Origin of the sequence: Methylophaga sulfidovorans (assembly GCF_900114205.1) — a bacterium.
In the GTDB taxonomy this organism is placed as follows: Bacteria; Pseudomonadota; Gammaproteobacteria; order Nitrosococcales; family Methylophagaceae; genus Methylophaga; species Methylophaga sulfidovorans.
Genome location: NZ_FOSH01000003.1, coordinates 57,672 through 115,342, shown reverse-complemented (window position 1 = coordinate 115,342; position 57,671 = coordinate 57,672). Strand labels below are relative to the sequence as shown.

54 protein-coding genes (2 of these 54 cut by a window edge) are annotated in these 57,671 nt (G+C 43.3%); 6 read left to right on the top strand and 48 right to left on the bottom strand.

The annotated features are described in order from the left end of the window. Positions 1–1,927, top strand: the 3' portion of a protein-coding gene (locus BM232_RS03190) for a valine--tRNA ligase (RefSeq protein ID WP_091711745.1). The gene continues 896 nt to the left of window position 1, outside the view; the window shows 1,927 of its 2,823 coding nt (coding positions 897–2,823); its start codon lies off the left edge, out of view; the stop codon is at positions 1,925–1,927. A gap of 66 nt (positions 1,928–1,993) precedes the next feature. Here BM232_RS03190 and BM232_RS03185 read toward each other — a convergent pair whose 3' ends face one another. The 4 genes from BM232_RS03185 to BM232_RS03170 all read right to left on the bottom strand — a co-directional run bounded on the left by BM232_RS03185 (position 1,994) and on the right by BM232_RS03170 (position 6,509). Then, positions 1,994–2,548 carry a PepSY domain-containing protein gene (locus tag BM232_RS03185; protein WP_091711744.1) on the bottom strand — a complete coding sequence of 185 codons (555 nt, stop codon included), beginning with the start codon at positions 2,546–2,548 and terminating at the stop codon, positions 1,994–1,996. 158 nt (positions 2,549–2,706) lie between these two features. Continuing rightward, positions 2,707–4,401 carry an NAD-dependent malic enzyme gene (locus BM232_RS03180; RefSeq protein ID WP_091711743.1) on the bottom strand — a complete coding sequence of 565 codons (1,695 nt, stop codon included), beginning with the start codon at positions 4,399–4,401 and terminating at the stop codon, positions 2,707–2,709. Between the two features lie 130 nt (positions 4,402–4,531). Further along, on the bottom strand, positions 4,532–5,188 hold the full coding sequence (locus BM232_RS03175) for a response regulator (protein WP_091711742.1): 657 nt from the start codon (positions 5,186–5,188) through the stop codon (positions 4,532–4,534). 1 nt (position 5,189) lies between these two features. After that, positions 5,190–6,509: an ATP-binding protein gene (locus BM232_RS03170; RefSeq protein ID WP_091711741.1), complete on the bottom strand. Its 1,320-nt coding sequence runs from the start codon at positions 6,507–6,509 to the stop codon at positions 5,190–5,192. Positions 6,510–6,736: 227 nt separating this feature from the next. Between BM232_RS03170 and BM232_RS03165 the strand changes: the two genes are divergently transcribed. After that, the gene (locus tag BM232_RS03165) at positions 6,737–6,931 is read left to right on the top strand and encodes a hypothetical protein (RefSeq protein WP_245752802.1); all 195 of its coding nucleotides are present in this window, start codon (positions 6,737–6,739) and stop codon (positions 6,929–6,931) included. Positions 6,932–7,044: 113 nt separating this feature from the next. Here BM232_RS03165 and BM232_RS03160 read toward each other — a convergent pair whose 3' ends face one another. Genes BM232_RS03160 through BM232_RS03130 form a run of 7 tightly spaced genes read right to left on the bottom strand, consistent with a single transcriptional unit; the run spans position 7,045 to position 13,130 of the window. Next, on the bottom strand, positions 7,045–7,374 hold the full coding sequence (locus tag BM232_RS03160) for an SUF system Fe-S cluster assembly protein (protein WP_091711739.1): 330 nt from the start codon (positions 7,372–7,374) through the stop codon (positions 7,045–7,047). A gap of 12 nt (positions 7,375–7,386) precedes the next feature. Then, positions 7,387–7,833, bottom strand: coding sequence for a Fe-S cluster assembly sulfur transfer protein SufU (gene sufU / locus BM232_RS03155; RefSeq protein ID WP_177207239.1), 447 nt, complete (start codon positions 7,831–7,833; stop codon positions 7,387–7,389). Beyond that, entirely contained in the window at positions 7,833–9,092 is a 1,260-nt protein-coding gene (locus BM232_RS03150; protein ID WP_091711737.1) for a cysteine desulfurase, read from the bottom strand. The genes sufU and BM232_RS03150 overlap by 1 nt, the downstream gene beginning before the upstream one ends. A 3-nt stretch (positions 9,093–9,095) precedes the next feature. Continuing rightward, positions 9,096–10,400: a Fe-S cluster assembly protein SufD gene (gene sufD, locus BM232_RS03145; protein WP_091711736.1), complete on the bottom strand. Its 1,305-nt coding sequence runs from the start codon at positions 10,398–10,400 to the stop codon at positions 9,096–9,098. Then, positions 10,397–11,158 (bottom strand): Fe-S cluster assembly ATPase SufC, encoded by a 762-nt coding sequence (sufC, locus tag BM232_RS03140; RefSeq protein ID WP_091711735.1) that lies wholly within the window; start codon positions 11,156–11,158, stop codon positions 10,397–10,399. The genes sufD and sufC overlap by 4 nt, the downstream gene beginning before the upstream one ends. 48 nt (positions 11,159–11,206) lie before the next feature. Further along, a complete protein-coding gene (gene sufB, locus BM232_RS03135) occupies positions 11,207–12,655 on the bottom strand; it encodes a Fe-S cluster assembly protein SufB (RefSeq protein WP_091711734.1) in 1,449 nt (482 codons plus the stop codon). Beyond that, positions 12,648–13,130, bottom strand: a complete 483-nt coding sequence (locus tag BM232_RS03130) for an SUF system Fe-S cluster assembly regulator (protein WP_245752801.1) — start codon at positions 13,128–13,130, stop codon at positions 12,648–12,650. Before BM232_RS03130 ends, sufB begins: the two co-directional genes overlap by 8 nt. 214 nt (positions 13,131–13,344) lie before the next feature. Between BM232_RS03130 and bamJ the strand changes: the two genes are divergently transcribed. Further along, entirely contained in the window at positions 13,345–14,028 is a 684-nt protein-coding gene (gene bamJ / locus BM232_RS03125; protein WP_091711732.1) for a BamJ family beta-barrel-assembly machinery protein, read from the top strand. Between the two features lie 52 nt (positions 14,029–14,080). On the opposite strand, the gene ampD is transcribed toward bamJ, so the two are convergent. Then, positions 14,081–14,632, bottom strand: a complete 552-nt coding sequence (ampD, locus tag BM232_RS03120; RefSeq protein WP_091711731.1) for a 1,6-anhydro-N-acetylmuramyl-L-alanine amidase AmpD — start codon at positions 14,630–14,632, stop codon at positions 14,081–14,083. An 84-nt stretch (positions 14,633–14,716) separates the two neighbouring features. On the opposite strand from ampD, the gene nadC reads away from it, so the two are divergent. Next, the gene (nadC, locus tag BM232_RS03115; RefSeq protein ID WP_091711730.1) at positions 14,717–15,559 is read left to right on the top strand and encodes a carboxylating nicotinate-nucleotide diphosphorylase; all 843 of its coding nucleotides are present in this window, start codon (positions 14,717–14,719) and stop codon (positions 15,557–15,559) included. Positions 15,560–15,623: 64 nt separating this feature from the next. Here nadC and BM232_RS03110 read toward each other — a convergent pair whose 3' ends face one another. The 26 genes from BM232_RS03110 to BM232_RS02985 form a co-directional block, all read right to left on the bottom strand. Continuing rightward, positions 15,624–16,124 (bottom strand): PepSY domain-containing protein, encoded by a 501-nt coding sequence (locus BM232_RS03110; protein ID WP_091711729.1) that lies wholly within the window; start codon positions 16,122–16,124, stop codon positions 15,624–15,626. Between the two features lie 53 nt (positions 16,125–16,177). Then, on the bottom strand, positions 16,178–18,511 hold the full coding sequence (locus BM232_RS03105) for a TonB-dependent receptor (RefSeq protein WP_091711728.1): 2,334 nt from the start codon (positions 18,509–18,511) through the stop codon (positions 16,178–16,180). A gap of 160 nt (positions 18,512–18,671) precedes the next feature. Further along, the gene (cysG, locus tag BM232_RS03100) at positions 18,672–20,057 is read right to left on the bottom strand and encodes a siroheme synthase CysG (protein WP_091711727.1); all 1,386 of its coding nucleotides are present in this window, start codon (positions 20,055–20,057) and stop codon (positions 18,672–18,674) included. A 3-nt stretch (positions 20,058–20,060) separates the two neighbouring features. After that, positions 20,061–20,840 carry a DUF1223 domain-containing protein gene (locus BM232_RS03095; protein WP_091711726.1) on the bottom strand — a complete coding sequence of 260 codons (780 nt, stop codon included), beginning with the start codon at positions 20,838–20,840 and terminating at the stop codon, positions 20,061–20,063. Positions 20,841–20,873: 33 nt separating this feature from the next. Next, positions 20,874–21,938 carry a tRNA pseudouridine(13) synthase TruD gene (gene truD / locus BM232_RS03090; protein ID WP_091711725.1) on the bottom strand — a complete coding sequence of 355 codons (1,065 nt, stop codon included), beginning with the start codon at positions 21,936–21,938 and terminating at the stop codon, positions 20,874–20,876. A gap of 5 nt (positions 21,939–21,943) precedes the next feature. Then, on the bottom strand, positions 21,944–22,420 hold the full coding sequence (gene ispF, locus BM232_RS03085) for a 2-C-methyl-D-erythritol 2,4-cyclodiphosphate synthase (RefSeq protein WP_091711724.1): 477 nt from the start codon (positions 22,418–22,420) through the stop codon (positions 21,944–21,946). Further along, on the bottom strand, positions 22,420–23,130 hold the full coding sequence (gene ispD / locus BM232_RS03080) for a 2-C-methyl-D-erythritol 4-phosphate cytidylyltransferase (RefSeq protein ID WP_091711723.1): 711 nt from the start codon (positions 23,128–23,130) through the stop codon (positions 22,420–22,422). The genes ispF and ispD overlap by 1 nt, the downstream gene beginning before the upstream one ends. Beyond that, on the bottom strand, positions 23,120–23,407 hold the full coding sequence (ftsB, locus tag BM232_RS03075; protein WP_091711722.1) for a cell division protein FtsB: 288 nt from the start codon (positions 23,405–23,407) through the stop codon (positions 23,120–23,122). Before ftsB ends, ispD begins: the two co-directional genes overlap by 11 nt. Positions 23,408–23,412: 5 nt before the next feature. Further along, entirely contained in the window at positions 23,413–24,699 is a 1,287-nt protein-coding gene (gene eno / locus BM232_RS03070; protein ID WP_091711721.1) for a phosphopyruvate hydratase, read from the bottom strand. 36 nt (positions 24,700–24,735) lie between these two features. Next, positions 24,736–25,581 carry a 3-deoxy-8-phosphooctulonate synthase gene (kdsA, locus tag BM232_RS03065; protein ID WP_091711720.1) on the bottom strand — a complete coding sequence of 282 codons (846 nt, stop codon included), beginning with the start codon at positions 25,579–25,581 and terminating at the stop codon, positions 24,736–24,738. A gap of 4 nt (positions 25,582–25,585) precedes the next feature. Further along, positions 25,586–27,217, bottom strand: a complete 1,632-nt coding sequence (locus BM232_RS03060) for a CTP synthase (RefSeq protein ID WP_091711719.1) — start codon at positions 27,215–27,217, stop codon at positions 25,586–25,588. Positions 27,218–27,302: 85 nt separating this feature from the next. Beyond that, entirely contained in the window at positions 27,303–28,643 is a 1,341-nt protein-coding gene (tilS, locus tag BM232_RS03055) for a tRNA lysidine(34) synthetase TilS (protein WP_091711718.1), read from the bottom strand. 8 nt (positions 28,644–28,651) lie between these two features. Continuing rightward, entirely contained in the window at positions 28,652–29,608 is a 957-nt protein-coding gene (locus BM232_RS03050; RefSeq protein ID WP_091711717.1) for an acetyl-CoA carboxylase carboxyltransferase subunit alpha, read from the bottom strand. A 58-nt stretch (positions 29,609–29,666) separates the two neighbouring features. Beyond that, a complete protein-coding gene (locus BM232_RS03045; protein ID WP_091711716.1) occupies positions 29,667–30,767 on the bottom strand; it encodes a PilT/PilU family type 4a pilus ATPase in 1,101 nt (366 codons plus the stop codon). Positions 30,768–30,863: 96 nt separating this feature from the next. Continuing rightward, positions 30,864–34,361 (bottom strand): DNA polymerase III subunit alpha, encoded by a 3,498-nt coding sequence (gene dnaE / locus BM232_RS03040; RefSeq protein ID WP_091711715.1) that lies wholly within the window; start codon positions 34,359–34,361, stop codon positions 30,864–30,866. A gap of 31 nt (positions 34,362–34,392) precedes the next feature. Next, positions 34,393–36,153, bottom strand: coding sequence for a mechanosensitive ion channel family protein (locus tag BM232_RS03035; protein WP_091711714.1), 1,761 nt, complete (start codon positions 36,151–36,153; stop codon positions 34,393–34,395). Continuing rightward, positions 36,153–37,199 (bottom strand): beta-N-acetylhexosaminidase, encoded by a 1,047-nt coding sequence (nagZ, locus tag BM232_RS03030; protein WP_091711713.1) that lies wholly within the window; start codon positions 37,197–37,199, stop codon positions 36,153–36,155. Before nagZ ends, BM232_RS03035 begins: the two co-directional genes overlap by 1 nt. A 12-nt stretch (positions 37,200–37,211) precedes the next feature. Beyond that, complete coding sequence (locus tag BM232_RS03025; RefSeq protein ID WP_091711712.1) at positions 37,212–37,721, bottom strand: L,D-transpeptidase; 510 nt, start codon at positions 37,719–37,721, stop codon at positions 37,212–37,214. Continuing rightward, positions 37,718–39,322, bottom strand: coding sequence for a DNA recombination protein RmuC (locus tag BM232_RS03020; protein WP_091711711.1), 1,605 nt, complete (start codon positions 39,320–39,322; stop codon positions 37,718–37,720). Before BM232_RS03020 ends, BM232_RS03025 begins: the two co-directional genes overlap by 4 nt. Before the next feature lie 99 nt (positions 39,323–39,421). Beyond that, positions 39,422–40,441: a vWA domain-containing protein gene (locus BM232_RS03015; protein WP_091711710.1), complete on the bottom strand. Its 1,020-nt coding sequence runs from the start codon at positions 40,439–40,441 to the stop codon at positions 39,422–39,424. A 90-nt stretch (positions 40,442–40,531) separates the two neighbouring features. After that, entirely contained in the window at positions 40,532–41,467 is a 936-nt protein-coding gene (locus BM232_RS03010) for a VWA domain-containing protein (RefSeq protein ID WP_091711709.1), read from the bottom strand. Further along, positions 41,464–42,003: an MxaK protein gene (locus tag BM232_RS03005; RefSeq protein WP_091711708.1), complete on the bottom strand. Its 540-nt coding sequence runs from the start codon at positions 42,001–42,003 to the stop codon at positions 41,464–41,466. Before BM232_RS03005 ends, BM232_RS03010 begins: the two co-directional genes overlap by 4 nt. Then, complete coding sequence (locus BM232_RS03000) at positions 41,996–43,012, bottom strand: vWA domain-containing protein (RefSeq protein WP_091711707.1); 1,017 nt, start codon at positions 43,010–43,012, stop codon at positions 41,996–41,998. Before BM232_RS03000 ends, BM232_RS03005 begins: the two co-directional genes overlap by 8 nt. After that, on the bottom strand, positions 43,009–43,842 hold the full coding sequence (locus tag BM232_RS02995) for a hypothetical protein (protein WP_091711706.1): 834 nt from the start codon (positions 43,840–43,842) through the stop codon (positions 43,009–43,011). The genes BM232_RS03000 and BM232_RS02995 overlap by 4 nt, the downstream gene beginning before the upstream one ends. 11 nt (positions 43,843–43,853) lie before the next feature. Next, positions 43,854–44,744: a DUF58 domain-containing protein gene (locus tag BM232_RS02990; protein ID WP_091711705.1), complete on the bottom strand. Its 891-nt coding sequence runs from the start codon at positions 44,742–44,744 to the stop codon at positions 43,854–43,856. Positions 44,745–44,749: 5 nt separating this feature from the next. Continuing rightward, positions 44,750–45,769 carry an AAA family ATPase gene (locus BM232_RS02985; protein ID WP_091711704.1) on the bottom strand — a complete coding sequence of 340 codons (1,020 nt, stop codon included), beginning with the start codon at positions 45,767–45,769 and terminating at the stop codon, positions 44,750–44,752. Positions 45,770–46,075: 306 nt separating this feature from the next. Here BM232_RS02985 and BM232_RS02980 point away from each other — a divergent pair, with 306 nt between their 5' ends. After that, positions 46,076–47,440 (top strand): histidine kinase, encoded by a 1,365-nt coding sequence (locus BM232_RS02980; RefSeq protein WP_091711703.1) that lies wholly within the window; start codon positions 46,076–46,078, stop codon positions 47,438–47,440. Further along, a complete protein-coding gene (locus tag BM232_RS02975) occupies positions 47,437–48,102 on the top strand; it encodes a response regulator (RefSeq protein WP_091711702.1) in 666 nt (221 codons plus the stop codon). The genes BM232_RS02980 and BM232_RS02975 overlap by 4 nt, the downstream gene beginning before the upstream one ends. A gap of 27 nt (positions 48,103–48,129) precedes the next feature. Here the strand turns inward: BM232_RS02975 and BM232_RS02970 are convergent, their stop codons facing one another. The 10 genes from BM232_RS02970 to queA all read right to left on the bottom strand — a co-directional run. Further along, positions 48,130–50,220, bottom strand: a complete 2,091-nt coding sequence (locus BM232_RS02970; RefSeq protein WP_091711701.1) for a hypothetical protein — start codon at positions 50,218–50,220, stop codon at positions 48,130–48,132. Between the two features lie 153 nt (positions 50,221–50,373). Further along, positions 50,374–51,948: an alkyl hydroperoxide reductase subunit F gene (gene ahpF, locus BM232_RS02965; protein WP_091711700.1), complete on the bottom strand. Its 1,575-nt coding sequence runs from the start codon at positions 51,946–51,948 to the stop codon at positions 50,374–50,376. 75 nt (positions 51,949–52,023) lie between these two features. Then, entirely contained in the window at positions 52,024–52,590 is a 567-nt protein-coding gene (gene ahpC / locus BM232_RS02960; RefSeq protein ID WP_091711699.1) for an alkyl hydroperoxide reductase subunit C, read from the bottom strand. Between the two features lie 184 nt (positions 52,591–52,774). Continuing rightward, the gene (gene pqqA, locus BM232_RS02955) at positions 52,775–52,846 is read right to left on the bottom strand and encodes a pyrroloquinoline quinone precursor peptide PqqA (protein WP_081443609.1); all 72 of its coding nucleotides are present in this window, start codon (positions 52,844–52,846) and stop codon (positions 52,775–52,777) included. Positions 52,847–52,999: 153 nt separating this feature from the next. Beyond that, positions 53,000–54,301, bottom strand: coding sequence for an adenosylmethionine--8-amino-7-oxononanoate transaminase (bioA, locus tag BM232_RS02950; RefSeq protein ID WP_091711698.1), 1,302 nt, complete (start codon positions 54,299–54,301; stop codon positions 53,000–53,002). Positions 54,302–54,415: 114 nt separating this feature from the next. Beyond that, complete coding sequence (locus BM232_RS02945) at positions 54,416–54,742, bottom strand: HesB/IscA family protein (protein ID WP_091711697.1); 327 nt, start codon at positions 54,740–54,742, stop codon at positions 54,416–54,418. Between the two features lie 154 nt (positions 54,743–54,896). Further along, positions 54,897–55,343 carry an Rrf2 family transcriptional regulator gene (locus BM232_RS02940; protein ID WP_091711696.1) on the bottom strand — a complete coding sequence of 149 codons (447 nt, stop codon included), beginning with the start codon at positions 55,341–55,343 and terminating at the stop codon, positions 54,897–54,899. A 56-nt stretch (positions 55,344–55,399) separates the two neighbouring features. Further along, entirely contained in the window at positions 55,400–56,185 is a 786-nt protein-coding gene (gene cysE, locus BM232_RS02935) for a serine O-acetyltransferase (RefSeq protein ID WP_091711695.1), read from the bottom strand. Next, positions 56,182–56,913 (bottom strand): RNA methyltransferase, encoded by a 732-nt coding sequence (locus BM232_RS02930; RefSeq protein WP_091711694.1) that lies wholly within the window; start codon positions 56,911–56,913, stop codon positions 56,182–56,184. The genes cysE and BM232_RS02930 overlap by 4 nt, the downstream gene beginning before the upstream one ends. Then, on the bottom strand, positions 56,897–57,671 hold the 3' portion of the coding sequence (queA, locus tag BM232_RS02925) for a tRNA preQ1(34) S-adenosylmethionine ribosyltransferase-isomerase QueA (protein ID WP_091711693.1). Its footprint extends 269 nt past the window's final position; 775 of the gene's 1,044 nt are visible here — the last part of the coding sequence; its start codon lies beyond the right edge, outside the window; the stop codon is at positions 56,897–56,899. Before queA ends, BM232_RS02930 begins: the two co-directional genes overlap by 17 nt.

The window sequence follows — 57,671 nt, the reverse complement described above, 5'->3', positions numbered from 1 at the left end:
GCTCAATGCCGATGTACGTGATGTGCCACAGGTATTTAATACAGATGGCAGTGCTAATACAGACGTTGAAGCCAGTATTCCGGAAGCCTATCGTGGACTGGAACGCTTTGCTGCTCGTAAAGCAATTGTTGCTGACTTTGATGCAGCAGGTCTGCTGGAAGAAATCAAAGATCATGATCTGACCGTACCTTATGGTGATCGTGGTGGTGTCGTCATTGAACCAATGCTGACCGATCAATGGTATGTCGATGCAAAAACACTGGCTAAACCAGCGGTTGAGGCTGTTGAAACTGGCAAAGTGAAGTTCGTACCGAAATCCTATGAAAATATGTATTTCAGTTGGATGCGTGATATTCAGGACTGGTGTATTTCGCGCCAATTATGGTGGGGTCACCGAATCCCTGCCTGGTACGATCAGCAAGGCAATGTTTATGTCGGTCATGATGAAGATACCGTCCGCGCAGAAAATAATCTGGACGCAGACATTCAATTAACACAGGATGAAGACGTACTTGATACCTGGTTCTCCTCAGCACTGTGGCCCTTCTCAACCCTGGGTTGGCCTAAAGAGGATGCCGCAGTAAAAACCTGGTATCCAGGCAATGTCTTAGTGACTGGGTTTGACATCATATTTTTCTGGGTAGCCAGAATGATGATGATGGGCATTCATTTTATGGATGATGTGCCATTCAAAGAAGTATATATCCATGGCTTAGTACGTGACTCGCATGGCCATAAAATGTCGAAATCGAAAGGTAATGTGCTCGATCCTATCGATATCATCGACGGTATTGATTTAGAAACTTTGGTACAAAAACGTACCTCGGGCATGATGCAGCCACAACTGGCCGAAAAAATTGAAAAAGCCACTCGCAAAGAATTTCCGGATGGCATTGAGCCTCATGGTACCGATGCGCTACGTTTTACCTTTGCATCTCTGGCCTCAACCGGACGTGATGTCAATTTCGATATGAATCGTATCGCGGGCTACCGTAATTTCTGTAATAAATTATGGAATGCAGCGCGTTATGTTTTGATGAACACCGAAGGACAAGATACAGGTGTTGAGAATGATCAGGTTGAACTCAGCTTGGCAGATCGCTGGATTATCTCTCAGTTGCAAATTGCTGAAAAAGAAGTCGGTGCAGCGATTGAAGCTTATCGATTTGATCACGCCGCTCAGGGTATTTATGAATTTATCTGGAACAATTACTGCGACTGGTATTTAGAGCTTTCAAAACCAGTATTAAACAGCGACACAGCTTCAGAAGCAGCAAAACGCGGTACACGTCGTACACTGGTACGCGTGCTTGAAGCAACGCTAAGAATGGCACATCCGTTTATGCCATTTATAACAGAAGAAATCTGGCAAACTATTGCACCGTTAGCTGGCGTGAAAGGCGAGACGATTATGCGTCAACCCTACCCGCTTGCTGATGACAGTAAAGTTGATAAGAATGCTGTGACTGAAATGGAATGGGTCATGCAGTTTGTTACTGGTATTCGCTCTATTCGCTCACAAATGAATATTGCACCGAAAAAAGCACTGCCGGTATTACTGAAAGATGCTTCTGACTCTGACAAAGCCATTTTAACCAGCAATCAACAGTTCCTGAGCCGTCTGGCAAATCTGGAATCGATCGATATCCTGGAAGGTCAGGCACCTGCTGCTGCAACAGCCTTAGTTGGCAAAATGGAAATCTTAATTCCGCTGGAAGGCTTGATTGATAAAGACGCTGAAATCAGCCGTTTAAATAAAGAAATGGCAAAACTGGATAAGATTATCAAACAGTCATCAGGTAAGCTCTCTAATGAAAATTATGTAGCCAAAGCACCAGCAGATGTTGTTGCCAAGGAAAAAGAAAAACTCGCTGAGCTTCAGCAGTCCTATCAGCTACTCGAACAACAACTTAAAGCCTTGAGCTAAACCAACTGATAAAAAAAAGCCGCTAGAAATAGCGGCTTTTTTAATATCAGAATAAAAGCTTATTCTTTATTCTTTTTCCATACCAATTTCGTATAGTTCGATATTGGCTTCTTCAATTTGACCTGTTGTCGCATCAACGTCAACTTTCACTTCATAACCATGAATACTTTGAATATCAAATTCATAGGTGGCATCACCATCGAAACCGATTTCATACTCTGAAGCCACTACTTTACCTGGGTGAATAGCTAAGGCAAATTCTTTCGCTTCAGCTTGCGAAATTTTTGCTAATTTTTTGAAAACCGGATCATTAGCATCGACTTCACGCTCAATCTCACCAATGAAACCTTCTTCAGCATTACATTCGACATTGTAGGTTTTGCCATCGGCTTTTGCTTCAATATCAAATTCATAAACAGGATCATCGCCTTCCATTTTCATTTCAACTCTACGCGCATGACCAGGAATAGTATCCAACGCAGCATCCAGGCAAGTTTCAATTTTTACAATATCCCAGCTACGGATATCATCCAAATCATAGTTATCGTTTTCAGCAAATGCTGTTGAACTAATGCTTAAAGCCAGAACGGCGGGGATTGTCTTCAAAAATACTGAAGTCATAGGGTAGAGCTCCTTACTAGATTAGATAGATCAAAAAGATCAGTCTCTACCCACAAGAGCAATGATCAAACTTGTGAGTAAAGTATAACATCCTCATTAAAAATAGGACAAACTCCTATTTCATAAAATGATATCAAATGGTAAGAAGGAATTTTTTCCTAAACACTGACACGTCTATATTCGCGATAATATGGATGCCAGAAGAGCTCTTCTATCTTTTGTTGTAATTCACTATCAGATATCTCAGAAGCCAATTGCTGATTTTGCGCCATTTTCACAATTTGAAATGCCATGTTTTTGCTTAACTCGGCAATATCATCTAATGCAGGCAGTAAGTGATCGTCTTCTCCATGAAGCAGTGGTGAATTTGATGCCAATACCTCACTTGCTACCATCATCATTTCAGGTGTGATGTGTTTGATTTGTCCGGCAATAACCGCCAGACCAATTCCAGGAAAAATATAGCTATTATTACATTGCGCAATGGGATACGTTTTGCCTTGATATATAACCGGATTAAAGGGGCTTCCCGTAGCAATAATCGCTTTGCCGTCAGTCCAGCTAATCAGCAACTCTGGCAAGGCCTCAATTTGCTTTGAAGGGTTACTCAAAGGAAAAATAATAGGCCTTTCACAATGGCCTAACATCGTTTTTATAACGGTTTCATTAAACAAACCCGCCTGCCCAGATACCCCAATAAGCACTGTCGGTGAAGCATGGTGAATAACATCCTCTAAGTTCAACGTGGTTTTATCAATATCCCACTTTGTTCGCAGAGCAGCCTTTTGGCTTAGTCGACGTTGAAAATCGAATAAACCAGTCATGTCATCCATTAATAGTCCAGCTTTATCGATCATAAACACACGTTCTCGAGCCTGAGTTTCATTGAGCCCTTCTGTCATCATTTGTCGAATTATCTGCTCTGCGATGCCACATCCGGCAGAACCTGCTCCGGCAAAGACGATAGTCTGCTGTGACAAGGTTTCATGTTTTGCTTTACACGCCGCTAATAAGGAGCCGACCGTTACTGCAGCGGTACCCTGAATATCATCGTTAAAACAACACAATTGCTGCTGATAACGCTCCAGTATTGGCAATGCTTTGCTCTGTTCGAAATCTTCAAATTGTAATAACACCTCAGGCCAACGTTTCTTCACTGCCTTGATAAATAGATCGATAAATTCATCATATTCAGTATCGTTTATACGTTTGTGTTTCCAACCGATATAAAGCGGGTTCTCAAGTAAAGTTTTATTGTTGGTACCAATATCCAACATCACGGGTAAGGTATAAGCTGGGCTGATACCAGCACAGGCGGTGTACAGCGATAGCTTACCAATAGGAATGCCCATACCGCCGACGCCTTGATCACCTAGTCCGAGAATTCGACTACCATCAGTGACCACAATAACTTTGATCTTATCTTTAGTGACATTGTGCAAAATTTCATCAATGCGATCTTTATCTGGGTAGGAAATAAATACACCTCGCGCCCGCCTATAGATTTCAGAGAAACGCTCACACGCCTCACCCACCGTCGGGGTATAGATCACAGGCATCATCTCAACCAGATGTGTTTTTAATAAGTAGTAAAACAAGGTTTCATTGTTATCCTGCAGATAACGCAGATAGATATGCTGATTGATGGGCGTTTTGAAGGTTTTATACTGCAGATAGGCTCTTTCTGCCTGTTCTTCGATCGTTTCAAACCGATGTGGAATAAGGCCGTTAAGATTAAAATCATGGCGTTCCTGCTCACTAAACGCAGTGCCTTTGTTCAGTAGAGGTGTGGCGAGTAAGGCCGGACCTGCATGAGGAATATAAATTGGATCTTTCGCCTTTGTACCACGCATCGATTTACCTCATTTCTAGTTCACATTAACATCAGTTAAACAGCAAAACGACGATGGATTCAAGTCGCCATTTTAAGTTAACCCAAGAATCGTATATCAGTGAGGTGTAACTAAGACCATATCCCAGATATCAAGGTTTGATAATGCCTAATACCACCGCAATATTGGCCAGGTCGGCTGCCGTATTTACCCTCAGTTTACTTTTGATTTGTGTATTGTAATTAGCAATGGTTTTATAGCCCAAATGCATATCTGCAGCGACTTCGTGGGCTGTCATACCTTTTGCTAACCGGCAAAACACATCAAACTCCCGTGGCGAAAGTAAGTCCAGCACTTTTCGATAATGCTCGATATTGTCATGGCGCACATCATCGACTTCAGGAAGCAGACTTTCTTCAACATAGCGCTTGCCTTCTGCCACGCTTTTAACTGCTTCAGCTAACACTTCCGCTGCACTGTTTTTACTAACATACCCCATAGCGCCAGCTTCTAGTGCGCGTTCAACATAAATAGCCTCATCATGAATGCTATAGACCAAAATAACCGCGTTAGGATCCAGCTTTTGAAGTCGACGGATAGTTTCAAGCCCACCAATACCTGGCATAGATAAATCCATCACCACAACGTCGGGTTTAAATCGTTCATATTCCTGAGTGACAAGCTCCCCTCTGTCCAGGTCGCTAATCTGCCCGATAAAGGCTTGTGATGACAGCAATATTCTAAATCCTGCGCGTACAACCGCATGATCATCAACAAGCAACACATTGATTTTATTATCTTTTATCATACTACTTCTCTATGAATGGCATGCGTGCTGTCACCGTTACGCCATCATCTGGTGAAGACTCAAACATAAACAGTCCTCCCATGCTTTCTACCCTCTCCCGCATTGCCAGAACGCCAAAACCTTCACCTGATGATGAACCGCCGATGCCATCATCTGATACCTGAATCACCACCCATTTTTTTTGCTGAACAAGACTCTGCCTGACACTGATATTGGCCAGATTAGCTTGGGCATGGCGTACGACATTGGTTAAACATTCCTGCACAATACGATAGACATGAATAGCGACTTCCTCATCCAAGTCATCGATACTGTTATCGTAATTTAAATGAATATCCAGAGAAGGCTGTCTGCGTTTCCACTCGCCGACCAAATCAGTCAGAGTCGCCACTAGTCCTAAGTCAGTTAAACTGAGCGGATGTAACGTTCTCATCATCGAACGAACGACACCGGATAAATGATTACAAATATCAATAATCGAATCAGCAATACTCTGGACTTTGCTATCAGATTGTTTAGCCACAACAGCCATCGCCTTCACTGCGGTAAGTGACTGCCCCATTTCATCATGTAATTCACGTGACATATGTCGACGTTCATTTTCCTGAATGTGCATGGTATGTCTTGCCAGCGCCTGATTGTTTTGCCGGGCAGCATTTAAGGCACTGGTCAGATTATTAATCTCTGCGGCGATGGCATCAAACTCACTAATACGAAATCGCGGTAACCGTTGTTCATAATTGCCACTTTCCACCGTTTTCAAACCCGATAAAATGGTTTTCACTGCACTTAGCATCGAGTGAAAGACGACGTTGATAGCTAAGAAAATAATGCCAAGCATTAACACGATCGACCAGAAATACACCAGTGACTCACGCCAGGCTTCATGGATTTCATCCATAGGGTCAGCGCTAATCACAATACGTTTAATCGCATCATTAGGCAGTTTTATCTCATAAGCAGAACTGATGCTATCCATCATTACCGCATCAATAAACCATTGCGGTGGTGGCTCGTCAGCAGTGTGGCTCTTTTCACCAGTCAGCATGGTTTCATTCCCAGCCTGATCAAAGATAGCAATCTGTAAATGACGCGTTTCACGTAAGCGGCTGATCTGTTCCAGCCATTCACTTTCGGTATGTTCATCCCGCGTGAACTGATTAAGCCCAAATTCCACCATTTGCAACGCCAAATTATATGATGACGTTACTTCATCCCGGACTGACTCACGGGCCTGCCAGACAGCCAAACTGGCACCTAATAGAATGATAACCAGTACCGAAATAACAATCCGTAAATTAATTAACCCTCTTAAACTCATCCTTCACGGCTCCACTGGTAAGGCAATCACTGTGACGCCAGTATTCTTAGTTTTTCTCATAATATGATTTACATATAAATAATTGAAAATAGGACCTTAACACTGACGGTTTTTAATACTACTTTCTGTTATCCATAAAAAAAGGAATTCTTCCTATAACACTTACATGTACATACACCTACCATTGACGACCAATCATAACAACCTGACTAGCCTGAATGAGTGAAATGAAAGACAGTAAGACTGATAACGTCAAAACCAAATTACTCGAGTTATTTGATGATGTACTAATTCATGATGGATTTGGTGAAATTAAAGTAGAAATGCGAATACTCAAACGCCAACAAAAAGAAGTTATTCTACACTGTGGAAAACAATATCGATTTGTTATTGATACGCCGCAGCAACCATCAAACGAGTAAAATCAGCGTCTACCAATAGGCAATCCAGATAAATACCTGACTAATAAAAAAGGCCTGTGATGACTTATTTATCATCACAGGCCTTTTTTGTCAGGATACAAACGGTATTTGTGTTAAAACATGCCCAGCTGTAACTGCGCAGCTTCCGTCATCATATCCTTAGTCCATTGTGGATCCCAAACCAATTCCACATGGGCTTTTTTTACACCGGGAACAGACATGACCCGAGATTCGACATCCCCCGGAAACGACTGGGCTACAGGACAACCTGGTGCAGTCAGTGTCATATCGATATCTACATTACCTGAAGTACTGATTTTAATATCGTAAATAAGGCCCAGTTCGTAAATATTGATGGGTATTTCCGGGTCATAGATGGTTTTTAATACATCTATCACATCTTCTTTTAACTGTTCCGGGCTGATTTGATATTGATCGTTCATAAACCTGCCCTTTTATTCTGTAGAAACTGAAATATCATGGTCACTGTCAACAGCGGCATGAACGGTATGCCATGACAATGTGGCGCATTTGACTCGCGCTGGAAATTCTTTGACGCCTGCCAATACCTGTAACTTACCAGTCAGCTCAGCAGCGTCTTTATCACCTGTTAAGGCCTTATGAACGTCTTCATAAAGTGCCTCGGCATCAGCCAATGTTTTACCTTTCAGGGTTTCCGTCATTAAAGACGCAGAGGCCACTGAAATCGCGCAGCCACTGCCCTGAAAACTGATGTCTTCAATAACATCACCATTTAATTTCACATAGACAACTAAAGCATCACCACATAACGGGTTATTACCATGCGCCATATGATTCGCATCGGTAATTTCTCTGAAATTACGCGGCTTTTTCTTATGATCCATGATCACTTGTTGATAAAGATCTCGTAAATCACTCATCAGGCAAACAACTCCTGTGTGGTGTGAATGGCTTTAACCAGAGCATCAATTTCTTGTTCCGTATTGTAGAAAGCAAATGAAGCCCGTGCCGTAGCAGCAATACCATAATATTGCATAACTGGTTGGGCGCAGTGATGACCAGCACGTATGGCAACACCTTCCTGATCAAAAATAGTACCGACATCATGAGGGTGAACATCTTCAATCAGAAACGATAAAACACTCGCTTTGTGTTTGGCGGTACCAACAATTCGGATACCATCCATCGCCGATAATTTATCAGTGGCTAATTCCAGCAGAGCATGTTCATAGCCCGCAATTTTTTCAATGCCTACTGACTCCATATAATCAATAGCTGCACCTAAACCGACAGCGCCGGCAATATGTGGTGTACCCGCTTCAAATTTATACGGTAATGTGTTGTATTCAGTGTGGTCAAAACTCACAGAAAGAATCATATCGCCACCACCTTGCCATGGCGGCATTGCTTCTAATAAGGCTTGTTTACCGTATAGCGTTCCGATCCCGGTTGGTGCAAACATTTTATGACCTGAAAACACATAAAAGTCGCAATCTAAATCCTGCACATCAACTTGCATATGTGGCACTGCCTGAGCGCCATCGATCAATACAGGAATGCCTTTGACTTTGGCTTTTTCAGTCATTTGTTTGACCGAATTAACCGTGCCTAAAGCATTAGACACCTGGCCAACAGCCATAATTTTCGTTTTATCAGTGAGCAGCTCATCAAACCCAGATAAATTCAGCTCGCCGGACTCTGTCATTGGAATGACTTTTAACTTAGCGCCGGTCTGCTCACATACCATTTGCCACGGTACGATATTGGCATGATGCTCAAGGTAGCTGATAAGAATTTCATCACCTGCTTGCAGCTGTGGTCTGACAAAACTTTGAGCCACTAAGTTAATGGCCTCTGTTGCACCACGAACAAAGATAATTTCTTTATCTGACTCCGCATTCAAAAAGCCTCTTACTTTGCTTCTTGCTGCTTCATAAGCATCTGTGGCGCGTTGACTCAGTCTGTGCACACCGCGATGGACATTGGCATTATCCAGTCGATAATACTGATCAACAGCGTCAATAACCTGAACAGGTTTTTGACTGCTCGCTGCATTGTCTAAATAAACCAAGGGATGCCCATTAATTTGCTGATTCAGGATTGGAAAATCACGGCGAATAGCAGCAATATCAAAATCATTCAGCATAGTGTCGACCAAATTATGGGTAGATTGCGTCATAACTTACACGCCTCGCGGTAATCGCGTTTCGATCACATTTGATAAGGCCTGGCGAATCGGCATATCCGAAATCCGCTGCAGCACTTCCACAGCAAACGCATAGGTCAGCAAGCTTCGAGCGCTGGTTTCATTCATACCACGAGCGCGCAGGAAAAATAATTGCTGTTCGTCTAACTGACCAACAGTACTGCCATGACCACATTTGACATCATCAGCATAGATTTCCATTTCAGGCTTGGTATCGATTTCACAAGTCCGGGATAATAGTAAGTTACGGTTACTCTGATTCGCATCAGTTTTCTGTGCGTCTTTATGCACAATCACTTTACCGTTAAATACGGCATGGCTATCGCCATCAAGCACGCCTTTATAGATTTCTTCGCTAGTGGTGTTAGGCACAGCATGATCGATGCGCGTGTGGTTATCCACATGTTGCTTGCCAGCGACCAGATATAAACCATCCATTGTTACATGAGCCTGCTCACCTAATAACTGGCTATGTATATCATTTCTCGCCAGCTTCGCTCCCAGAGAAATATTATTGGTATGCCAGATACTACTGCTCGCCTGTTTACCCGCCAAAGTAGCAACATGATAATGAGACAATGACTCATGCTGTAACTTGAAATGATTCAAACGTGCATTTTCAGCCAGATTCACTTCTGATATCACATCAGTCAGTCCAACGCTATCATCAGCCAGACTCACATAATGCTCAACCAGGGTTAACTCAGCATTTTCAGCGATATCGATGACGTGACGTAAATGCGTGGCTAGTTTATCCGTTTCACCAGTATTGATAACCAACAACTCTACAGGTTTAGATACCTTGGTATTTGCCGTGACCTGAATATAAGCCCCTTCAGTCATCAGCATCGTATTCAAGGCGTTCAAGCCAGCTTTTTCAAGTGTAACTTGCTGCCCTAAAACTGATTTTGTTTTAGAAAATGCCTGTGAAAGCGGCTGTACAGTCAGTCCTGTCTCCAAACCATCAATATGCGATAATTCAGCACTGAATTGGCCATCAACAATCACTAATCTATAGGCTGTTTCGAGTAATGCGGTTTGTGAGCAACGCATTTCATCCAACTGACTCGCACCAGCTTCGTGTGTGAACACCTCTTGAGATAAAGCCCATAAAGACGTGTATTTCCAGTCTTCCACTTTTTTAGAGGGTAATCCTTGACGCTGAAACTGCGCACGGGCTTGTTCGCGTAGCTGCTGCAACCAATCAATGTCTTGACCGGGCAAAGTCTTACTCGCGGCGATATCGTCAAATGGTGTTGTGATATCTGTTAACTGTTTCATGCAGTTTCACCTTCAGGTGCATCATGAATCCAGCTATAACCTGATTTTTCCAGTTCTTTTGCTAATTCTTTATCACCTGATTTGACAATACGGCCTTCAGATAACACGTGAACAAAATCAGGAACGATATGATCCAATAAACGCTGGTAGTGGGTAATCATCACGATAGAACGGTCTTCAGCACGCAGTGCATTCACACCTTCTGAAACAGTACGTAATGCATCAATATCCAGTCCTGAATCGGTTTCATCAAGAATAGCTAGTGCAGGCTCTAGTACTGCCATTTGAAGAATTTCGTTACGCTTTTTCTCTCCGCCCGAAAAACCTTCGTTCACATTACGATGCAGAAACTCTTCGTTCATCTTAACCAGTTTCATTTTTTCACGAACTAAGGTTAAGAAATCCATCGCATCAACTTCTTCCAGACCCTGATATTTACGCACGGCGTTCAAAGCAGCTTTCAGTAAGTAGACATTGCTGACACCAGGAATTTCGACTGGGTATTGGAATGCCAGGAAAACGCCACGTTGCGCACGCTCTTCAGGTTCAAGTTCTAATAGATTTTCACCTTTGTAGATGACTTCACCTTGAGTAATTTCGTAGCCTTCACGTCCTGCGAGGACATTAGACAGTGTACTTTTACCGGCACCATTCGGGCCCATAATGGCGTGGATTTCACCAGGGTTCACTGTCAGGTCAATACCGCGAAGAATTTCTTTGCCATCAACGCTGGCGTGTAAGTTTTTAATCGTTAACATCTTCACTCTCTAATATTTCTGAATATTGTTTGGCAGTTCTCTTATGGTTTAACCCACGGAACCTTCTAATGACAAACCAAGTAAGTTTTGTGCTTCTACTGCGAATTCCATCGGTAGCTCACGGATAACTTGCTTACAAAATCCGTTCACAATCATCGACACAGCATCTTCGGCATCTAAACCACGCTGTTTACAGTAAAACAGTTGGTCTTCACTGATTTTCGATGTGGATGCCTCATGTTCAACTTTGGCTGTCGGATTTTTTACTTCAATGTAAGGGAAAGTATGTGCACCGCAGGTATCGCTCATTAATAAAGAGTCACACTCGGTATAGTTACGGGCATTTTCTGCATTCGGTCCAATTCGGACTAAACCACGATAAGCATTTTGTGAGCGACCAGCCGAGATACCTTTGGAAATAATGGTTGAACTGGTGTTTTTACCCAGATGAATCATCTTGGTACCCGTATCGGCTTGTTGCATATTATTGGTGACTGCAACGGAATAGAATTCACCTACCGAATTATCACCTTGCAGAACAACACTTGGATATTTCCAGGTAATCGCAGAGCCGGTTTCTACCTGTGTCCAGGAGACTTTTGATGATTCACCACGGCAAGCAGCACGTTTCGTCACAAAGTTATAGATACCGCCTTTGCCATTTTCATCACCAGGATACCAGTTTTGAACCGTTGAATATTTGATTTCAGCACGGTCCATAGCCACCAATTCAACAACAGCAGCATGTAGCTGATTTTCATCACGCATTGGTGCGGTACAGCCTTCCAGATAACTGACATAAGCATCATCATCAGCAATGATTAATGTACGCTCAAACTGTCCGGTATTAGCGGCATTGATGCGGAAGTATGTTGATAATTCCATTGGGCAACGCACGCCTTTAGGAATATAAACAAACGAGCCATCTGTAAATACAGCTGAGTTCAATGCTGCATAAAAATTATCTTTATGCGGGACGACGCTGCCAATATATTTTTTTACTAACTCAGGATGTTCTTGAATCGCTTCAGAAATAGGCATAAATAAAATACCTTCTTCAGCCAATTTATCCTTAAACGTATTAGATACGGAGACGCTATCGAAAACGGCATCAACGGCAACACCAGCCAGACGCGCTCTCTCATCTAATGGTACGCCGAGTTTTTCATAGGTTTTTAACAGCTCAGGATCGACTTCATCCAGACTTTTAGGACCATCTGTCTTTTTCTTTGGTGCAGAGTAATAACTGATTTCCTGATAGTCGATAGCCGGATAATGGACATGAGCCCACTCTGGCGTTTCCATTGTCAGCCAATGACGGAACGCTTTTAATCGCCATTCCAGCATCCATTCCGGTTCATTTTTGATGAGCGAGATTTGTCTGACCACGTCTTCATTCAAACCTGGAGGCAGACTATCCACTTCGATATCAGTGACAAACCCTGCTTTGTATTCTTTCTGCGTAATCGCTTCAAGTTGTTGACTTTGTTCAGTCATGGAACTCACCATCCTGTAAAGTTGTTTCATGCATCCTGTTATAAGATGAATAGAATCTGATCGGGCTGAACCCCAGAGAAGACTGAGGTGACAACATATCCGATAGTTTTACTTCGTCTAACGCGTGAAAAACAGCGTCATTAATTTTGGACCAGTTGGTTTGCACGGCACAGTGCGTTTCCTGATCACAGTGACTATCTGTGCTGACACATTCAGTCAGAGCAATCGGCCCTTCTATCGCTGTAATGATTTCGGCAACGGTAATATCGTCAGGTTGACGACTGAGACTGTAGCCTCCCATCGCTCCCCTTTCTGACTTCAATAAGCCTGAATGAGACAATAATTTTAAAACTTTCCTAACCGTTGGCAGTGGTACTTTTACTGCTTCAGCGATAGCATGTGCACTATGTTGGACTTGGAGATTGGATGCAAAGTGACTCATCATCACAATGCCATAATCTGTCAATTTTCCCATTCGCAACATTCAGTGCACCTCCTAATTGGTACTATTATAGTATCAATTAGAATAATAACCAAGTGTTTTTCTCAGTTATTAGCTCATTCGTAGTCGTGAAAATATTGACAATTTAGCGTATGGTGTAAAACTTTTAGCATATGCTGATGAACTTTTAAGGCAGAGCATTGTACTAAAACTGGCACACACCTTATCTATACATTGAGAGCATTATATGAAATTAAAAACACTCGCTATTTTACCTTTACTATTATTTGGAGCAAACGTAATGGCTGCTGACAACGCCACAACATTAGACACAGATAAAGAAAAAATTAGTTACATCTTTGGTATTCAAGTTGGTCAGAATATGATGCAGGAAGGTGTGGATCTTGACATCGATGCATTCAAAGCGGGTGTTGCTGACATGCTGGCAGGTAAGAAACCACAACTTAATCAAGAAACAGCTGAAAAAGTTGTACAAGCTTACCAAGCACAAAAAGCTCAAGAATTAGCAAAAGTCATGAACGAAAAACAAGCTGAAGCTAAAGCTTTCATGGAAAAAAATGCTAAGAAAAAAGGTGTTGTAACGACTGACAGTGGTCTGCAATATGAAATTCTGAAAGAAGGTGACGGCGCCACTCCAACAGAAAATGACAAAGTTATTGCTAACTATAAAGGTACTTTAATTGATGGTACCGTTTTCGATAGCTCATATGATCGTGGCGAACCAGCAACCTTCCCAGTTAATGGCGTTATTCAAGGCTGGCAGGAAGCATTAAAAATGATGAAAGAAGGTTCAAAATGGCGCATCGTTGTCCCTGCTAACTTAGCGTATGGCCCACGTGGCGCAGGCAACTTGATCGGTCCTAATGAAACTTTAATTTTTGAAATTGAGCTGATTGCTATTACTAAATAACAGCACTGTTCATTTCATAAAAAAGCCGCCTCTTCAGGCGGCTTTTTTGTATCTATGTTTTTAACATAGACCTTAATTTTTGCCAGTCAAAATAAGGACCGGGATCTGTTTTACGGCCAGGCGCAATATGTTCATGTCCAGTTATCTTGTCATGGGTGAGCTCAGGGTAGGTCTCACATAATATATTTATGACCTTAGTAAGCGCCTGGTATTGCACTTCCTCAAACGGTTTATCATCACAACCTTCTAACTCAATACCAACGGTAAAATCATTGCATCGCTCACGTCCCTGCCATTGTGATACACCCGCATGCCATGCCCGCTGATGAAAAGGCACAAACTGAATAACTTCACCATTACGTCTAATTAACAGGTGTGATGAGACTCTCAAGCCATCTAGCTGCTCAAAGTATGGATGCGCTGAACAATCCAGCTGATTTAAAAATAGATCATCAATAAATTTGTCGCCAAACTCACCGGGAGGCAAACTGATATTGTGTATCACAATACCACTAAGGTCATCTTTGTCAGGTCGTTCATCATAATTGGGTGATAGCGTGATTACGGCGTTTTCAATCAGACCTGATTGTTTATTTATTTTCACTAAGACATCTCATTATGTAATGCGGTGATGGATTAATCATGCCGCACACGTTACCCTATTTTGTTTAGCCATTACCTTAGCGATATGACCATAGAAAATCCACTCCCCACTGCGTTTATTAATTCACAAGTTAAACTTGCTTTGCTTGAAGACATCGGCCAGGAAGATTTAACAGCCAACTTAATTCCTGTTGATTCACTCACAAAGGCCACATTAATCACTCGTGAGGATGCCACGCTTTGTGGTATGCAATGGTTTGAAAGCGTATTTAAACAACTGGACGACTCTATTGCCATTAGCTGGAATGCTCAGGATGGTGACAGAATAAAAGCCAACACTGTAATCTGTGAGTTACATGGACCTGCCAGGACGCTATTAACAGGCGAACGCACGGCGATGAATTTTCTACAAACATTATCTGCTACAGCAACACTTTCTTCTGTCTATGCTGATGCTGTTGCTGGTTTACCTGTACAAGTATTAGATACACGTAAAACGATTCCAGGCTGGCGTATTGCACAGAAGTACGCAGTGAAGTGCGGTGGCTGCTTTAATCATAGAGTCGGTCTATACGATGGTATTCTTATCAAAGAAAACCATATCATGGCGGCGGGCTCTATCAGCAATGCTGTTAATCAGGCGAAAGCATTATCTGCTGGAGTGCCAATTGAGGTCGAAGTTGAGAATTTATCTGAACTGGATCAAGCACTAGCTGCTGGTGCCGATATTATTTTATTGGATAATTTTGCTCTGGCAGACTTAAAGCAGGCCGTCACTGTCAATCAGGGCCAATCAAAACTTGAAGCATCTGGTGGTATTACCCTTGATAATATTCGCTCTATTGCAGAAACAGGCGTAGACAGAATCTCAGTGGGCGCACTAACAAAAGATATTAAAGCTATCGATCTTTCATTACGATTTTCATAAATAAAAAAACCGCAGTGCCATTAAACAGCAATGGTCACTGCGGTTGAGAGTAAACCAAATTAAATTACTCTAGACCTACTTGCCAAAGTTCCAGGTTTTGTTCAATAACCGCTCCAGAACTCGCGTCGATTTCTACTTTCATTTCTTTATTGTCTCGTGTGGCAATATCAAACTCATAGGTGGCTTTGCCATCTTCTTCAATTTCATATTCCACTTCCACTACTTCGCCAGGATAAAGTGCTAAGGCAATCTGTCTTGCTTCTAACTCACTAATTTTGGCATGTGCTTTAAATTTCGGATGATTGGGATGGTCAACTTCTTGCTCAACTTCCAGCACTTTGCCAGTGTTTACAGAACACTCAACATCCCAGTCAGCTCCATCAATACCACGGATATCAAATTCATAAACGTCTCGTTCGTTTTCAACTTTCCTCTCCACCTTAATCACATGGCCTGGTTTAAGCTCTTTGACTGTATCCAGACAACGCTCAAAATACTGAGGTATTTCCTCAGCCCATAGCAAACAAGGAAATAATAGTGTGAAACAAAGAAATAGAACTTTCATTTATATTCCTTACAAATGAAAAGGGGCTGATTTCAGCCCCTTTTACAGTAATGCTACATTGTTAACTTAAAGCCAATCCAACCTGCACGTGGTGCGCTAGTTCCGACAAAGTGAGGATCTTTATAGTCTTCAAGACCAGCTTCGTCTGGTTCACCATATAAACCGAAGGTGTTGTAATGGCTGTCGAATAGATTATTAACCTTTGCGAAGAACTGCAGATGCTCATTGACTTTATAACGGCTGTGCAAATTCACAACACGGTAACCAGCAATTTTCTTATCGTCATTCGCTTCATCGCCACGATAGTATTGGCTAGAGTGATAAGACGCTGTTAAACCTGCAGAAAATTGTTGTGTGAACGCATAATCCAGACCCACATTCAAATTATGAGCTGGAATGCTTGGCAGACGATCACCTTTAGACACGTTATATAAATCGCCATCACGTGAATAACTGAAATTATCTTCAAATGTCGCACGAACATAACCATAGTTCGCTGACCAGCTTAACTTCTCATATTGTCCAGCCATGCCAAGCTCAACACCTGCACGCGCTGTTTTATCAATATTTCTGAAGTTACCTAAGCCTAAACGACCACTTTCATCCTCAGACAAACTTTCGTCTTCTGGGAAGAACAATAAGTCATCTTTTAGCTGGGTGTAATAGACATTAGCATACCAGTCGAATAACTCTTGTTTACCACGCAGACCTGTTTCAATAGTTCTGGCGACCACATCATCTAATGGTGGATCAGCTAAGAACGCATTCGGATAGGCACATGGAGCTTCAGGTTCAGCACATGTCAACTCTGTAGCGGTTGGTGCACGATTTGATTCGTTATAGCTGACATAAGTTGTCATATTCTCTGTCAGTTTATAAGTTAAACCTAGAGATGGATTCAAACGTTTAAATGCATTTGAATTGCCTGACTCATTAAGATCTTGAGTACCACCTTTACTTGTACCTGAGATATCAACTTCAATCCAGTTATAACGAGCACCTACTGTCATTGCTAAACGCTCAGTAAGTGAATGTGTATTGGTGAAAAAGATGCTGTAAGTGTTGGTATCAATGTTTCCATCTACTTGTGCATCAAGTAGATTAATACCAGTACCATCAGTACCTCTAGTATCGGTCAAATAAGCGATTTCAGAACTGGCACTATAATCAACTATTGAGCGATCAAACGATGCACCTACAGTCAGTTGATTATCTCGACCAAAAAGCTGTTTGAATGATGTTGTTTGAACACCAAATCCCCAGCTATCTTGTTCAGTTTTACTGCGATTATTCAAGCCGAGTCCTTCGACCTCATCATCTTCTACATCTACATCGTAGTTCGGGTTAGTGAAGTCTGCTATGTTAATGCCACCAGCACTTGTGCGAATAGGATCACCATCATCATTAACAAAATTACCACCACCATCTACCTCAAACTCACCACCATCACCATTAAATGACTTACGATCACTCTTACGGTAATAAGTGTTTGCCGCCAACATGGTTGTATCATTGATCCAATGTGTACCATTTAACGTAAACATACGCAGTTTATTTTGCGTATTATCTGGATGGGTGAATACCGCTTCGCGGTCTGCAGCAACTAATTCAATAGGTGATGCACCATTACCATTTAAGTCACTATCAACAGCTGTGATACCGAAATCTAATGTGGTGTCTTCATCAGCATAGCTCAGGTTTGTGAAAAACTGCTCTACACGTGAAGGTGAAAAGTCGCGCCAGCCATCTTCTTTGGTAATCGAACCTGTAACAAAGTAAGCGAGGTTACCATCACTACCACCACTCTCAATAGTGCCAGAGTCACGGCCAAATGAGCCAGTGTATGCTTCTAAGCTATGTCCAGGGTTAGTAAAACCTGTTTTGGTTTTGATTGATAAAGCGCCACCCAGTGTATTCAAACCAAATAATGGGTTTGAGCCTGGAATCAGGTTCATGCTGGCAATTGCTGACTCAGGAATTAATTCAAAGTTAACTGCGTCACCAAAAGGTTCGTTAACACGGATACCGTCTACATAGACAGATAAACCTTGTGAATTACCAACTAAAGGTGAAGCCGTAAAACCACGGAATTGCAGGTCGGGCTGGAATGGGTTGTTTTGTGCCTGATTGAGGCTAACACTACCCAGTGTTTGATTCATGAAATCAGAAATATCCAGTGCCTGAACACGTTCAATATCTTTATCTGTTGCTGTTTGCACATTTGCAGCAACTTGATCTTTTGGTAAGCCTACTCCATGTAGAGGGGTTGTTCCCACGACTTCAATGTCGCTTAATTTAACATCATCGTCAGCAGCAAAACTCGCACTGGAAAACAGTGCGGAAGCAAGCATGACGCAAATCAGCCTTCTCTTTTGCGGAAATTGCATTACCTATACTCTCCTGAGTTATTTTTATGGTTGTAAAACTCAGATAAGATTGCAGATATAGTGCCAACTTTTTTAGTGCTTTTTTTACAAACACTTACAAATCTTTAATTTTATAGATAGGCGATAAACGGCTGCAATAAACCAAATTCAATGGCTGATATCAACCAGATTTAAACCAAGCCAGTTTATCGTGGAGTTTTGTCACTTCACCAATGATGAGCAGTGTGGGTGCTATCGGCTTTTCACGTTCAGCTAGCTCAGGTAACTCATCAATTGTACTTAACCAGACTTTTTGGTTTTCAGTTGTCCCCTGCTGAACTAATGCAGCGGGCATATCAGCTGGCATACCATGCTCTTGAAGTTTTTGGCTAAGCTGTGACAAACCAGCCAAGCCCATATACACCACCACTGTCTGTTTAGGTTTTACTAGGACAGACCAATTTAAATTTAATTCCCCTTCTTTTAATTGACCTGTCACAAAAATGCAGCTCTGAGCATAGTCCCGATGAGTTAATGGTATGCCAGCATAGGAAGCACAGCCAGATGCTGCTGTAATACCGGGTACCACCTGAAAAGGAATATTATTTTCTGCCAAGGTATCAATTTCTTCGCCGCCACGGCCAAAGATAAAAGGATCACCTCCTTTTAATCTTAGGACACGCTTACCTTGCTTAGCATGTTCTAGTAATAAATTATTGATTTCCTCTTGTCTGACAGCATGCCAGGCGCGTTGTTTACCGACATAGACTAATTCGGCTTCTTTACGAGCCAGGGCCAGAATTTCTTTACTCACCAGACGATCATAAAAAACAATATCAGCCTGCTGCATTAGTCTTAATGCTTTAAAAGTAAGTAATTCCGGATCGCCTGGTCCTGCCCCAACCAGAAAGACTTCGCCGGTTTCAACCGTTTCACTTTCATCAGCCAGCTGCTGTTGCAAAATTTGTTCGGCAATGCCTTCTCGCCCTGCCATGACATGATCGGCTACAGGGCCGGATAACACGGTATCCCAAAACTGCCTTCTTTGGCGCAGTTCACCAAATTTTTGTTTGACCGCTCCTCGGTACTTACCCATCAACTCGCCCAACTTGCTATATGCGGGTGGAATCAATGTTTCTAACCGTGCACGTAAATTTCTTGCCAGAACTGGCGATTCGCCACCGCTGGATACCGCCACAATAATAGGAGAGCGATCCAATACAGAAGCAAAAATAAAGTCACTGCCATCAGGATTATCGGTCAGATTAGTTAAGATATTTTTCTGTTGAGCAACTTCGTGTACAGCCTGATTAATCTTCTCATCATCTGTTGCTGCAATAACCAAACGCTGATCATTGATTTGTGTTGGCGAAAACAATGATTGCACCCAGCTAATCTGACCTTGCTGGACAAGTTCTTTTAAAGCATCGGTTATTTCGGGTGATACAACTGTCACCGTTGCCTGAGCTTTTAACAGTAGCTTACTCTTACGTGTAGCTACACTCCCCCCGCCAATAACAAGACAATGTTGCTGTTTTAAATCTAAAAATATTGGTAAATAATCCATCTATTAATCTTTTAAAGGTAAGGCCAGCCCTTGTAAGACATAGCCATTTTCCATATTTTGTACAATGGCGACTAAGGACATATCCGCTAATTTCCATTCTTTTTTGAGAGAAATTTGCGTATCAAAATCGGCCTTGCCATCTTTCGTCAATTTGAAAGGTCCTAGCCACGCTCTGACCAGATATTGGTGATGAAATGTTGCACCAGCATTATCGCCACCCCGAACTTTATTGGTGACATTATTTTCCGTTAGAGCCAGATAGACTTGGCTATTCTGTTCATTGTCTTCTCCCTGAACGCTTACCTTGGTATTCACGGATATCGTGTTTTGATTTTTGTTTGCTTGTAATGTGATATCTGCTTGCGGCTTAAACTCACGCACAAAGTCAATCGCTTCAAGTCCATGTGAACGCCAATCGTGTAAGATTTCGCCACTGATGAAAAACTCTGGGGTATACACCGTTTGAAACAGATTTAATCTGGCCAGTTGTTTTTGTCTATTAGTAAAAACAGGACTGGCAAATCGGTCAACCCAACCTTTTTTATCATCAAGATAATCAACATGGAAATTTAAGATAACAGCCTCGTCACTGGTTATCCCGTGCTCAGGAAGTTGTTTCACCCATTTTTCCGCAGGTGGACACAAACCACAGCCCTCGGCAGTGAATAACTCTATCACTGCTATATGCTTATCCATACTCTTAGCTTGCCAGTTTGAAGCAAAGACCGTCGGTGTTATAAAAAAACTAAAGAAGGCCAGCGTTGTGCATAATTGTTTCAACATAAAGACCTCCAATTAAATACCTTATCCATCAGACTATGTATCTGCTTGAATAATTCTCTCACTGGCATCCTCAATAACTGCCAGTTCTCTCAATACAGAAGTAGCAAAACAGCCTGCCGGTAAAAAAAATGTCAGTTGCAGACCGGCTTCATTCCAATGCCAGTTAAATTCTGTCGGCACAAGACGGATTGCTCGCCGTTCTTGTTTCAGGCCCTGCCTTGACAATCCTTGAATCCAAGGTTGCCATGAGTCCAGTACCACGGCTTCTAACTGCTTACAGTTTTCCTCACTCTGAAGCTCTCCCTGTCCGACAAGTGGCCCCGTTGGGTGAATATCAAAACTTTTCAGGCGTTCAAGCAGTTTAGTATCATCTTTTTCTGATTGAAAACAACTGTGACTGCCATTTAACTGCATCACATCACCGCTGATAAATTGATTCCAGTTATGTGCTTGCACCCGCTCGCTCACCACGAGATTAAACAACCACGAACGTGCAGCAGAAAGATACAAACTCTTTTTAGTCCGACTTTTTGGTTTTCTTCCCTGCCCGAACCATTGTTCCACAGCATGTAAATTACCCATCTGATGACCAAATCGCTGCTCACCAAAATAATTGGGCACACCCTCTTTTTGTACCTGATTAAGTGCCGACTCCCAACTTTCTTTATCACCTTCTACAACGTTTAAGTTTAAGGTAAACCGATTTCCCGATAATACACCACGCTTTAATTTTTTATTATGTCGTGTAATGCGGCTAATTTTTATCAGCTCAGATTCAAATGCTGACCAATCTGGTTCAGTCACCCCTTCGGTATTGACACTAAACCATTGTGTAGTGACAGCATGTCGATCTTTTAACCCCGCATAACCTATACCGACCTCTGCAACACCAGCAAATTGTGCCAGTTGCTTGGCTAACCAATCTGTATTGGTATCTGTTTTAGTAATCTGCAACATCACATGAGGCCCGAAACCCGCAGGCTCAAATGGCAGTTGTTCTTCTACTTGGAAATCTTCAGGCGTCTGACGAATAAGGCAGCGATGATTCAATGCTGCGCTATTTACTCTGGCTAATGTGGCAAAATTAAATTCTGACAAAGTCGTTAGCCTACCTGCTTAATCAGGGCGACCGCATGTGTCGCGATACCTTCTTTACGACCAGCGAATCCCAATTTTTCCGTCGTTGTAGCTTTGATATTAATGGCGGTGACATCGGTTTGCATATCCTCTGCCAGTAATTCACGCATTTGCGGAATAAAAGGTGCCATTTTTGGCACCTGAGCAATAATTGTGGCATCGATATTACTCACAGACCATCCACGATCTGAAAGATCACTAATGACACGTCGCAGCAGAATACGGCTATCAATACCTTTGAATGCATCATCATTATCAGGGAAATGATGTCCGATATCCCATAACCCCGCAGCACCCAGCAATGCATCACAGATCGCATGAATCAACACATCACCATCTGAATGTGCTTCAAGTCCATGTGTGTGTGGAATGGTCATTCCACCGATAATTAACGGTGCATCCGCAATAAACCGATGAACATCATAACCATGTCCGATACGCATTAACGCTCTCCTGTCTGTTGACGCAAATAAAGTGCTGCAAGTGCTAAATCTTGAGGTAAGGTAATTTTGATATTGTCGCTATGCCCTTCCACCATACGCGGTTGGTAACCAGCAAGCTCAATCGCGCTGGCTTCATCAGTAACGGCTAGTGATTGGTCTGCTGCTGACGATAAAGCTTGGGAAAGCATCGCTAAACGAAACATCTGCGGCGTAGCTGCACGCCAAAGCCCCTGACGACATACTGTTTCTTTAATCACATTATCCGCATCTACCCGTTTAACTGTATCTGATACCGGAATGCCGAGAATGCCACCAACCGTATCTTCGGATAATGTTACTAACATGCGATCAATATCTTCGTGACGCAGACAAGGTCTGGCTGCATCGTGAACTAATACCCAAGGATCGTCAGCTCGCTGTTGCTGTAAAACCTTCAACGCATTTGCCACCGAATCCGAGCGATCTTTGCCACCTGTCGCTGTCAATAATTGACACGGTAAGGCTAGTGATAAATCAGACCACCACTTATCATCTTCAGCCAAAGCAATCACAATGCCATCAATTGCCGGATGTGAGGCCAATCGCTCAAGCGTTAATTGTAATACGGGTTTGTTATCAATCTCTAAATACTGCTTTGGAATATCAGCCTGCATACGGCTGCCAATACCTGCAGCGGGCACAACGGCCCAAACAGCTTGTTTACTGCTCATCAGTTTTATCAATAATCTGGAAAAAGGTTTCGCCTGGTTTCACCATACCTAACTCGCTGCGCGCTCTTTCTTCGAGGGCATCAAGACCGCTTTTTAAATCTTGTACCTCAGCAGCAAGTACTTGATTCCGCTCTTTTAACTCAGCGTTATCAATGCGTTGTTTTTCAACAGCCTGATGAAGGCGTAATAAGGAAGGAAGCCCGTCATGACTGAGCCACAACCGGTATTGAAGTAATACCAAGATAGCAGCTAACAAAATCATGACGGGTTTAGACATATAACCTAAGCTTGCTGGACGTTAAACGCCTTCATACCTGGATAGCTGGCTGCATCACCTAATTCAGCTTCGATGCGAATCAATTGATTGTATTTCGCAACGCGGTCAGAACGAGATAATGAACCTGTTTTGATTTGGCCAGCGTTGGTCGCTACGGCTAAATCTGCAATAGTAGTATCTTCAGTTTCACCACTACGATGAGAAACAACAGCAGTATAACCATTGGCTTTTGCCAGGTTAATCGCATCCAGTGTTTCAGATAAGGTACCAATTTGATTTACTTTGATAAGAATCGAGTTGGCTACACCTTTATCAATACCTTGCTGCAGAATTTTCGGGTTAGTCACAAATAAGTCATCACCGACCAACTGTACTTTGTCGCCAATTTTATCGGTCAACAATTTCCAGCCTTCCCAGTCATTTTCATCCATACCGTCTTCGATACTGATGATCGGATATTTAGCCGACCAATCTGCCAATAAATCAGCAAATTCTGCTGACGTTAATGAACGATTTTCTGAAGCCAGCACATACATGCCATCTTTATAAAACTCAGAACTAGCTGCATCTAGAGCCAGCATAATATCTTTACCTGCTTCATAACCGGCGTTTTTGATCGCTTCTAGAATCACTTCAATCGCTGATTCGTTTGAAGGCAGATCAGGTGCAAAACCACCTTCATCACCGACGGCAGTGCTCAAACCACGTTTGCTCAGGACTTTTTTCAATTCATGGAAGACTTCAGCACCATAACGCACTGCTTCTGTCAGGCTGGATGCGCCGACAGGCATAATCATGAATTCTTGTAAATCGACGCTATTATCAGCATGTGAACCACCGTTGATGATATTCATCATCGGTACTGGCATCACAGCTTTTTCTTCGGTCGACAGGTATTTGTATAGCGTTTTCTTCGCATCGGCAGCAGCAGCACGGGCTGACGCCATAGAGATAGCCAATAAAGCATTCGCACCTAAGCGGCTTTTGTTTTCGGTGCCATCAGTTGCAATCAGCTTATTATCTAAAGCGCGTTGGTCATGGGCATCCATACCAAGTACGGCTTCTCTTAATTCGCCATTAACAGCTTCAACGGCTTTCAAAACGCCTTTACCTAAGTAACGACTTTTATCACCGTCACGTAACTCAACAGCTTCACGCTCACCTGTTGAGGCACCTGATGGTACTGCTGCACGACCAAATGCACCACTTTCCAGAATAACGTCAGCTTCAACCGTAGGGTTACCACGTGAATCGATGATTTCTCTTGCTTTTACATCAATGATTTTGCTCAATGCTCTGCTCCCGTAATGTTTTTTTTTGATATCGACTTATCGACCAGCTAATAGCTCATCTTCGATAAAGTCTTGTTGTTTTACTGTTGCATCTATTGCTTGCAGCATTTCTAACAATGCTGTCATTTTATGTAATGGCCAGGAATTAGGTCCATCACTTAAGGCTTTTTCTGGTTCAGGATGTGTTTCCATAAACACACCAGCAATACCGGTTGCTACCGCAGCACGTGCTAACACCGGCACAAACTCACGTTGACCACCTGAAGCACCGCCTTGTCCACCGGGTTGTTGAACCGAGTGTGTTGCATCATAAACCACCGGGCAATCCATATTGCGCATGGTTGGCAAACCACGCATATCAGATATCAGGGTGTTATAACCAAATGAAGTACCACGCTCACACAACATGATTTGTTGGTTACCAGTGGATTTGGCTTTATCTGCAACGTGTTGCATATCCCAAGGCGCCAGAAACTGACCTTTTTTGATATTAACCGGCAGGCCCTGACTGGCCACATTCACGATAAAGTTAGTCTGACGGCATAAGAACGCAGGTGTTTGTAATACATCCACCACACTGGCGACTTCTGCTAATGGTGTGTCTTCATGCACATCCGTCAAAACAGGTAGGTTAAATTCTTTTTTAACTTTTTCCAGAATCGCTAAACCTGCTTCTAAGCCTGGCCCACGATAGCTTTTTGTCGAGGTACGATTCGCTTTATCAAAAGACGATTTATAAATGAATGGGATACCCAGCTTATCGGTAATTTCTTTTAACTGACCTGCCACATCCATTGTCATTTGTTCACTTTCGATGACGCAGGTACCGGCAATTAAAAATAATGGCTGTCTGCCACCTACTTCATGACCACATAATTGCATGGGATTACCCTCTATTTTTTTTATTCACTTTGGCTGCATTGATAAACCCTTCAAATAGAGGGTGACCATGGCGCGGTGTCGATGTGAATTCTGGATGGAACTGGCAAGCAACAAACCATTGATGTTCAGGGATCTCAATCATTTCGGCTAATGTTTCGTCTTTCGACATACCAGAGAACACCAGACCCGCTTGTTCGAGTTTTTCTTTATAGTTGCTGTTGAACTCGTAACGGTGACGATGACGTTCAACTATTTCTTGCTCACCATAAATTTTCTGAGCCAGACTGCCTGGTTTCAATACACAGGGATAACCACCAAGGCGCATGGTGCCACCAAGATCAGAATCATGATCACGCTGCTCAACGCTACCGTCTTCTTTTTGCCATTCGGTAATCAGACCGATAACAGGATCAACCGTATGTAGGTCAAACTCTGTACTGTAGGCTTCGGGCATGCCCGCTTTATGGCGTGCATACTCAATCACAGCGACCTGCATACCTAAACAGATACCCAGATAAGGAATATTATTTTCACGAGCGAACTGCGCGGTTTGAATCATACCTTCAACGCCACGCTCACCAAAGCCACCCGGCACCAGAATCGCATCCATATCTTTGATGCAGTCTGGTCCTTGCTGCTCAACCAGTTCCGAGTCGACATAATGCACATTGACTTTGGTTCTGGTATGAATGCCAGCATGAATTAATGATTCAGACAGCGATTTATAGGCTTCGGTCAGTTCCATATATTTACCGACCATGGCGATATTCACTTCACCTTCCGGTTTCGTCAGGTTGTTATAAACCTGTTGCCATTGGCTTAAATCAGCAGGTTTAGCATCTAAACCTAACTGCTTGACGACGATATCGTCCAAGCCCTGACGGTGTAATTCCATTGGGATTTTATAGATGCTGTCGACATCGACACATGACACAACATTATTCACTGCAACATTGGTGAATAGAGCAATTTTCTTACGCTCAGATTCCGGCAGTGGTCGATCCATCCGGCATACCAGCACGTCCGGTTGAATACCAATGGTTCTGAGTTCTTTAACAGAATGTTGTGTGGGTTTGGTTTTGATTTCGCCTGCCGATGCAATATATGGCACCAAAGTTAAATGCAAGAACAGTGCGCGTTCACGACCTAATTCAGAACCCATCTGACGAATGGTTTCAAGGAAAGGTAAGGATTCAATGTCACCGACTGTGCCACCAATCTCTATCAACGCCACATCAGCATCGCCAGCACCTTCAAAAATACAGCGCTTAATTTCATCGGTAATGTGCGGGATAACCTGAACGGTATTACCTAAATACTCACCACGACGTTCTTTACGAATCACGTTCTCATAAATCTGTCCGGTCGTGTAGTTATTGCTGCGGGTCATATCCGCATCAATGAAACGCTCATAGTGACCGAGGTCAAGATCAGTTTCTGCACCGTCTTCTGTGACAAAAACCTCACCGTGTTGAAGCGGGCTCATCGTGCCGGGATCAACGTTGATGTATGGGTCAAGTTTTACCAACGTGACTTTCAGTCCACGAGCTTCAAGAATAGCAGCCAGTGACGCCGCGGCAATCCCCTTACCCAGGGAAGACACAACACCACCAGTGACGAAAATAAATTTAGTCATAATATGGAGAGTTCAATAAAAAACGACGCGGCCAGAATGGCTGCGCTCAAAATAGCGTATAAATTATCAGAATTGCCCTTCCCGCTCAATCTAAATCTGGTCGAAGATCAGCTGTCAGATAAGGCAGCCAGCCTTTTTCGCCAGTCTCCGCTGCATAATGTTCGGCATAACCATAGCCAACAACAGCGACTAACTCGGTTCCAACAAAAAACAGCGGAATAGTTGTCCGCTTCCAGGGAGGAACAGACCACTCCTGAAAAAGCTGTTTTAATGATTTATGTTGCGAATGTCCTCTCAGGCGAATTTTTTCCCCCCCCTGACGATAACGCATCGTTAAATCACCATTGAGTACCGATATTTTCATGCCATCGCCGGAAGTGAGCTGCCATTTGAGCGTGCAATCCTCGGACAAAACAAGTTCTGCAGGGCCAGTGAAATTAATCTCTATTGGAGGAGATTCTGAATCTGTAGAAGGCTGAACATATAAATCATCACGATAACGCCTGACTTCAACATCAGACCAGCTGACTATCGGAGTTTTATCTTCGGCGGCACAAATTACGTCTTCAATAATGCGCTGCAGGATCGCGGTAGAAGGTAACTCATAACCTGCAGTTTCAATCATAAACCGCAACAGATTTCGTTGTCGTTCTACAGGCAGTTTTTTCACCGCAGTAATCGATAGATGTCCATTTTGTTGCAACTGACATTGCTCTCTGTCCTGTTCTGCTAATTGGGCTAATAACAGGCTAGTCTCCTGACAATGTGAGGCACTTCGACTAATGGTTTTTTCCAATGCTGGCCAGCGCTGCTGCAAAAGAGGCCAGATTTCCTGACGCAAATAATTGCGGTTGATATCGGTGTTTTCATTACTGGGATCATCAACCCAATGAAGTTGATGAAGTTCAGCGTAATCAAGAATATCCTGCTTAGACACATCTAACAGTGGTCGGATAATGGTCATACCATGTGACTGACTTTCAGGCCACATAGCAGAAAGTCCTAATGGGCCGGCACCACGGAATAGCTGCAGTAAAAGCGTTTCTGCCTGATCATGCTGATGTTGCGCTGTAAGCAACACTTCATCTGGCAACAATTCATTACTCAAGGCCTGATAGCGAGCTTTTCTGGCAGCCGCTTCCATACCTAATTCATCGATGTTCTGGACATCGACATCAATATGGCTAAATGGCATATCAAGCTTGCTGGTAACATCCGCACAATGTTGAGCCCACTGATCCGCTGCTTTATTTAAACCATGATTGATATGTACGGCACGCAGCTGAGTAAGCTGTGGGGGCTTTGCAGTCGCTAATAGATGCAATAAAACATGAGAATCGACACCACCACTATAGGCAAGACAAACAGGTCGTCCTGCCGCCAGTGTTGTGATATCTGTGATGATTTTTTGGGGATTTAATGACACCCCGTTTTTTATCCCTCAAAAGCGCCGTAGTTAAGTAATTTTTCCTGACGCTGTTTGATTAATTTATCTGTAGGGATTTTTTCTAATTCTTTCAGTTTGTTTTCAATGGCTTGTTTGACACGTTTTGCCATCTCAGGGACATTTCGGTGCGCGCCACCTAATGGTTCAGCGACAACTTCATCAATTAATTTCAGTTCTTTCAGTCGTGATGATGTAACACCTAATGTGGCAGCTGCATCCGAGGCTTTTTCTGGACTTTTCCATAAAATAGAAGCACAGCCCTCAGGTGAAATAACCGAATAAATACCGTATTCAAGCATCATCAGATGATCAGCAACGCCTACCGCTAATGCACCGCCAGAACCACCTTCACCGATAACGGTGCTGATAATTGGTGTTTTCAATTGCGCCATTTCAAACAGATTACGGGCAATCGCTTCACTTTGTCCACGCTCTTCAGCGCCAATACCAGGATAGGCGCCAGGCGTATCGATAAAAGTAATCACAGGTATGCCAAAACGTTCTGCCATTTTCATTACACGTAAAGCTTTACGGTAACCTTCTGGACGTGGCATGCCGAAGTTTCTGGCCACTTTTTCTTTGGTGTCACGGCCTTTTTGATGACCAATCGCGACAACAGGTCGACCATTCAGGCGACCAATACCTGCGACCAAAGCAGTATCATCGGCATAGGTACGATCACCGTGCAGTTCTTCGAAATCAGTCAGTAATAACTTAATATAATCAAGGGTATATGGACGCTGAGGATGACGCGCCATTTGAGTAATTTGCCAAGGCGTTAATGATGAGAAAATCGATTTTGTCAGACTTTCACTTTTTTCCTTTAACTTTTGAATCTCTTCAGTGATATTTAAATCACTGTCATTACTCATGTAGCGCAACTCATCAATTTTCGCTTCCAACTCAGCGATGGGTTGTTCGTAGTCAAGGAAGTTTAACTGCATCAGGATTACCTTAGATATTCAAAATGGGTGAATTATACACATTAAGCCAACAATAGACTTAGCTGAGAATTAATTCATCTGGAGCATCTGATCCGGCACTGTCATCACCAAGACGAATAGCCAGACTCAGATCATTACGTGAATCGGCATTCATCAATGCGTCTTCTTCTGTGATCTTACCACTGCGATACAAACCAAGCAGCGCCTGATCAAATGTAATGGTACCTTTTTCATTGCTGTCACGCATGGCATCTTTGATACTGCCAATTTCTCCTTTATTGATCAAATCTGAGATATAGGGAGAATTCAGCATGACCTCAACCGCTGGCACACGCCCGGCTTCCTTGGTAGGCAATAAACGTTGAGAAATAATGGCTCGCAAATTCAGCGATAAATCCATCAATAGCTGCCGGTGCAAAATTTCAGGGAAAAAGTTAATGATTCTGTCGAGCGCCTGATTAGCATTATTGGCGTGTAGTGTCGCCAGACATAAGTGACCAGTTTCAGCGTAATTGATCGCGTGTTTCATGGTTTCCATATCACGGATTTCACCAATAAGAATCACGTCCGGAGCTTCACGCAAAGCATTTTTTAAGGCGTTTTCGTAAGATAAAGTATCAATACCGACTTCACGCTGCTGCACTATAGAACGTTCGTGTTTATGCACAAACTCCAGCGGATCTTCAATAGTGAGAATATGTGAACTGGAATTACGGTTGCGGTGACCAATCATCGATGCCAGCGTGGTTGACTTACCTGAACCTGTCGCCCCAACCACCAGAATCAGCCCGCGTTTTTCCATCACCACATCACCGAGCACATCAGGCAAACCAATTTGGTCAAAGGTAGGTATCGTCGTTCTGATGTAACGAATCACAATCGAACACTCGCCACGCTGACGGAAAATATTGACCCGGAAGCGACCCACTCCTTTCAGAGGGACAGCAAAGTTCATCTCAAGCGTGTTTTCAAATTCTTTTGCCTGCTCATCCGTCATCATCGAATAAGCCATTTCTTTCACATCACCCGGCGCTAATTTCTGCGTGCCAACCGGCCTGATAATGCCCTGAATTTTGATATGGGGTTCAGTCCCGGTACAGAAAAACATATCTGAGGCATCCTTGTCTGCCATCAGTCTGAAATAAGGTGTCATATCCACTTTGCGAGTCCTCTTGCAACAATGCTCAGATAGTGCGTTTATCCTACAACAATGCGAGTTTCCATACTATTATGTGTTTCACGCTTTACGTCGTGCTCAGTTTGTTATCGCAGCACGGTATCTAACCATGACTTTTTGGCTTTCCGGCAGCATAGCTAATTGACTCATTAAAGTATCGCTAGGAGTAACCTGCCAGTCATCACCTAACATGATCACTGTGCTTGCCTGTTCGTTCTGATATAACAATTCCAGTGATAGCGCCCCGCCTTTGAACGGTGTGAGCGTATTTTTCATTTGCTCAATCCACTGGCTGACTTTGTCTTTATTATCAATATTGATCTGCAGAGACTGACCATAGGCTTCACGCGCCCCGGTAATATCAAACACTTTTTCTGCTGTCGCCGCCAGACCACCAGTGAAGTTATCTTGTCCGATTTTGCCTTGTATGACCACCAGTTTGTCTGGCTGAATAAAGCTCTGATATTGATCATACACATCAGCAAACACCCGCACTTCCAGACGACCACTCTGATCATCCAGTGTGATGAAAGCCATACGTCCACCATTTTTCGACTTCATGGTGCGAATCGCCACCACCAGGCCAGCGGTTAACACAGGCTTTTCATTACGCTGATAACCTTTGGATTCTGGCGCATCCAGTTCATTAATGCGTTTGGGAATAAATTCAGCCAGTTCTTGCTGATAGCGATCAATCGGATGTCCGCTTAGATACAAACCTAAGGTATCTTTTTCAGCCTGTAATAAATGCTCTTCTGCCCATTCCGCAGCTTGTTCCAGTGGTTCATCCTGACCACTATCGATTTCTGGACTGAGTCCAAACAAATCATTCTGACCACTATCTTTATTGCGACGATGCTGATCGGCAATCTGCATGGCTTTAGTCAGGCTGGCTTCTATACTGGCACGATGACCACCCAGTGAATCCATTGCGCCGGCTTTCACCAGCGACTCCATCACCCGGCGGTTAATCTTACGCATATCTACCCGGCGGCAGAAATCATACAGCGAACTGAAAGCTTCACCCTGTTCACGCTCTGACACGATACCGGCCAGGGCTGATTCACCGACACCTTTAATCGCGCCTAAGCCATAACGAATCGTTCTTTCATCTTCGACGGTGAACTTGATTTTGCTGTGATTCACATCCGGCGGTAACACCTTCAGTTTCATATCACGGCATTCATCAATCAGCCCAACGACTTTATCGGTGTTATCCATATCCGCAGATAATACGGCCGCCATAAATGCGGCTGGATAATGCGCTTTTAACCATGCGGTTTGATAAGCGACCAAGGCATAAGCTGCAGAGTGAGATTTATTAAAACCATACTCAGCGAATTTTTCCATCAAGTCGAAAATAGGACCGGCTTCTTTTTCTTCAATGCCTCGTTTTTCTGCCCCTTCCAGGAACAACAAACGTTGCTTCGCCATTTCTTCTGGTTTTTTCTTACCCATCGCACGACGCAACATATCGGCGCCGCCAAGACTATAGTTCGCCAGAATCTGGGCGATCTGCATTACCTGTTCCTGGTAAACAATAACCCCGTAGGTCGGCTTCAATACAGGTTCAAGATCAGGGTGCGGATAATCGACTTTTGCCCGACCATGTTTACGGTTAACAAAGTCATCCACCATGCCTGATTGCAATGGACCGGGTCGGAATAGAGCCACCAAGGCAACGATGTCCTCAAAGGTATCTGGCTGCAGGCGTTTGACCAGCTCTTTCATACCACGCGATTCAAGCTGGAATACTGCGGTTGTCTCGCAACGTTTCAATAAGGCGTAAGTCGGTTTATCGTCCAACGGTAAGTTGGCAATATCGATTTTATCGGCTTCTTCTTGCGGCAGCAGCGTGCGAACGTTTTTCATCGCCCAGTCAATGACTGTCAGCGTTTTCAGACCCAGGAAGTCAAACTTCACCAGACCGACGCTTTCCACATCATCTTTATCAAACTGCGAAACCAGACCGGCACCATTGTGCTCGCTGTAGATGGGCGTGTACTCGGTCAATACTTTTGGCGCGATAACCACACCACCAGCATGTTTACCAACGTTTCTGGTTAACCCTTCCAGCTGTAAGGCCAAATCAATCAGGGTTTTAACTTCTTCTTCATTGTCATAACGGTCTTTCAGCAATGGTTCCTGCTCCATTGCTTTACTAAGCGTCATTTTTAATTCAAACGGGACTAATTTTGCCAGTTGATCAACAAAGCCGTAGGGATGACCTAATACACGCCCGACGTCACGCAGTACCGCTTTGGCAGCCATGGTCCCGAAGGTAATAATCTGTGATACGTGATCCCGACCATAATGTTGTGATACATACTCAATAACCCGGTCACGACCATCCATACAAAAGTCGACGTCAAAGTCAGGCAAGGAAACACGTTCAGGATTAAGAAAACGTTCAAACAGCAAGTCATATTGCAAGGGATCAAGGTCGGTGATTTTTAAAGCATAAGCCACCAATGAACCAGCACCAGACCCCCGTCCGGGCCCAACTGGCACATCATTATTCTTCGCCCACTGAATAAAGTCAGCAACGATCAGGAAGTAGCCTGGAAATCCCATCTGGTTGATAACATCAAGCTCAATCTGCAAACGTTCTTCATAACGGGCTTTATTCGCTTCTCTGTCAGCTTCCTCCGGGAACAGCACGTCTAAGCGTTCAGCGAGACCTTTAAAAGACTCTTCACTGAAAAACTGCTCAATAGTCATACCTTCCGGTACCGGGAAATCGGGCAGGTAATGTTCACCCAATGTGAGTTGAAGATTGCAACGCTTAGCAATTTCAACGGTATTTTCTATCGCTTCTGGAATGTCCTTAAATAAGGAGGTCATTTCTTCAGCGCTACGCAGATATTGATGCTCAGAGTAATTACGTGGTCGGCGCGGATCATCCAGTTGTCGACCTTCGTGGATACACACTTTGGCTTCATGCGCTTCAAACTGCTCCGGCGTTAAAAAGCGTACATCGTTAGTCGCGACTACTGGTAAGTCTTTTTCAGCAGCTAACGCTGTAGCAGCGCGGATAAAGCGCTCTTCATCCTCGCGTCCGGTACGGATAAGCTCCATGTACAAACGATCAGGAAACAATGGCTGCCAGAAGGCCAATTGCTGTTCAATTTCATCTTTCTGATGATTGAGTAAGGCTTTACCCAAAATACCTTCACGCCCGCCAGATAAACAAATCAATCCATCGGTTTGCCCCTGTAACCAGTCTGCTTCCAGCATCGGTACACCGAGGTGCTGACCTTCCATATAGGCTTTTGATAATAGCCGTGACAGATTATGAAACCCTTCCAGATTCATACACAGCAACACAAAACGTGTACTTTGCTTCGCATCATTCGGATCACGCAAACGCAGATCGGCACCTAATATCGGTTTCACACCAGCCTGCATCGCCGCATTAAATAACTTCACTGCCGCGAATAAATTGTGATGATCGGTGATGGCAATAGCAGGCATACCTTCATCAGCCACTTTTTTGACCAAGGGTTTCACCCTGACTAAACCATCAACTAATGAGTAGTCAGTATGTAAATGAAGGTGGACAAACGATTTTGGCATTAATGTATTAAACCTATTTTCTATGATTAATCTAGCGAGGGAACTCAACCGGGCCCGGAATTCTATCGCCGAGTGTCTGGCCTACAATGGACTCAGCCTCTGCATGGCCTTTGGCAAACGCCTCTTCCTGACTCATTGCAGGTGAATAAGGTGAGGCTTTTGGTACACCATTCTCGCCGCGTTTTAAATAAAGTGTCTGGGTTGGGAAGGCAAACTCGACTTCCATTTGACGCGCCAATCTAAGCACATCCAATAAAAAGCGATGACGTTCTCGTAACTCTGTATTCCAGTCTGGGGTAGCCCAAAATACATACAACAGGATATCTAATGAATCTGCACCATAATCGTTGAAGTAGACCTGGTAGTTGTCTTTACGCATATAGGGATGCAACTGAATAATACGCCGAATACCTTCACAAAAACCTTCAATTTTCTCTGGTGGCGTATCGTAGGTCACAGCTAATTTTGTCAGCATACGACGATAACGACGCGCGCCCATATTATCAATCTTGGTTGTCGTTAATATGGAATTTGGCATGGTGACTAATGAATTATAAAACGTGCGGATCCGTGTACTACGAAAACCGACCTCTTCCACCATACCTTCGACATCACCAATGACAACCCAATCACCGATATGAAAAGGACGATCCATCAGTACCGTTAACGATCCAAAGAAATTACCTAATAAATCTTTAGCCGCTAATGCAAAGGCTAAACCACCAAGACCAAGACCTGCTAATAGACTGGTAACATCGATATTAAGATTATCGGCAGCAAAGACAATCCCCATCACAACGACAAAGACCTTCATACTTTTAGTGATCATTGGCACTAATAAGTCATCGTATTTGGTCTGGGTTTTACTAACCCGCACGGTCCAATAGGCGTTAAAAATATCGACCAGACGGAAGGCGCTCCAGATGCCTGAGATAGACACCAATATCTTCACCGCCACCAGTAGAATCAGTAAGGCCGTATCGGGTAGTCCAAGTAAATTCAAACCAGACCACCACATCAATGCCATGGCCATTAAGCCTATCGGTCGAAGTACATCATCATCCAGCTCGGTATATAGAGCATCATGATGTTTGCGGCGTTTTATACGCAGTTTTAATAAAAAGGCGAGTGTTTTATCTGCAATTGAACCAATAACAATAATCAGGAATAAACCTATCCATTGCCAATATTCTAATAAAAACCCCGATTTCAAAAAGTCTGGTATGTCTGAGCGTAATCTGACACTGATAGGTAATGACACTTTTGCAGAGGATTTTTTAAGCAGCTCTTTATTATGGCTAAGGTCATTGAAAATATCAGGAATGGCTTCAATTGATTCTGGGCTGAATAACCAATCTCCCTGCTCATCGGGCTGCAGCACGATATCGCCTTTATCGGTTCGCAAATAAGTGTATTGCTTGGTTTTAGGCTTTTGGGGAATCTCACTAAGTTTTGGTGTTTTAGTGATTTGCATAATGTTATACAACAAACGTGCAGTTTCGCGGCCACGCTCTGTTCGTATAAGTGGACTGACATCGGATAAATCAAATGTTGAAACAGCGTGTTCTATGGCGCTGTTGTCACCATCAGCCACCCTATCCATCGCTTTGATAAATTGTTTTATGGTGATTCTGGGCTGTGTCAGATTGAGTCTCTCAACCGGTTCATCGTCTGCTTTTTCTTGGCTGGTATTGCTCGGCATTCCGACAATAGCAGCAGGATTAATTCCGCCACCAGCGTGTACTGATAAGCTCGATATCATCAAAAAGAAAAACAGCAACCTAGTTATCATCAGAGATTTAACTCCATCTCAGGATCGGGTGCGTAATCCATTACAGTTTGAACTGCCTGTTTCCATTCAGCACTTTGTTGTAACTCATGGCGTGGCATCGAATGTCGGCCATGCAAACGCATCAAGCGTGCATTTCTCAACGGATCGGTGCTGACTTTCAAACCATCAATCACCTGTTCAACACTACCTGGATTGTTACATACCAACACCATGTCGCAGCCTGCAGACAATGCTGCTTCGGCTCTTTCTAAAGGGCCGCCCATAATAGCTGCCCCTTCCATGCTCAGATCATCACTCAGAATAGCGCCTTGAAACTCTAGCTTACCGCGTAACATTTCCTGTAACCAGAACGGCGAAAAGCAGGCCGGTAATTTGTCATTGTTCTCATAGACAATATGTGCAGGCATAATGCCCGCCAGCTCTGTCTGGCATAAACGTGTAAATGGCAACATATCAGCCTGAAGCATATCTTCCAGATGACGGCTATCAACAGGCAAGCCCAGATGTGAGTCGACTTCTACTGCACCATGGCCGGGGAAATGTTTTCCTACCGCCGACATCCAGGCACGTTTCATACCTTGAATATAGGCACGGGCAATATCGGTCACCGCCAACGGATCACGATGAAAAGCACGATCACCAATCACCTGACTAACGCCATAGTCCAAATCCAGTACTGGAGCAAAACTAAAATCGACACCGACCGCACGTAATTCCGCCGCCATTAACCAGCCGGTTTGTTCTGCTCTTTCCAGTGTCAGTTTAGGGTGTTGATGATATTCCTTACCAATAGCTGCCACCGGTGGTAATCGACTAAAACCTTTTCTGAAACGCTGTACACGGCCGCCTTCATGATCCACAGAGATAAGCAGATGTGGCTGTCTCAGTTGATGGATAGCGTCACATAAACGGGTAATCTGCTCTACCGACTCAAAATTACGGGTAAATAAAATCACCCCACCCACCAGCGGATGTTTGAGAATCTCTTTTTCTGCTTCGCTCAGCTCAGTACCGAGCAAATCGACCATCAATGGGCCTAATGCCATAGTGATTTAACCTTATTCGTGGATCCAGACTTTGAGACCAGTGTGTACTTGATCAAACAAAGCCACTACGTCCTGATTACGCATACGCACACAGCCATGAGAGAGTGCTTCCCCCATCGGCAGATCATCAGGACAGCCATGGATGTAAATATACCGGCGCATTGTATCAACATTTCCCAGTCGGTTTTTACCGACTTCCAATCCGCTAAGCCAGAGAATACGTGTCAGGATCCAGTCACGATTGGGGAATTGCTCTTTTAATGCTGAGTTAAAAATTTCAGCAGTGGGACGTCGTCCAACAAAAACACTGTTGATAGGCTGATTGTCGCCAATTTTTGCACGAATTTGATGCCAGCCACGCGGAGTGCAACCACTGCCATTTTGTTCGCCAGGACCATTTAGAGCTGTGGAGACAGATGCCTCAAACAACACCTTATCCGCCTGACGCAACCAGCAATGTTGCTGTGTTAGTGAAATATCCAGCCAGACTTCATTGTCTTTTATAAGGTCAGTGTTATTCATTCGTTGTTAACGGGCTCTTCTGTATGTGGCAATAAATGGGAGTCATCCTCTTCCTCTATTGCTTCAACAATCATAGTGAGAGGTTCAGTCTCATAATCACGCTCAATAGTTTCCAGTTGCGGCAGTGTTTTACTGACCTTTGTCGATAACTGGCCAAAGCGATCCACTTTGCCATACAGACCTTGTTTGCCCGCTATACCTTTGATGACCTGATTATATTGATTACTGACGGTGCCGAGTGTATTGCCCAATTTTTGCAAACGTTCAGCCACAATCGCGACCTGGTTATAAATATCCCCTGCTTTTTCACTGATTTCGCGTGCTTCGGCATTACTACGCTCCATCATCCACAGATTTGATACCGTCCTTAAAATAGGAATTAAGGTCGTGTGAGATACCAGTACGATGCCTTTTTTATAGCCATACTCAAACAGATCTTTATTATTTTTCAATGCTTCAATATAGGCCGGCTCAATTGGCATAAACATCAACACAAAGCTGGGACTACGCATACCGACAACATTGGTGTAATCCTTTGAAGCCAAATCATCAATATGTTTACGCACTGCTCTGATATGGTCGGCCATCGCCAGGCTATAAGCTTCCGGCGTTTCTGCAGATACGGCACGGTCATAAGCGTTAAGTGAGACCTTGCTATCAATAATGATATGTTTATTGTCAGGAAGTTTAATCAGATAATCCGTCTGTTTCTGTCTACCGTCAGCATCTTTAAACGCGGTCTGTACTTCAAAATGGGCATCTTCAATTAAACCGCTCATTTCCAAAGTCCGTCTGAGTTGAGCCTCACCCCAGGCACCACGCTGCTGTGAATCACCTTTGAGAGCCGATGTCAGGTTATGCGCGTCTTCACTCATTTTCAGACCGATATCCAATACCTTTTTAATTTCGGCATTGAGATTGGTATTACCCTTAATCGACGCATCATGCACGTCGTTAATCCGCTTCTGGAAACCTTCAATCTGCTCACGAAACGGTTTCAGTAACACATCAATGCTGGATTTGCTGGTATCGGTAAAGGTCTTGCCCTTTTCTTCAAAAATCTTATTCGCCAGATTCTCAAACTCTTTGGTCATCGATTGTTTGGTATCTGCCAACTGCGCCATTTGTTCTTTGAAGTGTTCTTCGCGACGGTTTAAGGTGGTTTTGAGTTCAGTATGTTGGTTTGATAAAGACTGATAGTCTTTTTGTAATGCCTGAAAGGCTTCCACCCGCTGTTGCAGCTCGGCTTTTTTATCATTGAACTGTTGTTGCAGCGACTGATTATTGGCCTGCGCTGTTTCAAATTGTTTTTCGGCCTGATGCAACTGTTGTTTCGTTTGCTCCAGCGTTTGATTCAGTTGCTGAATCTGCTGTTTATGTTCATCCAGTGTTGAAGTTAATCGTGACTCAGTAGCCAATGCTGCTTGTAATTGTTGCTCCTGACCACTCTGACTGAGTTGTAATGCGTGTATTTGGTTTTGTAATTCGGCTGTTTTGCGGCTATGACGTAAAGCAAATACTAAATAAGCCAGTGCAGCAGAAACCACAGCAACAATCGCAAATAAACCAATAGGTTGATCGGGCGACAGACTTTCTAGCATAGTGATTCCTGCTGGTTATAGGGTGAGTTATCAGCCTTCAATAGGACTGCTGAAGAAGCCTTACAAGATAACAAAGCCAGCGTAGAAATGCGATATTCGCTAGTGCTTATGAGCCGCCCTTTTAACGCCCCATACTGTGATAACACGACTCAGCATAAGAGGAAACAAACTCAGTAACGCAAGCCATAAAAATAGATCATGATGGTGCTGTTTAGGCACACGTTCTTCTACAATCAATGGTTGTGATTGTTGTTTATGAATTTCATCAATAGCTTGTGCAAATTCGTCTAATGATCCCGCCTCAAAAGCCTGATATGGCACACCCAGTGTTTTGAAAGCTTTATGCAATTTCCGTTCAGGCATATCAATCCACAACAGGTTGTCATTATCACTTGGGTCCAGTGTCATTCCTCTCATCGAACGCAGGTAAATCCAATATAAATTCAAGCGCATCTTTTTAAAGACGTCCTGCAGATACTGTTTTTGCTCCGTAGATAAAATCTGCCCACCATCAGAGATCAACAAAATATTTCGTGAACCACGATAAGGTTCATCTTTATACATATTTACCGCCAGACTAAGTGCTTTGAAAATATCGGTTTGTGATATTCCTCTTCCAAGACCACCAGCATTGATAGTCGCCAGCACAGCGTCTTTGTTATAGGTCAGCTTTAAAATTTCCGTTGCTTTCGTGCTGAAAAACACATAACCAAAACGATCATCCGGGCGACGTTTCACAAACTCAGTAAGATAATCCCGTGATACTTCACGTTTGCTGTGTTTAACACCGGTATAACGTTGCAGAGTGTTACGTGGTGGGCGGGCAAATTGATCATCCATGCTACGACTACGATCTAACAAGATGACAAACTCGGCGCCCTGACGGGTGCGTTCAACTATTTGTTCGGGAACATAAGGGTCTGCCAGCGTTAAAATGAGACAAATCATCGCAACTGAGGCGGCTAGCTTGCTGAGTACAAAAAGCACTCCTGACAAGCTATCTTTAGGGATAAAACCTTGCCAGGCTATTTTTTTTGTTGTGTTTTGAAAAATCCAGGGCAATAAAGCCAATGGCAGGCAGTAGAAAAAGATAGGATGAGCCCAACTGAGCTCAAACATTATGCGCTCCCACACACTCAGGTCTGAAGGAGCGCTGAAACACCCTCAAATAATGACAGTCCATGTCAGACAAGCTACTCCGTATATTGATTAGTCGTCTATTCGTACAAACCACCTATAAGGTAAAAACACCAATAAAATCAGCAATAAGGCCGCGCCAGAAAACCAGGCATACAAATCGTAATCAATAGTTTGTTCACGGGTATTGGACTCATCACGAATAGTATCAACCAAATCAAGCGGATCTTTAGGCGAAGACACAAAAGCAAATCCCACACGGTTCGCCAATGTAGCTAAGTGTGATTTTTTCTGTGAAGACAAATGCTCTGTTCTGGGTTTATTCGGGTTCACATCTTTATCCGCTCTCATCGAAGCATAAACATCTTCGTGCATGACTTCATTCACACCCCAGACACCTTCAATCACACCTTTATCATTGGTTTTAGGTATTGGCAGTAATTCATCGCCCCCAACCCCGACCAGAATGCCGTGAATCTCACCTGGTGTACCCGCAAATTTAGGAAACAATGTCGGGTTAATGGGCGGCGACTCATGACCATCCGTAAACATAACAATCGTTGGTTTTGGATCAATCTTTTTAGCCTGACGAATAGCCGTGTAGACCGCTTTTGACACTTCACTGGAACGCGCCCAAGCCATATAGGGATTAAATTGCTCGAGCATCTGCGTCAGATCATGATAGGAAGAACACACTTCCACCGGATTCATCAAAATCAAACTTCTTGCTTCACTAAAGATGGCCAGACCAGCATGAGCACCACAAGGCATTTCTAACAGTGTTCTGCGAGCAAACTCTTTAGACCATTCCAGACGACTGACTTTTTTGCCATCAAGCTCAACATCCTTAACATTCATACTGTCAGTGATATCGATAACAAAAATAGCATCCATGATTTTGACATCGCGTTTTACCAGCGGAAACCATAATGCAGCCATCACTAAAACTAATGCTGTCACCATGATAATCGCTGTCAGCAATATACGTTTTTGGTAACTCAATCTCATGGAAGGTCTACCTTAAACGCTTTACTTTCAATAGAACGCTGGCTGCTAATGATATTTTTTTCAAAGTCAGGATTTACATCCGGATCTTCAGGGACTGTGCGTAAAGCCACTTCCAGATTGTAGCGGGCATCCCACATATCAGGATCAAGAGCCAGAGCACTACGAAAGTCCTGTTTCGCTAATTCAATTAAAGGTAATTGACGGGCATCCGCCTGAGTCATATCCAGCGCTGAACGTAAATTGATATTACCGCGATTGTAATAAGCCAGTGTCATCACTTCTTTTGGTGCATTACCTAAAGCAATGGTTAACTGATCCAGGGCCAGCTCATGTTTCTCCTGCTTTTCAAAATCAGTCGCTTTGGCAAAATGTGCACGAGGATCATCAGGTACGTCTTCACTACTGGATGGTGAAGCAATGTAGCGTTCAATTTGTATTTCCTGCCACAGTTTCATGCCGAAATAGATCGCCGAAGCAGCACTGAAAATAATCAATAAAATCAGCACAACACGTAGTGTTTGTAATTTTTTATTCATGGGCTTTTTTCACTCCCCACCATGTATATAAATGTGAACTTGCCAGTAACAACATCGCTAACAGCGCCAGCCAAAGAAAAACATCTTCTTTAGGCTCATGCGGTAGTGTTTCTTCCACAATCAGAGTTTGATAGTGGCGTCTGTCGATTTCGGCTAAGGCGTCAGCAAAGCTCTGTAAAGAACCGGCTTCAAACGCACGATATGGCACACCTATAGATTTAAAGAATGTATGTAATTTTCGCTCCGGAATATCAACCCATAACAAGTTGTCATTATCACTTGCTTCAAGTGTCATCTCCTGTCTGGATTTAAGATATATCCAGTAGATAGTCAGATTCATTTCACGGTAAATCTTGGCAATCTTCTCTTTTGCCTCATCCGTTAATATCTGACCACCATCAGAGACCAGTAAGACAATCCGGGACCCACGATAAGGCTGACCTTCAAACATTTTGGCACTGCTTAACAGCGCTTCAGCCATATTGGTGTCGGATAAGCCCTTACCCAATGCATTAGCGTTAATGGTCGCCAGAACAGCCTCTTTGTCATAAGTCAAAGGCAAAAGATTGATAGCTTTGGTACTGAAAAACACAAAACCAAAACGATCATCCGGGCGATTTTTGACAAACTCCGTTAAATAATCACGAGCAACATTACGTTTGGAGTTATCTCCACCCACACTCACTGACGCTGCCTGTGTTTTGACGGCAAAAGGATCATCCATACTTCGACTGCGATCCAGCAATAAGACAATTTCAGCCCCTTCGCCAACACGCTCCCTTTTTTGTTCCGGCAGACTAGGAGCTGACAGAGCAATAATCAGGCTTGCAATTGCCAATGAAGCCAACGCTTTTAGTGTGAGGTTGATCACTCTTGATAAAGGGTCAACCGGCACAAGGTTCACCCATGCCACTGTTTTATCAAGGTTATGAGTAAACCAGGGTAATAAAGCCAGCGGCAACAAAAACAAGAGCCAGGCATGGCCCCATTCAAAGCCAGCTAGCATCATGCCATTTTCTCCTTAGCACGACATTTTCTAGCCAACTCAAGCGATTCTGCAAAACTTTTTTGTTCCATCGGCTCCCGGCTAAAAAAGTGACTTGCCGATTGCTGATAAAAACTCTCAATGTCAGCGGCTAAGGGCTCCAGCCACGGACATTCTGCCCATAATAATGGCAGGTCATTTTTGACCAGCACACGACCCGCACTACGATTAAAGGCATGGTGTAACTGACGACTGGCTTCATCGGCATTTTTACGGCCAAGGAAACGCATCTTATTAAGTTCAAACACCGCTGTAGCAAAAGGCAGGCGATGACGGGGACGAAAACCAAAATGCCAGGCCAGCCAGATCAGCACTGATAACACCAGTGCAGCAAGAGCAACCCACAACTTTGTCAGGAGTTGTTGATGATGTTGTGCAGGTAACACCGCATCGCCACGAGGCTGATGTTTACTACCTTCAGCATTGGGCAAAAATGAACCTAACTCGATTGTCGTAGCAGGAATTGTTAAAAACTGACCATCCTGTGTACGTAATTCCAGTTCAGGTGTTTTTACATCCCGGGTATGAGCAGGCACATTAATTATCTGAAAGGTCAATGACATAACTGAACCTTTTGACTTACGCTCTAACAACTGAAGCCAGGGTCCATAACGTTTATCAACCTGAGGCAGAGAATGATCCTCTAGTTGACTACTATCAACAGGTAAATTGACCGTTGCATGGATTTGGTCACCGACCAGTAATCCCCAGCTACGATCAAAACGAATAGTGACATCTTCCGCATACACATTAGCTGTCACCAGAGTGAATAAAAACAGAGCAAATAATCTCATTGTCTGTATTCCTATGAGTTTTTCATGGCGTAAAAATATTCGGTCAACTGCTGTGGTGTGATATCACCCTCAACATAAAGCGGTCTGATGCGGTAACGCATAAAACATGCTGAAAGTTGAGAAAAGTGATCTTCCATCTGCTGTTGCCAACGCTTTTTAATACTGGGCCGCATCCAGACGCTGTGCCGTTGTCCTGTTTCCGCATCACGGGTTTCAGCCCAACCGGCATGGGACGGAAAATGATCAACATCATCATGTCGCCATACAATGGGAATCACCGTGTATTGAGATAACTTACGCAAACTTTGTTCTAACAAACTAAGATCAAAACAGAAATCAGACGCCAGAAATACCATCGCCCGTTTACTATTAATCAAGTCTGTAGCCTGTGTTAGCCCAGCTGCTCCCGCCGCTTTTGGCTTAGCTGCATCCATCAATCGTTCAGCCGCAAAAGCCGGCATACTGCGTTGTCTGGTCGGCATAATCGTCATATCCTGACGCCATTCACTATCAAAGGCTGTCATGGCAAACCGATCGCCCATGCCAATGGCACTATGGGCAATCATATGGGCCAACTTAGCCAGACGTTCGTGATTGACACTGGATACAGTCATGGATTGACTGATATCTGACATTAACCACAGAGTGACAGAAGCACGCTGCATATAACGTTTTACCAACCAGCGCTGCTGACTTTGCTGGGTGATATCCGACGCCTGCTGACGCAAACTGGCACGGATGTCCAAACGCCGAGGGTCAGGATAATCAAATAAATCAGCAAAACCGGCAAAACGATCACCACTACCTAATGCTGTGCCGCTGTGAGCACCAGGCACATGGCTAAACACCTTCTCTGGAAAGCGATAAACAAACTCCTGCTGAGGCAGGTTTCTGGTAGCCATACGACTTAAGGTGTCGCGATATGATCGCGAAGTGCTCGAACAAATTGCGGCATTATTTGTTCACGTCGGCCTTCATATACAGGTGAAAGGAAGACGCGATGCGTCAACGATGGTAATAAGACAGTATGGATATCATCAGGTAAGACATGATCTCTGCCTTCCAGCCATGCCGCCACTTTTGCAGCTCTAACCATGGCTGACATACCACGTACACTAGCGCCGGCTACAACGAGATCTTCCACATAAATATCAGGCATTTCTATACCTAATTTATGTGGTGTCCAGCTGGCATCCCACAAACGAACCACATAGTTTTCGATTTCAGGCGATACAAAAATAGCGCGTTGTATCTCGTGATCCAGAGCATTTAATTGCTGATAATCCAGTAAGGGTTTACCGATGGTACTTAATAGCTGATCAACATCATGGAATGCTGGATCAAAAATAAGCTGGCGACGAATCGCATCGTCAGTTGGTCGGCTGATATTAATTTCAAATAAGAAACGGTCACGCGCCGCCGCACTGAGTTCAAAGGTTTCTTCTTTTTCTACGGCATTACGATCAGCAAAAACGACCATATGCGGGAAACGGTATTCTTTACCGAAGGCCTCAACGCTACGCTCTGCCATCGCACGCAGTAATAATGATTGCACCTGAGGACGTGCACGGTTAATTTCATTAAAGAAGAATACCGCTGTTCCTTCACCATTATTAATCAGCGGACCTGGATCAATGACGGGTTTACCTTCAGCATTCACCCATGCACTGTAAAGCAGGTCGTTAGGCATTAAGTCCACACTACCTTCGATACGTCCAAAAGAGCCGCCCAGTGCTTTTGAAAACGTACGAAGTAAGGTAGTTTTACCCACCCCTACACCGCCTTCCAGTAACACGTGCCCACGTGCATGTAAGGCAATCAAAATCAGCCGAACGGCTTCTTTTTGACCAACTACGACTTTGTTAACAACACCTTCTAATTCCAGCGCTTGTTGTCTCGCTGTTTGTAAAAGCTGAGATTCAGCCATCTTCTCTCCCCTTATGGTTTTTTTGTTTTGTCACTTTAGCAAGTCCGTTTACAAAAAGTCATTATGGATCATAAATTTAATCTATTTAATTTTTTATTCAGACCGTTTCATTCTTTATAAAGTAATGAATATCTTGAGGTGTAAACAACACTCACTGAATGAATACTATTAGAACTGTATCCTAATCTTTGCTCAGCTGAAATATGCCTAGTGTCATCGGGCAAATTTCCCGATGCCAGTAACAGCGCTTTGCAGATGCCCTGATTACTCCTAGACTAACCCTATGTTTATGTCAGTGAAAAACGGATGAATCTACAACTTCAACTCTTTGTGCGAATTTTGATTATCGCGGTCATCTGTATTATTGGTAGTACTTGGTATGTTTTATATCAGACTAACCAACAAGCCTTAAGCGAAGCCGAAGCAACAGCAAACAGAATCGAACATCAGATCAGGCAGCAACTGTTACAGATGTTTCTACGTTATGATTTTAGTCAATCTTTTCCTGATATTGGCTTATGGCAAAAAATTGAAAGTGTGCCCGGCTCATGTACACAATTTTTATCCCGCACTGAAAGTCGTCAGCGTAGCTTGTGTAATGCCACACAAACATCAAACAAAAATTACCCCCTATGGTTTGGGCATTTTTATACACGTTTTTTTAACCCTGGCGTCGAAGTAACACGTTCGGTGAGTTTCAATGCGATCAAGTACGGCACAATACTTGTCACCTTAAATGTCGATATTGAAACAGCACGAGCCTGGCATAACTTACAAGCAGCGTTAGGTGTGCTTATCGTCACCATTCTGGCTTTATGTTGCTTGGTATTTATCACTATCAACCGCATGCTAAAACCAGCAAAGGATATCGTAGGTGGCTTGGAAAAAATGCGGGCTGGTGATTTAGCAGTACGCCTACCGGACTTTGACATCGCCGAGTGGAAACGAACCAGTCACGCCATTAATGCGCTGGTCAGTACTCAGCAAAATATTCTGGCAGAAAACAAACAGCTTTCTATTAAGATTATGAACACGCAGGAAGAAGAACATCGTTATATTTCGCGTGAGCTGCATGATGAGTTTGGTCAATGCCTCGCAGGTATTAATGCCGTCACTACCTCGGTGTCACAAACAGCAAAATCATCCTGCCCGGAGTTAGTTGAGGAAATACACTCTATCCGCCACATCACTGCACATATGATGAGCGCCCTGCGTGATTTATTGACACGTTTACGGCCAGCCGAACTGGATGAACTTGGTTTAGAAACCAGTTTGAAACAGCTGATAAAGAGCTGGAATCAACGCAATTCAGGTAAAACCCGCTACAACATGTCTTTGACTGGCAACATTAATGAATTACCAGAGACTCTGGCTGTACATATATATCGAATAGTGCAGGAATGCCTGACGAATATTGCCAAACATGCCAGCGCTGAAAATGCTGATGTTAACTTAGATATTCAAGATGACACACTTGTATCCTTGGTCATTAAAGATGATGGTATGGCCGACTTGAGTGCCTTTTCTACCAGTAATGGATTGGGCCTGCTTGGTATCCATGAACGTGTGGCCGCACTGGGTGGTGATCTGAGCCTGGATACTCAAACTAACGGCGGCCTTGTTGTTACCATTATCTTGCCCATGAACCAAAAAACGGAAGCCACACTATGAGCGACTCTATTCGAATCATGTTAGTTGATGATCACGCCATCGTCAGAGAAGGCTATCGTGCTTTATTGCAGAAACAGGCTAATTTTGAAGTCATAGCTGAAGCGTGTGATGGTGCTGAGGCTTATACACTCTACAAAGAGCACCGCCCGGATGTGGTAGTGATGGATATTTCCCTGCCTGGTCAAAGTGGTCTGAAAGCTATCGAGCGAATTCGACAGTTCGATAATCAGGCCAAAGTGCTGGTATTCAGCATGCATCAAAATCCCAGTTTTGCCCTGCAAGCCACTCGTGCTGGTGCGCTTGGTTATATTACCAAGAGCAGTGATCCGGAAGTTTTGATTCGTGCCATCGTGCAGATAAGCAATAACAAACACACCTTAAGTGCTGATATTGCTCAGGCTCTGGCTATGGAGAAATTAGGACATGATCAATCAGCCATTGATGAACTGACTGTCAGAGAGTTTGAAATATTACGACTTCTGCTGGAAGCTAAGTCCAGTCAGGAAATAGCTGATTTATTAAACATCAGCCCAAAAACGGTGGCCAATTCACACTACATCATTAAAAAGAAATTAGGCGTAAACAGCGATATTGAACTTACTCGTCTCGCTATAAAAATGAACCTCGTCAACCTGCTAGAGCTGGTTGACGAGGCAACATAATCAGAGCGTAATCTGCACCTTTATCTATTAACGTGTGTATTGATAGATGAAAGGTTCGCTACCATCAATGAAGTACAGACATTGGAAGCTGTCCTCTTTGATATTGATCATTTCACACACTAACGTTTCTTTATTCTCTTCCTGCAGCCACTCATCCTGACAGGAATCACGATACTGTGGTGCTGAGATATCCGTCAGCGTTAATGTTCTGCCATTTTTTTCCCATTGGTAATGAGATTTATACAGATCGCAACTTGCTGTATCACTGCTTTCTTTATAGCTCCCTGTGCCATCTTCATTCCATTGTTCAGCACCATCAGAAACCCAATGACAAGTCTCGTCCAGATAAGCTGTTTTCCACTGTCCCTTAATATCGATATCGCTTATTTTTAATTGTGGTTTGTTGAAGGTAATATCGCCTTCAAGACCCAAGCCACGCTCCCTCACTGTCGTTTGATAACTTAACTGCATATCCATGCCACGAAGCGTATCCAGTGCAGAATACATTTCCATACAGCCTTCCATACTAGTGCCTGGCAGCTCACTAAAGTCAGTACTTTCAATAAGCTCAACCAATTTCGTATAGTTCATACTGGAGCTGAAGCCTAGTGCATTTGGTGTTAAGTCTTCTGATGTGATTGCATTAAGAGCCTGCTTGCCTTTCTCTCCACTATAAACGACCACATGAGAGCCTTTAATAGCTGCATAAACCGGAAACTCGACTGGCAGAGGCAGCTCTAAAGCAACTTCACTACCATCTTCTGGAATACCGATATTGGCCAGTTCCGGCACCATTTGTAACAACGATAAAATCCCTGTTGGATTTGTGGTTTCAATACTGAATAAGAAATCGAGTTTCAATGGAAGCTCACTATCGGCATCAAGCTTTAAATCAAATAGTGATAAGCCAGTACCTTTTATGCCCTGAGCCATACCAGTAAACGCACCCAACACCATTGGACTCATTTGTTTAGACTTAAGTTGAGCTTCTTGCAGATCTGGGCAACTGAATTCAGCGTTGGTGAATGCCGTCCATAACTTAGTGACACCTGGCGTCAGGTTATCCATATCCAGAGCAAGTCCCATACTGGAAATCTTATCGTTTGGATTAAGTACATGATTTGGGATATGTCCTTGCAGACTATCGAGAACGCTCATGACCATATCATTGTTTATTTCTAATAAGGCACTGACTTTGGCAATAAGCTGATTGCCCTTCACTTGCATATCGTTGTAGCCCATCAGCACACGTGGGACATGACTAATCAGTTTCAAGGTATCAGCCTGACACAGTTGAGCATTCGGATCGTTTAATGATTTTTGGGCTAACGGGGTGTCTGAAAAGTAGCGTTTGAAATCTTTCGAAGCTCTTGAATCATCAGCCGTAAATAAGCCTTTCATTAACTTTTCAATATCAAACATAAACACCAAATCATCGGTGTAATCTTGCTGCTGACGAATATCTGCCAGTGTATGTGCAAAAGACACAGGAACTGGTTTCTGGGCAAGACGTTCATCAATGTCCGTTTCCGTGTCTTTAGGTGTGATTATGGTTAAAACAGCAGAAGAATCTGTAGTGGCTAAAACCAATTGCAGATTTTTTTTATCAATCACCCAACTTAAAACAGATTGCTTACCTATGGTCTTTTCCTGAAAACTCACACCCGCTTTTTCAGATATCGTTTTAAATAAAGTAACGACTTTTTGTTTATCCGCTATCGGCATATTAATGACAGGGATTAAACCGTGTAAGTAAGTCGCATAGTCACCTTCGGAAGCTAAGCCAAAATAATCAGCAAACGCCCCATAAGTGCCATCGGTCTTTTCATTGTAGTCAGTCAATAACGCGTTTAGAAATTTTGCAGCCGGTGTATCAGCCGTTAATAGTTCTGACTGAATTTCATTTAAGGCACGTTTTTCTGATGGAGAAAAACCTAAAATCGGAGAGTCAGCCAAAAACTCTGATAGCGATTTATTCATGGTTCCGCCCATGTAAAAAGCGGTGTCCTCAGGAACATACTGCAAGATGGCTGACGGCGAAGATTGCTCTTGTTTATATTTCCAAATACCGAGGCCAGCGATGGCAATAAGGACTACGATAAAAAATGCTTTTTTCATTACACCTCCCTGTTCTTTTCAAAAAGCTAACATGGTGCAACAAAATAACACCAAACAAAAATCGTTTTTGCAAAAACGTTAAGTACTTTGCAAAAAAAAGCCTGCTGACTTACATCAGCAGGCTTTGATTCATAAAACAGTTAGGATTAGCTCCTAAGCTGCCTCACTTTTATCATCAAAATCATTACGGATCAGGTAATCAAATGCACCTAAAGCTGCACGTGCACCATCGCCCATTGCCATAATGATCTGTTTATATGGAATAGTTGTCACATCACCTGCTGCAAATACACCTGGTAATGAGGTTTGGCCATGGTTATCAATTTCGATCTCACCAAATTTACTTAATTCAATGGTCTCTTTTAACCAATCTGTATTCGGCAACAAACCAATCTGAACAAACACCGCATTTAATTCAACCGTATGTTTTTGCTCAGTGCCTCTGTCAATGTAAACCAGCCCATTAACTTTACCGTCATCGCCTGTAATTTCTGTTGTCTGTGCACCGGTGATGACTTCAACATTATCCAGAGAGAAAAGTTTTTTCTGTAATACCGCATCGGCACGTAACTCGCCGTTGAATTCGATCAATGTCACATGACCGACAATACCTGCTAAATCAATCGCAGCTTCAACACCAGAGTTACCGCCACCAATTACCGCAACAGGTTTACCTTTAAATAAAGGACCATCACAGTGAGGACAGTAAGCCACACCATGTCCACGGTATTCTTTTTCACCTGGAACACCCAGTTCACGCCAGCGTGCACCTGTGGCTAGAATGACCGTTTTACTTGATAGTGTCGCTCCACTTTCCAGTTCGACCTCGATCATCTTGCCATTCTTTTTCAGACCTTTCGCACGCTGAAGATTCATGACATCTACGTCATATTCTTTCACGTGCTCCTCTAATGCGGCCACAAGTTTAGACCCTTCAGTTTCTTTAACAGATATGAAGTTCTCAATCGCCATGGTATCCATGACCTGACCACCGAAGCGTTCAGCGACGATACCTGTACGAATACCTTTACGTGAGGCATAAATCGAAGCTGAAGCGCCAGCTGGACCACCACCAACAATTAACACGTCAAAGTCTTGTTTGGCACTGATTTTTTCAGCTTCACGCTTAACCGCACCAGTATCCAGTTTGGCAATAATTTCAGGCAGACTCATACGACCTGAGCCGAAATTTTCACCATTCAGATAAACCGTTGGCACAGCCATGATTTTCCGCTGGTCGACTTCTTCCTGATATAACGCACCATCAATCATGGTGTGCGAAATATTCGGGTTGTGAACTGCCATCACATTTAATGCTTGTACAACTTCTGGACAGTTCTGGCATGAAAGTGAAATATAGGTTTCGAAACGATATTCCCCTTCCAGCGCTTTAATCTGGTCGATCGTATCTTGATCGAGTTTCGTTGGATGCCCACCGACATGAAGCAGAGCCAACACCAGCGATGTAAATTCGTGGCCCATAGGAATACCGGCAAAACGAATTTTTTCTTGTCCATCGGGCTGTTTAATCTGAAACGACGGTTTACGTGAATCGCTATCAGCATCATCAATAAAGGTGATGTCTGCTGACATATCAGCGATTTCTTGCAATAAATCGCGCATTTCAGTCGCTTTAGCACTGTCATCTAATGCCGCAACTAATTCAATTGGGCGTTTGATGTTTTGCAGATAACCTTTCAGTTGTCCGGCGATATTTGCATCCAACATAATAATTTACCTTAATCTATAAGTAGTTTAGTGACACTGCCCAGGCACTTGCCCGGACAGGTCGTTTAAGCCTGATTAGATTTTGCCAACCAAGTCTAAAGATGGAGACAGAGTCTCTTCACCTGGCTGCCAAGAAGCAGGACATACTTCACCATCATGAGTTGCAACATATTGTGCTGCTTGTACACGACGGACTAAGTCTTTGGCATTACGGCCAATACCCAGGTCGTTAATTTCAGCGGCTTTAATAACACCTTCTGGGTTAACGATGAATGTACCGCGAAGTGCAAGACCTTCTTCTTCAATCATGACTTCAAAGTTACGGCTGATAACACCAGTTGGATCACCAATCATTGGGAATTTGATTTTTTTGATGGTGTCTGAAGCATCGTGCCATGCTTTATGAGTGAAGTGTGTGTCAGTTGATACTGAGTAAACTTCAACGCCCATTTCTTGCAGTTGAGAATAATGGTCTGCAACATCACCTAATTCTGTAGGGCAGACGAAAGTGAAATCAGCTGGGTAAAAAACGAAAACAGACCATTTACCTTTCAGGTCTTCACTTGAAACTTCGATGAATTCGCCATTGTGGTAAGCATTCGCTTTAAATGGTTTGATTTCTGTATTAATCAGTGTAGACATTATTTGCTCCTTAAATTTTGCATTAGTGTCGTAAGTGACAGTTCGCATTGTAGTCGAGGCACATAAATAGGTACAACGACTTAATTCTATTAGTATGATTGATAAAACCGATTAACCAATCGGAAAAATAAAAAAAGCCCTTGAAGTCAGACTCCAAGGGCTTTTTTAATATTATTTATCAATCTTAACGATTGCAAATATACATTGTAACTTCAAAGCCGAAACGCATATCTGAGTATTCTGGTTTAGTCCACATAATCAATTCCTCTTTTTAGGGTGCGTTATTTCTAGTGAAAACAACGTGATTACATAGTAGTAAATCCCAGTAAGAGTCACATCAGGGTCTTGCTTGATTAAACTCAGGATTATTCTTATTAAAAGAAACAGAATTGTTTAGCGGTATGGTCATCTAGCGCTCAGTAGAATTCAACTCATTCAAAATATTACCGATCGCATCACACAGTAAGCGAAGATCAGACTCATCGATAATATATGGCGGCATAATATAAATCATGGTTCTGAACGGTCTGATCCAAACCCCCTGATCGATAATAAATCCTGGCAACCAATCCATCGCATCATCAAGTGGTTTATTGAGTTCAACCACGCCAATCGCCCCTTTGACTCTGACATCCTTCACTAAGTCATGAGCACGATATTTTGTTAGCTCGGTGTTAAGAATCTCTTCGATAGCTAACACCTTCGTTTTCCAATCACTCTCCAGTAATAAATCAATACTAGCAGCCGCCACACGACAGGCAAGCGGATTGGCCATAAATGTCGGGCCATGCATCAACACACCAGAACCATCGGCCGCAATACCATCAGCAACCTTCTGATTACACATAACCGCCGCTAGCGTCATATAACCACCGGTTAGGGCTTTACCCATACAAATAATATCCGGAACGATGCCAGCCTGTTCGTAGGCAAACAAGGAGCCTGTTCGCCCAAAGCCAGTCGCAATCTCATCAAAAATCAACAGGATATTAAATTCATCACATAATGCGCGAATCTGGCGAAGATATTCAGCACAATAAACACGCATGCCACCAGCACCTTGAACCAAGGGCTCAACAATCACAGCCGCTAGTTCCTGATGATGCTCTTGTACCAAACCTTTGAAATCTTCGATATAGCTGTCTTGCCAGTCAGCATCATCCCGACACTCAGGCGCAGCAGCAAAAAGATGCTGCGGCAGCACTTTTTCAAACATCTTATGCATGCCATTCACCGGATCACAGACTGACATCGCACCAAACGTATCACCGTGATAGCCATTTCTGAAGGTTAACAAACGATGCTTTTCCGCTTTTCCCTGAGCAAACCAGTATTGAATAGCCATTTTGATAGCTACTTCAACAGATACTGAACCTGAGTCTGCCAAAAACACATACTGCAAACTTTCGTCAGTAATTTCCACCAGCTTTCTGGCAAGATTCACTGCCGGCTCATGTGTCAGCCCGCCAAACATGACATGAGACATCGTATCGATTTGCTGATGTGCGGCTTCATTAAGCTTTGGGTGATTATAACCATGAATAGTTGACCACCAGGATGACATACCATCGACTACTTCACGGCCATCTGCCAACGTTAACCTAACACCCTTTGCTGACACTACTTCGTGCAGTAGAGGTGGATGTGCCACGCTGGTATAGGGGTGCCAGATATGAGCGGCATCAAATTCAAGATTTGTTAGTTCTGTCATGTTATTCACTAGGTAAAATTAAAGCTGATTCACAGTAAGCTTTATTTAAATTCAATCTGCTAAAAACAATAATGCCCGCATTTAGCGGGCACTAGTAAGAAAGAATATTATCGCTTATTTGGTGACACTGAAACTCTCGCCACAGCCACACTCAGAAATCACATTAGGATTTCGGAATTTAAAGCTCTGGTTTAATCCTTCACGGACAAAATCAAGTTCCATACCATCCAGTATCGGCATGGCCTCTTCATTAATCACTACTTTAACGTCACCATGTTCAACAACGACATCGTCAGCAGCCACGTCATCAGCATAGTCAAGCGCATAACTGTAGCCTGAACAACCACTTTTGACGACACCGATTCTTAAACCGACACCTGAAGCGCGTTTGGTCATCATATCTCTGACACGATTAATGGCAGATTCAGTCAATGTAATCATATTTTCACCTATATCACTCAGTGATTAAGACTATAGTTAATTAAGGATGTTTCAATCTGAATGAGAACATAAGCATTCATCAATTCATATTGAATAATTGGATTGGAAAAGCATCGTATTCAACAGCGAATGTCAGACACGAAATCGAAATGGGTTAGATCATATCAAAAGCGATAACTTTCTCGCCGCTGCGACTCTTCTCAAAATTAGATACGACTTGAGCAAGTGTAATACCATCAAGATATACGCGTATCTGATCACTCAGGCTCTGCCATAACTCATGACTTAAGCATTGCTCATGACCATGACAATTTTGACGGCCTTCGCATTGAGTACTATCTACTTTCTCATCGACAGCAGAAATAACATCTAACACGGTAATCGTGTCTGCTTCCCGACTTAATCGGTATCCACCACCAGGACCACGAGAACTGCTGACAAGGCCTTGTTTTCTCAGTCTGGCGAATAGCTGTTCCAGATAAGATAAAGAGATACCTTGTCTTTCTGAAATATCTGCCAGAGTTATCGCGCCAACGCCATAATTGAGGCTGAGATCAAGCATCGCGGTCACCGCGTAGCGACCTTTTGTGGTTAAACGCATTCTTACAATCCAGAATAAACTTTATCGTGTAAAGTTTACATGCCTGACTATTTTAGTCAACTTTTATTCTCATCATTATCTTTATAGATATCACAGCCTTCCAGATCTGGCATTTCCACGTCTGGCAACTCGCCACCAAGTCTGTGAATCGTTTTGCACATGGCATCAACGCGCTTATCCATCGCATGAACATGCTGAATTAAACCATGAATAGCTGTGGCTACCGGATCCATGGTTTTACTCGATGTACCATAGGCATCAAAGCCAACTGACTGAGCCAGTTTCTGACGCTGTTTTTCATCTTCACTCAGATTAGTTTTAACGACTCTGCCTGGGACGCCAACAACAGTTTCACCGGATGCGACGTCTTTAACAACAACGGCATTCGAACCAATACGGGCACCATCCTGAAGTGTAATTGGACCGAGAACCTTAGCTCCCGCACCCACCACAATATTATTTCCAAGCGTAGGATGGCGTTTACCTTCTTTCCATGATGTACCACCAAGAGTGACCCCATGATAAAGCGTCACATCATCACCAATCTCAGCGGTTTCACCAATAACAACGCCCATGCCGTGGTCAATAAAAAAGCGACGACCGATCTTGGCACCAGGATGAATTTCAATCCCGGTAAACATGCGAGCAATAGAGGAAATGAACTTCGCTAACCACTTCCAGTTTGAACGCCAAAGCCAATGACTTAAACGATGAAACTGTAGCGCGTGAACACCGGGATATGTCGTGACAATTTCAAATACATTGCGTGCTGCTGGGTCACGGTCAAATACGCAAGAAATATCTTCTTTGATGCGTTCCCAGCGGCTTATTTTATCTGTCATTCTTTCCTCGCTTTGGTTTCTGCTGCACGCAAAATACCATGCATAATTTGTAGTTCATTTCGATCCATATCGGCCCGGTTAAATAACCGACGAATACGACGTAACAGGTTCCGGGGATTTTCAGGATCCAGAAAACCAATTGTCGTTAATGAACGCTCAAAATGATCATATAAGTGAGCTAAATCATCAGAAGTGATGGCTTCACGCTCTTCACCAATACGACCAAAATCAATATTAGGTTGAAAGCTCATCCTCAGTTCATAAGCTACTACTTGAACAGCAGCAGCCAGATTTAACGAACTATAATCAGGATTCGCAGGAATATTGACTAAATACTGACATCGATCCAGCTCTTCATTCGACAGACCTGAATGCTCACGACCAAACACAATAGCTATATGCGTGTCATCGTCGAATTTTTCAAGTTGCGTGACCACTTCACGTGGATTCATAACAGGCACATGGAGATGACGTAATCGTGCACTCATCGCAAAAGCATAATGACAACCAGTCAGCGCTGCGTCGAGGCTATCATGTACCACTGCTCGATGTAAGACATCATCAGCACCAGACGCACGTGTCGTTGCCTCAGCACTTGGGTAAATTTTTGGCGAGACAAGATGTAAGTTGGTTATTCCCATCGTTTTCATCGCTCTGGCAGCCGCACCAATATTACCGGGGTGAGTCGTCCCTACCAGTACAAAACGAACATTATCCAACGACTTCATTATTATTCCTTGTTATAAACATAGCATCGCCGTAACTGAAAAACCGATAGCGCTGCTGGATCGCATATTGGTATGCATCCATGATGTGCTGCTTGCCAGCAAAAGCAGAGACCAGCATTAATAATGTTGACTCAGACAGATGAAAATTTGTCACCATGGCATCAACACTTTTGAATTGGTAACCAGGATAAATAAAAATATCCGTTTCCCCCTGATAAGCAGCAATCTCGCCATTAGCAGATGCAGACTCAAGTGCCCTTACACTGGTGGTACCGACAGCAATAACACGACCACCTCGTGCTCGTGTTGCTTTGACTTGTTTAGCCACTTGCTCGCTAACATCAATAACTTCTTTATGCATCTGATGTGAGCGAACATCATCCACTCTGACAGGCTGGAATGTCCCTGCCCCCACATGCAATGTTAACTCTGCTGTTTCAATACCTGCTTCGCGAATTCTATTTAATAAGGCCTCATCAAAATGCAGACCTGCAGTGGGCGCGGCTACCGCACCGACATTTCGGGCATAAACCGTCTGATAGCGATCTAAATCTTCTTTATCCACTTCTCGTTCTATATAGGGTGGTAACGGCAACCGTCCATACTCATCTAAAGCATCAATGATTGAATCAATACCGTGAAACTTCAGCTCAAATAAGGCATCGTGACGCCCCAACACTTCAGCATCAAGTACCCCTTCCAGTTGCAAATGACGACCTGCAGCAGGCGATTTACTACTTCTTATATGTGCTAACACC

What these genes read in the sequence shown, in the direction of transcription:
- BM232_RS03165 (WP_245752802.1), top strand. Translation starts at nt 6,737, where the DNA reads ATGAAAGACAGTAAGACTGATAACGTCAAAACCAAATTACTCGAGTTA.
- BM232_RS03180 (WP_091711743.1), bottom strand. Translation starts at nt 4,401, where the DNA reads ATGCGTGGTACAAAGGCGAAAGATCCAATTTATATTCCTCATGCAGGT.
- nadC (WP_091711730.1), top strand. Translation starts at nt 14,717, where the DNA reads ATGACCATAGAAAATCCACTCCCCACTGCGTTTATTAATTCACAAGTT.
- ispD (WP_091711723.1), bottom strand. Translation starts at nt 23,130, where the DNA reads ATGAGCAGTAAACAAGCTGTTTGGGCCGTTGTGCCCGCTGCAGGTATT.
- sufC (WP_091711735.1), bottom strand. Translation starts at nt 11,158, where the DNA reads ATGTTAACGATTAAAAACTTACACGCCAGCGTTGATGGCAAAGAAATT.
- cysG (WP_091711727.1), bottom strand. Translation starts at nt 20,057, where the DNA reads ATGGATTATTTACCAATATTTTTAGATTTAAAACAGCAACATTGTCTT.
- BM232_RS03110 (WP_091711729.1), bottom strand. Translation starts at nt 16,124, where the DNA reads ATGAAAGTTCTATTTCTTTGTTTCACACTATTATTTCCTTGTTTGCTA.
- BM232_RS02975 (WP_091711702.1), top strand. Translation starts at nt 47,437, where the DNA reads ATGAGCGACTCTATTCGAATCATGTTAGTTGATGATCACGCCATCGTC.
- BM232_RS03050 (WP_091711717.1), bottom strand. Translation starts at nt 29,608, where the DNA reads ATGCAGTTAAACTTCCTTGACTACGAACAACCCATCGCTGAGTTGGAA.
- ahpC (WP_091711699.1), bottom strand. Translation starts at nt 52,590, where the DNA reads ATGTCTACACTGATTAATACAGAAATCAAACCATTTAAAGCGAATGCT.
- BM232_RS03005 (WP_091711708.1), bottom strand. Translation starts at nt 42,003, where the DNA reads ATGAATAAAAAATTACAAACACTACGTGTTGTGCTGATTTTATTGATT.
- ispF (WP_091711724.1), bottom strand. Translation starts at nt 22,420, where the DNA reads ATGCGTATCGGACATGGTTATGATGTTCATCGGTTTATTGCGGATGCA.
- BM232_RS02970 (WP_091711701.1), bottom strand. Translation starts at nt 50,220, where the DNA reads ATGAAAAAAGCATTTTTTATCGTAGTCCTTATTGCCATCGCTGGCCTC.
- BM232_RS03150 (WP_091711737.1), bottom strand. Translation starts at nt 9,092, where the DNA reads ATGACGCAATCTACCCATAATTTGGTCGACACTATGCTGAATGATTTT.
- BM232_RS02990 (WP_091711705.1), bottom strand. Translation starts at nt 44,744, where the DNA reads ATGGCTACCAGAAACCTGCCTCAGCAGGAGTTTGTTTATCGCTTTCCA.
- BM232_RS03185 (WP_091711744.1), bottom strand. Translation starts at nt 2,548, where the DNA reads ATGACTTCAGTATTTTTGAAGACAATCCCCGCCGTTCTGGCTTTAAGC.
- cysE (WP_091711695.1), bottom strand. Translation starts at nt 56,185, where the DNA reads ATGACAGATAAAATAAGCCGCTGGGAACGCATCAAAGAAGATATTTCT.
- BM232_RS02995 (WP_091711706.1), bottom strand. Translation starts at nt 43,842, where the DNA reads ATGAGATTATTTGCTCTGTTTTTATTCACTCTGGTGACAGCTAATGTG.
- nagZ (WP_091711713.1), bottom strand. Translation starts at nt 37,199, where the DNA reads ATGGCATTAGGCCCATTGATGGTCGATTTGCTCGGTACTGAGCTGAGC.
- BM232_RS03035 (WP_091711714.1), bottom strand. Translation starts at nt 36,153, where the DNA reads ATGATAACTAGGTTGCTGTTTTTCTTTTTGATGATATCGAGCTTATCA.
- bamJ (WP_091711732.1), top strand. Translation starts at nt 13,345, where the DNA reads ATGAAATTAAAAACACTCGCTATTTTACCTTTACTATTATTTGGAGCA.
- bioA (WP_091711698.1), bottom strand. Translation starts at nt 54,301, where the DNA reads ATGACAGAACTAACAAATCTTGAATTTGATGCCGCTCATATCTGGCAC.
- BM232_RS03015 (WP_091711710.1), bottom strand. Translation starts at nt 40,441, where the DNA reads ATGTTTGAGCTCAGTTGGGCTCATCCTATCTTTTTCTACTGCCTGCCA.
- BM232_RS03010 (WP_091711709.1), bottom strand. Translation starts at nt 41,467, where the DNA reads ATGAGATTGAGTTACCAAAAACGTATATTGCTGACAGCGATTATCATG.
- dnaE (WP_091711715.1), bottom strand. Translation starts at nt 34,361, where the DNA reads ATGCCAAAATCGTTTGTCCACCTTCATTTACATACTGACTACTCATTA.
- BM232_RS03160 (WP_091711739.1), bottom strand. Translation starts at nt 7,374, where the DNA reads ATGAACGATCAATATCAAATCAGCCCGGAACAGTTAAAAGAAGATGTG.
- BM232_RS03000 (WP_091711707.1), bottom strand. Translation starts at nt 43,012, where the DNA reads ATGATGCTAGCTGGCTTTGAATGGGGCCATGCCTGGCTCTTGTTTTTG.
- BM232_RS02945 (WP_091711697.1), bottom strand. Translation starts at nt 54,742, where the DNA reads ATGATTACATTGACTGAATCTGCCATTAATCGTGTCAGAGATATGATG.
- BM232_RS03020 (WP_091711711.1), bottom strand. Translation starts at nt 39,322, where the DNA reads ATGCTAGAAAGTCTGTCGCCCGATCAACCTATTGGTTTATTTGCGATT.
- BM232_RS03170 (WP_091711741.1), bottom strand. Translation starts at nt 6,509, where the DNA reads ATGAGTTTAAGAGGGTTAATTAATTTACGGATTGTTATTTCGGTACTG.
- BM232_RS03060 (WP_091711719.1), bottom strand. Translation starts at nt 27,217, where the DNA reads ATGACTAAATTTATTTTCGTCACTGGTGGTGTTGTGTCTTCCCTGGGT.
- sufB (WP_091711734.1), bottom strand. Translation starts at nt 12,655, where the DNA reads ATGACTGAACAAAGTCAACAACTTGAAGCGATTACGCAGAAAGAATAC.
- BM232_RS03105 (WP_091711728.1), bottom strand. Translation starts at nt 18,511, where the DNA reads ATGCAATTTCCGCAAAAGAGAAGGCTGATTTGCGTCATGCTTGCTTCC.
- BM232_RS02940 (WP_091711696.1), bottom strand. Translation starts at nt 55,343, where the DNA reads ATGCGTTTAACCACAAAAGGTCGCTACGCGGTGACCGCGATGCTTGAT.
- BM232_RS03130 (WP_245752801.1), bottom strand. Translation starts at nt 13,130, where the DNA reads ATGGGAAAATTGACAGATTATGGCATTGTGATGATGAGTCACTTTGCA.
- ftsB (WP_091711722.1), bottom strand. Translation starts at nt 23,407, where the DNA reads ATGTCTAAACCCGTCATGATTTTGTTAGCTGCTATCTTGGTATTACTT.
- BM232_RS03095 (WP_091711726.1), bottom strand. Translation starts at nt 20,840, where the DNA reads ATGTTGAAACAATTATGCACAACGCTGGCCTTCTTTAGTTTTTTTATA.
- sufD (WP_091711736.1), bottom strand. Translation starts at nt 10,400, where the DNA reads ATGAAACAGTTAACAGATATCACAACACCATTTGACGATATCGCCGCG.
- BM232_RS03175 (WP_091711742.1), bottom strand. Translation starts at nt 5,188, where the DNA reads ATGATAAAAGATAATAAAATCAATGTGTTGCTTGTTGATGATCATGCG.
- BM232_RS02985 (WP_091711704.1), bottom strand. Translation starts at nt 45,769, where the DNA reads ATGGCTGAATCTCAGCTTTTACAAACAGCGAGACAACAAGCGCTGGAA.
- BM232_RS02980 (WP_091711703.1), top strand. Translation starts at nt 46,076, where the DNA reads ATGAATCTACAACTTCAACTCTTTGTGCGAATTTTGATTATCGCGGTC.
- BM232_RS02930 (WP_091711694.1), bottom strand. Translation starts at nt 56,913, where the DNA reads ATGAAGTCGTTGGATAATGTTCGTTTTGTACTGGTAGGGACGACTCAC.
- ahpF (WP_091711700.1), bottom strand. Translation starts at nt 51,948, where the DNA reads ATGTTGGATGCAAATATCGCCGGACAACTGAAAGGTTATCTGCAAAAC.
- sufU (WP_177207239.1), bottom strand. Translation starts at nt 7,833, where the DNA reads ATGAGTGATTTACGAGATCTTTATCAACAAGTGATCATGGATCATAAG.
- kdsA (WP_091711720.1), bottom strand. Translation starts at nt 25,581, where the DNA reads ATGCAATTATGTGGTCATGAAGTAGGTGGCAGACAGCCATTATTTTTA.
- BM232_RS03025 (WP_091711712.1), bottom strand. Translation starts at nt 37,721, where the DNA reads ATGAATAACACTGACCTTATAAAAGACAATGAAGTCTGGCTGGATATT.